Raw genomic sequence first — 57,671 nt, 5'->3', positions numbered from 1 at the left:
GACGACTCACCCGCCGGCGCGCCCGTGTCCGCCGCCGTCCCCCGGCCCGCTCGCGGCCCGGGCGGCGCACGGCGCCGAGGAACCGGCCAAGGCGCTGACCGCGCCGGTGGCCGTCCCCCTCCTCAGCCGCTGAGCGCCGCCCGGACGATCCGCTCGGCCACCGGGTTCGTGTCCGTGCCCTTCGCGTCGGTCGCGTTGACCGAGTAGACGAAGGTGCGGGACAGGTTCTCGGTGGCGGCGACGGCGGTGGCGTAGCCGGGACGGGCGCCGCTCTTCACCCAGAGGACCTGGCCGCCGGCCGGGAACGGCTTGAGGCCTCCCGCGCTCACGGTCGCCCCGCCCGGCACGTCGGGCAGGGTGAACATCGTCTCCTCGAGCAGCGGCCGCGGCACCACCTCGCCGCCGAACAGCGCGACGACGAGCCTCTCCAGGTCGGCGGTGGTCGAGATCATGTCGCCGGCCGCCCAGCGGTCGGACACGTTCCACTCGGTGGCGTCCACCAGCCTGCCGTCCGCGAGGAGCTGGTAGCCCCGGTTGTGCGGGCCGTGGACGCGGGGGTCGGGGCCGACGGGGAAGGAGGTGTGCCGCATGCCGGCCGGCTCGAACACCCGGACGTGCGCCTGGTGCGCGTACGAGTCGCCCGTCACCTTCTCGACCAGCAGGCCCAGCACGGTGTAGTCGATGTTGCCGTAGGTCTGCCGGTCACCGGCCGGGTGGGCGGGCCCCTTGGCCACGGACGTGGCCACCACCTGCCGCGGGGTGAGCGTCTCGTAGCGGCGGTCGTAGCCCTCCCCGTCGACGTCGCCGAGGGACGCGCCCGGCTGCAGGCCGCTGGTGAAGGTCAGCAGGTGCCGCACGGTGACGGGCGTGCGGAAGGTGTCCGGGAGCAGCCGCGGCAGGTACCTCCGGACGTCCGCGTCGAGGTCCAGCCGTCCCTCGGCGGCCAGTTGGAGCACGAGCGCGGCGGTCACCAGCTTGGTCGTGGAACCGGCCCGGAAGCGGCCGTTCTCCAGTGCGGGGCGGTGGGTGCGCAGGTCGCGGACGCCCGCGGTGCCGCGCCAGGAGCCGTCGGTGCCGCCGACCCGGACGAGCGCGGCCGTCGCGTCGGCGTCCGGCAGTCCGGCGAGCGCCTCGCACAGCGCCGTGCGCGACGGCCCGTCCGTGCAGCGCGCGGCGCCCGGCGGGGCGGGGGAGGCGACGGCGGGCGCGGCCGTCGCGCCGGTGGCCAGGGCGAGGGTGAGGGACGCGGCGAGCAGGGTGGTGCGGCGGCGAGCGCGCATCGGAGGACTCCCGGGGTGATCGGCGAAGCGGTGGTGATCATCCTCGGGCCGCGGACGGGCCGTCCGGATCGTCGCCGGGGAGGGGACGCGACCCCGGTTCGTCTCCGGGCACGTCCCTTCCCCGGCAGGGGAGTCGTCAGGGTGATCCCCTACGGTGCCCGGCCGGCGGCGCCCCCGTCGCGCAGCGCGCACAGCGCGTCGATGCGGTTCGTGGTGATCGAGTCCACGCCCAGGGCCAGCAGCCGGCGCATGGCGCGGCGGGTGTCCGGGGTCCAGACGGACAGCAGGTAGCCGTCGCCGTGGACCCGGTCGGCCAGCGCCCGGCTCACCAGGCCGAAGCGGTAGTTGAGCCAGCGCGGGCGGACCGCCTCCAGCAGCGCGGGCCGCGGCGGTGCCAGCGTCGTCCGGGTCAGGGCGATCTCGGCGGCCGGGTCGGCGGCGCGCACGGCCAGCATGGCGGCGGCGCCCGCGCAGTAGTACACCCGGTCCTCGGCCCCGCACTCCCGTACGACGCCGACGATCCGGCGGGCCGCCCGGACGTCGGGCGTGCCCGGCAGGTCGAGCATCACCCGGTGGCCGTCGGTGGCGGTCAGCGCGTCCGCCAGGGCCGGCACCCCGCCGCCGGTCAGCCCGCGCACCTCGTCCCAGGACAGCGCGAGCAGCGGCCGGTCGTGCTCCCACAGCCGCTTGAGCGTCTCGTCGTGCAGCAGCACCGGCACCCCGTCCCGGGTGAGCCGTACGTCGACCTCGACGGCGTCCGCGCCCCGGGCGAGCGCGGACCGCAGCGAGGCGAGGGTGTTCTCCCGGGCGCGGTACGGGTCGCCGCGGTGGGCGACGGCGGTCACGCGCGGGTGCGTCCCGGACGTCACCGCGCGAGCCACGCCGAGGTGTACGTGTCGATCTCGGCGGCCAGCCGCGCCTTGCCGGCCGGGTCGAGGAAGGACGCCTCGACGGCGTTCTTCGCCAGGCCGGCCAGGCCCCGCTCGTCGAGGCCGAGCAGGCGGGCGGCGACCGCGTACTCGCTGTTCAGGTCGGTGCCGAACATCGGCGGGTCGTCGGAGTTGACCGTCACCGGCACCCCGGCCCGCACGAACTCCCCGATCGGGTGCTCGTCGAGGGTGCGCACCGCGCGCGTGGCGATGTTGGAGGTCGGGCACACCTCCAGCGCGATGCGGTGCTCGGCGAGGTGCGCGAGCAGCTCCGGGTCCTGCGCGGCACTGGTGCCGTGGCCGATGCGCTCGGCGCGCAGGTCGACGAGGGCGTCCCACACCGTCTGCGGGCCGGTCGTCTCGCCGGCGTGCGGGACCGAGTGCAGGCCGGCGGCGATGGCCCGGTCGAAGTACGGCTTGAACTGCGGGCGCGGCACACCGATCTCGGGCCCGCCGAGGCCGAAGGAGACCAGGCCCTCCGGGCGCAGCCGGTCGTCGGTGGCGAGCCGGGTGGTCTCCTCGGCGGCCTCGGTACCGGCCTCGCCGGGGATGTCGAAGCACCAGCGCAGCACGGTCCCGAACTCGGCCTCGGCCGTCTTGCGGGCGTCCTCGATCGCGTCCATGAAGGCCCGCGCGTCGATGCCCCGGCGGGTCGAGGAGTACGGGGTGATGGTCAGCTCGGCGTAGCGCACCTGCTGACGGGCCAGCTCGCGGGCCACCTCGTACGTCAGCAGCCGGACGTCCTCCGGCGTGCGGATCAGGTCGACGACCGACAGGTAGACCTCGATGAAGTGGGCGAAGTCCGTGAAGCTGAAGTAGTCGGCCAGCGCCTCGGGGTCGGTGGGCACCTTGGAGTCGGGGTGCCGGGCGGCCAGTTCGGAGACGATCCGGGGGGAGGCGGAGCCGACGTGGTGGACGTGCAGTTCCGCCTTGGGCAGCCCGGCGATGAAGGTCTTCAGGTCGCGGGTCTCGCCAGGGGCGGGCGCGGCGGGACGGTCGGTCAAGGTTCCTCCCCGGGAACGGCGTCCCGGACCGGGTGCGGCGGGACGCGGGTGATCGGCTGATCGGTGACTCGGGGATCATCGTAGGCCGGGGCCGCCCGGAGGGGGACGGGGCCGTAGCATGGCGGGACGCTCGACGAAGGGGGGACCGCGCATGTCCGACGACGCGCGGCGGCCGGATGCGCCGGAGAACTCCGATCCGTGGTCCGCGCCGGGGCCCTCCTCCGGATCCGGTGCCTCCGAGGGGGCCGGTGCACCGCATGCGGCGGGTGCGCCCGGTGCGCCCGGTGCCCCGTGGGCGCCGCCGGTGCAGGACCCGCCGGGCCCCGGCCACACGGTGGTGTCGCAGGAGCCGCTCGCCTGGCCGCCGCCGGCCTCCGGGCCCTCGGTGCACGACCAGCAGACGGTCACCTCGATGCCCGCGCTGGGGGACACCGGCACCCCTGCCCCGCCCCCGCAGACGGCCGCTCCCGCGCCGCACCAGCCGTGGGCCGGCCCGTTCGCCCCGCCCGCCGCCGCGGCCCCCGCGCCCGGCCCGGCCAACCCCTTCGCGGCTCCGGCCGCTCCCGCGCCGCACGGCGAGCCGGTCCCCCCGCCGCCCATCGCCCCCGACGGCCCCGGCCAGGTCCCCTACGGCTACCCCGGCGGCTACGGCTACCCGTCCGCCGCGCACTCCGGCTACGGCGGCGCGGCGACCGCACCGGGCTCCTACGGCTGGCCCGGCACCGCGCCGCCGAGCAACGGGATCGGCACGGCCGGGCTCGTGCTCGGCATCATCGCGGCCGCCGGCTTCTGCCTGTGGCCGCTGGCGATCCTGCTGGGCGTGCTGGGCGTGGTCTTCGGCGTGATCGGCCGGAACAAGGCCGCCCGCGGCGAGGCCACCAACCCCGGTCAGGCCCTGGCCGGGATCATCTGCGGTGCCGTGGGCCTGGTCCTCGCCGTCGTCCTGGGCGCGGTCGTGCTCGCCACGGCCTGAACGCTCGGCCGGGAAGAGGGCCGCCGCCCCACCCGGGCCGGTCGTTCCGGACCGCCGCACCCGGTACTGGCAGGTCCCGCCTCACGGTTGCTGTCCCCGGTACCGGCAGGCCCCGCCTCACGGTTGCTGTCCCCGGTACCGGCAGGCCCCGCCTCACGGCTGCCGTCCCCGGTACCGGCAGACCCCGCCTCACGCCTGCCGCAGCCGTGCCCGTGCCTCCATCAGGGCGAAGCCCAGCAGGTTCGGGCCCCGCCAGCGCTCCGGGTCCAGTGCCGCCTCGTCGTCGGCGGCCAGGCCGATGCCCCACACGCGGTCCACCGGGCTGGCTTCCACCAGGACGCGCTCGCCCGTGCCGAGCAGGAACCCGCCCAGCCGCGGGTCGGCGGAGAACTTGTGGACGCTGCCCTCCACGACGATCCGGAACCGCTCCCGCTCCCAGGCCGCCTCGTCGAACCCGCGCACCAGCCGCCCGGCCTTCTTCGCCAGGGAGGGGTGGTCCGCCGCCAGCACCCGGCGCTCCGCCTCCGCGTCGCCGAACAGCCGTGCCTTCTCCGCCATCATCCAGTGCTCGGCGGTCGCGTAGGCCAGGCCGTCCACCGTGAACGGCGACGGCCACCACTGGCTCAGGCAGCTCGGCCCGATCCGGCCGTCCGGGTGCGGCCGGTGGCCCCAGAAGAGCAGGTACTTGACCTTCGCCCCCGAGCGGACCCGGTCCCTCAGCTCCTCGCGCGACCTGATCGTCCCGGCCGCCGCCCCCGTCGTTCGTTCCATGCACGCGAGTCTGACAGGCACCACGGACACTCCGTCCCGCCTTTTCCGGGGCCGCTCGACACCTGGTCGACAGATTCCGTCGCGTAACCAAAAGGCAACAACGGAATCACTTGTTGAGGGTCCCTTGCTCTGTCAGGATCGGCACTCAAATCGAGCTTGAGCTACGCCGGCCCTCGTCACGGGGACACGGAGGAGAGCGACATGCACAACCCGGGCAATGCCACCCCGGAACGATTTCCCGCCCAGGACCGCCTCGCGGGCCGGGCGCAGTACATCGCCGGCCGTCCGGCCGAGGGCACGTCCGGCCGTACGCACACGGTCGTGGACCCGGCGACCGGCGAGGGCGTCTTCACCTACGAGCTGGCCGGCACCGCGGACGTGGACGCGGCGGTCGCCGCCGCGCGGGAGGCCTTCCCGGCCTGGGCGGCGGCCACCCCCGGCGAGCGGTCCGACGCGCTGCACCGCCTCGCCGCCGTGCTCGCCGAGCGGGCCGAGGACTTCGCCGCCGCCGAGTCCCTCCAGTGCGGCAAGCCGCTGAAGCTGACCCGCGAGTTCGACGTGCCCGGGACGATCGACAACACGGCGTTCTTCGCGGGCGCCGCCCGCCACCTGCAGGGGCAGTCCGCCGGCGAGTACTCCGGCGACCACACCTCGTACGTGCGCCGCGAGCCCATCGGCGTCGTCGGCTCCGTCGCGCCCTGGAACTACCCCCTCCAGATGGCCGCCTGGAAGATCCTCCCGGCGATCGCCGCGGGCAACACCATCGTGCTCAAGCCCGCCGAGCTCACTCCGCTGACCTCGCTGCTGTTCGCCCGGGCCGTCACGGAGGCCGGCATCCCGGACGGCGTGGTCAACGTCGTCACCGGCACCGGCCGGGAGGCCGGCGAGCACCTCGTCGGCCACCCCGACGTGGCCATGACGTCCTTCACCGGCTCCACCGCCGTCGGCCGGCGCGTCGCCGAACTCGCCACCGCCACCGTCAAGCGGCTCCACCTGGAGCTCGGCGGCAAGGCGCCCTTCGTGGTGTTCGACGACGCCGACCTGGAGGCGGCCGTGCACGGCGCGGTCGCGGGCGCGCTCATCAACACCGGCCAGGACTGCACGGCGGCCACGCGCGCGTACGTGCAGCGCCCCCTGTACGAGGCGTTCGTCGAGCGGACGGCCGCCCTCATGGAGACCGTCCGGCTCGGCGACCCCTTCGCGCCCGGCACCGACCTCGGCCCGCTGGTCTCCCACGCCCAGCGCGACCGGGTGGCCGGCTTCGTGGACCGGGCGCGGGCGTACGCCCGCGTGGTGACCGGCGGCGAGGCCCCGCGGGGCGAGCTCGCCAAGGGCGCCTACTACCGGCCCACCCTCATCGCCGACGCCCCGCAGGACAGCGAGGTCGTACAGGCCGAGATCTTCGGACCCGTCCTGGTCGTGCTCCCCTTCGACACCGACGAGGATGGGATCCGGCTGGCCAACGACACCCCGTACGGGCTCGCGGCCTCCGCCTGGAGCCGGGACGTGTACCGGGCCAACCGGGCCACCCGCGAGATCAAGGCGGGGTGCGTCTGGGTCAACGACCACATTCCGATCATCAGCGAGATGCCGCACGGCGGCTACAAGGCGTCCGGCTACGGCAAGGACATGTCCGCCTACTCCTTCGAGGAGTACACGCAGGTCAAGCACGTCATGTTCGACAATACGGCGGTCGCCGCGAAGGACTGGCACCGCACGATCTTCGGGGACCGATAGTCAGCCAGGAGGACGGCCGCCCGACCTGCGGCCGATCACTCTCCGGAACCTCCCGAAAGGGCACCACGCGCATGGAGCAGTACGAGCCCGACCGCCTCTCCCCGGCCCAGGTGGCCGCCATGCGGCGCAGTCTGCGCAACGGCCGGGCCGCTCTCACCCGCCGTTCGCTGCTGCGGGCCTCCACCGGCGGCGCGCTCGCGGCCGGCGGACTCGGCGCGCTGAGCGCCTGCGGCATCCCCCCGGCGGGCAGGACGCAGGGCGGCGGGACGAGCGAGGACCACTCGGCCGAGGAGAAGACCGTCAGCTTCTCCAACTGGACCGAGTACATGGACGTCGACGACAGCGGCAAGAAGCACCCGACGCTGGAGGCGTTCACCGCGCGGACCGGCATCAAGGTCAAGTACACCGAGGACATCAACGACAACAACGAGTTCTTCGGCAAGATCAAGCCGCAGCTCGCCGCGGGCCAGGACACCGGCCGCGACCTGATCGTCCTCACCGACTGGCTGGCCGCGCGGCTCATCCGGCTCGGCTGGGTGCAGAAGCTGGACCCCTCGAACCTGCCGCACGCCTTCACCAACCTGTCGCCGCAGTTCCGCAACCCCGACTGGGACCCGGGCCGCGCCTACTCCTACCCCTGGCAGGGCATCTCCACGGTCATCGCCTACAACAAGAAGGCGCTGGACGGCGTCGAGGTGACGTCGGTCTCCGACCTGCTCGACAACCCCAGGCTCAAGGGCCGGGTCGGCTTCCTCACCGAGATGCGCGACACGGTCGGCATGACCCTGCTCGACATGGGCAAGGACCCGGCGGACTTCACCGACGACGACTACGACGCGGCGATCGCCCGGCTGCAGAAGGCCGTCGACAAGGGCCAGATCCGCCGCTTCACCGGCAACGACTACACCTCCGACCTCACCAAGGGCGACTTCGCGGCCTGCCTGGCCTGGGCCGGTGACGTCGTGCAGCTCAAGGCGGACAGCCCGGACGTCGACTTCCTCATCCCGGACAGCGGCTACATGACGTCCAGCGACAACCTGCTGGTCCCCAACAAGGCACGCCACAAGACCAACGCCGAGCGGCTCATCGACTACTACTTCGAGCCGGAGGCGGCCGCCGAGCTCGCCGCGTACATCAACTACGTGTGTCCCGTCGACGGCGTCAAGGAGGAGCTCGCGAAGATCGACGAGGACGCGGCGGACAACCCGCTGATCCTCCCCGACAAGGCCATGCAGGCCAAGTCCCGCGCCTTCCGCTCCCTGAGCTCGAAGGAAGAGACGGCCTACGAAGTCAAGTTCGCGAAGCTCACTGGGGCGTGACGACGATGAAGACCACCGACAACCGCGGCGACGTCCGCCTCTCCGGGATCAGCAAGACCTACGGCTCCTTCACCGCCGTGCACCCGCTGGACCTGACCGTGCCCGAGGGCACCTTCTTCGCCCTGCTCGGCGCCTCCGGCTGCGGCAAGACCACCACCCTGCGCATGATCGCCGGCCTGGAGGAACCCACGACCGGCACCGTGGCGCTCGGCGACCAGGACGTGACCGCCCTGCCGCCGTACAAGCGGCCGGTGAACACCGTCTTCCAGTCCTACGCCCTCTTCCCGCACCTCGACATCTTCGAGAACGTCGCGTTCGGCCTGCGCCGGCGCGGCATCAAGAGCGTGAAGAAGCAGGTCGAGGAGATGCTGGAGCTGGTCCAGCTCGGCGAGCAGGCCCGCAAGAAGCCGCACCAGCTCTCCGGCGGCCAGCAGCAGCGCGTCGCGGTCGCCCGCGCGCTGATCAACCACCCCAAGGTGCTGCTGCTCGACGAGCCGCTCGGCGCCCTGGACCTGAAGCTGCGCCGCCAGATGCAGCTGGAGCTCAAGCGCATCCAGACCGAGGTCGGCATCACCTTCGTGCACGTCACGCACGACCAGGAGGAGGCCATGACCATGGCCGACACGGTCGCCGTGATGAACGCGGGCCGCGTCGAGCAGCTCGGCGCCCCCAGCGACCTGTACGAGAACCCGCGCACCACCTTCGTCGCGAACTTCCTCGGCACCTCCAACTTCGTCGAGGCCGAGGTCGACAGCAGCGGCGGCGGCGAGATCGTGCTGAAGGCGGGCGGCGGCAAGCTGGTCCTGCCCGAGGCGCGGTGCTCCGCGCCCACGGCGACCGGCGGCAGGGTCCTGGTCGGCGTCCGCCCGGAGAAGGTCTCCCTCACCCACGCCGACGACGCCGGCGAGATCCCGGCCGGCCGCAACCGCATCACCGGCCGGATCGCCGCCTCCAGCTTCATCGGCGTCTCCACGCAGTACGTCGTCGACAGCCCGGTCTGCTCCGACTTCGAGGTCTACGCCCAGAACATCGACCGCGACCCGCGGCTGGTGCCCGGCACCGAGGTCGTCCTGCACTGGAACCCGGCGCACACCTTCGGGCTCGACGCGGCGCAGGACGCCGACGCGGGCATCGAGGAAGAGGTCGCCTGATGGCCACGCTCACCGAGGCGCCCCCGCCCCTGACACCCGCCGCGCCGAAGACCGGCACGCCGCGCAGGCGGGGCCGCTGGACCCCGTACTGGCTGCTGCTGCCCGGCATCCTGTGGCTGCTGGTCTTCTTCGCGCTGCCGATGGTCTACCAGGCCTCCACGTCCGTGCAGACGGGCTCCCTGGAGGAGGGGTACGAGGTCACCTGGCACGTCGCCACGTACTGGGACGCCCTGTCCGAGTACTGGCCGCAGTTCGTCCGCTCGGTGCTCTACGCCGGCACCGCGACGGTCCTGTGCCTGCTGCTCGGCTACCCCCTGGCCTACCTGATCGCCTTCCGCGCGGGCCGCTGGCGCAACCTGATCATGATCCTGGTGATCGCGCCGTTCTTCACCAGCTTCCTGATCCGCACCCTGGCCTGGAAGACGATCCTCGCCGACGGCGGCCCGGTCGTCGGCGCCCTCAACACGCTGCACGTCCTGGACGTCACCAGCTGGCTGGGCCTGACCGCCGGCGACCGCGTGCTGGCCACCCCGCTGGCGGTCATCTGCGGTCTGACGTACAACTTCCTGCCGTTCATGATCCTGCCGCTGTACACCTCGCTGGAGCGGATCGACCCCCGGCTGCACGAGGCGGCGGGCGACCTGTACGCCCGCCCCTGGACCACCTTCCGCAAGGTCACCTTCCCGCTGTCGATGCCCGGCGTCGTCTCCGGCACCCTGCTGACCTTCATCCCGGCCGCGGGCGACTACGTCAACGCCGACCTGCTCGGCTCCACCGACACCCGCATGGTCGGCAACGTCATCCAGTCGCAGTTCCTGCGGATCCTGGACTACCCGACGGCCGCGGCCCTCTCCTTCATCCTGATGGCGGCGATCCTCCTCATGGTCACCCTCTACATCCGCAGGTCCGGGACGGAGGATCTGGTCTAAATGCGCCTGGTCACCTGGCTCAAGCGCCGTCTCGTCGTCATCGCGGGACTGCTGACGCTCGCCTACCTGCTGCTGCCCAACGTCATCGTGACGGTGTTCTCCTTCAACCAGCCCAAGGGGCGCTTCAACTACGAGTGGCAGCGGTTCTCCCTGGACGCCTGGAAGGACCCCTGCGGGGTCTCCGGGCTGTGCGGATCGCTGTCGCTCAGCCTCCAGATCGCCCTCTGGGCGACGCTCGGCGCCACCGCCCTCGGCACGATGATCGCGTTCGCGCTGGCCCGCTACCGTTTCCGCGCCCGCGGCGCCGTCAACTCGCTGATCTTCCTGCCGATGGCGATGCCCGAGGTCGTCATGGCCGCCTCGCTGCTCACCCTGTTCCTCAACATGGGCGCCCAGCTCGGCTTCTGGACGGTGCTGATCGCGCACGTCATGTTCTGCCTCAGTTTCGTGGTGACGGCGGTCAAGGCGCGCGTGATGTCGATGGACCCGAGGCTGGAGCAGGCCGCGCAGGACCTGTACGCCGGCCCGTTCCAGACGTTCGTCCGGGTCACGCTGCCGATCGCCGCGCCCGGCATCGCGGCGGGCGCGCTGCTCGCCTTCGCGCTCTCCTTCGACGACTTCATCATCACGAACTTCACCGCGGGCTCGACCGTCACCTTCCCCATGTTCGTCTGGGGCTCGGCGCAGCGCGGCACGCCCGTGCAGATCAACGTCGTCGGCACGGCCATGTTCGTCATCGCCGTGCTGCTCGTCCTGACCTCCATGGTCATCGGCAACCGCAGAAGCAAGCAGAAGGCATAAGCCCCTGTAGGGAGTTGAAATCATGGCCCCGAGCGCCATGAGCAGTGCGAAGAACTGGACGAAATCCCTCTCCGACGCCCAGCCGGTCCCGTACTGGCTGGACGACCCCGGCAGGCCCCGCCCCGAACCCGCCCTCACCACCTCCGAGACCTGCGACCTGCTGGTCGTCGGCGGCGGCTACAGCGGACTGTGGACCGCGCTCGTCGCCAAGGAACGCGACCCGCGGCGGGACGTGGTGCTGGTGGAGGGCCGCGAGGCGGGCTGGGCCGCCTCGGGCCGCAACGGAGGCTTCTGCGCCGCCTCCCTCACCCACGGGCTGCCCAACGGGCTGGCCCGCTGGCCGGACGAGATCCACACCCTCCAGGAGCTGGGCGAGCGCAACCTCGACGCCATCGAGGAGGCGGTCGCCCGGCACTGCCTGGACTGCGACTTCGAACGCACCGGCGAGATCGACGTCGCCACCGAGCCCTACCAGGCGGAGGAACTGCGCCACTGGTACGAGGAGATGGAGCGGCGGGGCCTGGCCGGCGGCGTCGAGTTCCTGGACGCCGACGCGGTCCGGGAGCAGGTGAACTCCCCGACCTTCCGGGCGGGCCTGCACGACCGCCGGGGTGTGGCCATGCTCAACCCCGCCAAACTGGTCTGGGGCCTGAAGCGGGCCTGCCTGCGCCTCGGGGTGCGGGTGTACGAGCACACCCCCGCGCTGACCCTGAAGCCGTACGGCGCCGGCATGGCCGTCCGCACCCCCTACGGCCGCGTGCGCGCCCGCCGGGTCGCGCTCGGCACGAACGTCTTCCCCAACCTCCTCAAGCGGGTCCGCTCCTACACCGTCCCGGTCTACGACTACGCCCTGATGACCGAGCCGCTCACCGCCGGCCAGCTCGCGTCGGTCGGCTGGAGGAACCGGCAGGGACTCGGGGACAGCGCCAACCAGTTCCACTACTTCCGGCTCTCCGCCGACAACCGGATCCTGTGGGGCGGCTACGACGCGATCTACCCGTACGGCGGCCGGGTGCGCGCCGAGTACGACGACCGCCCGGAGACCTACGCCAAGCTCGCCGGGCACTTCTTCACCTGCTTCCCGCAACTGGAGGGCATCCGCTTCACGCACGCCTGGGGCGGCGCGATCGACACCTGCTCCCGCTTCTCCGCGTTCTTCGGCACGGCCCACCAGGGCAAGGTGGCGTACGCGGCCGGCTACACGGGCCTCGGCGTGGGCGCCACGCGCTTCGGCGCCGAGGTGATGCTCGACCTGCTGGCGGGGGAGCGCACCGAGCGCACGGAGCTCGCCATGGTCCGCAGGAAGCCGCTGCCGTTCCCGCCGGAGCCGTTCGCCTGGACCGGCATCGCGCTGACCAAGTGGTCGCTGGCCCGCGCCGACGCGCACGGCGGCCGGCGCAACCTGTGGCTGCGCACGATGGACCGGCTCGGCCTGGGCTTCGACAGCTGACGCGGCGGGCGCGCGGGCGCGGGCCGGTTCACCCCGACGAGGTGCCGGAACCCGCGTAATGGACACCGGGGGCCTCCCTCTTCCCCGTGACGCGACCGCGTCCACGAGAGAGGGAGGTCTCCCTGATGACTGCGGCCAAGACGGCGGTCCAGTGGCTGGCATCCGTCGCACCCGACCCCGGGGCCTGCCGCCGGGAGTGGGAGCGCAACCCGCACGGAGTCGCGCTGCTGCCCGCGGGCAGGGCCTGGGACGTGCTGATCCTGCCGGGTGCGCTCGGTCGTCCCACGCTCGACGTGCTGACCCGCGTCCTGGACCGGCCGGGCCCGGTGCTGGCCGGCTCCGGGGACGCGCGCACGGGCTTCTTCGTGCCGCCGGGCACCGCGTCCCGCTGGCTCGGCACCGGCATCCGCGCCGCGGGGCGCGGCACGTGGATCGTCGTGCCGTACCCGGGCCGCGCGGCGACGGGCGGCGTCCGCTGGCTGGTCTCCCCCGACGGCTCGGGCACCCTCACCGACCCGGTGCTCCTCGAACTCGCGATGCACGAGGCGGCGGCGGGCCCGGCGAGGACGGACGGCGGCTAGCGGCGCGAGGCCCGGACGGCCGAACCGGTCCGGACCGGCCGGGCGGGCTCCACCCTCCGGTGCCCCGCCCCCAGGGGCAGCCGTGGACCGCGCCGGCCCCTTCGCCGCCGTGCTCGCGGCCGCCGTCCGGCCGCCCCCGGCCTCACCGCCCCGTCGTCGGCCGCCCGCGCGGCCGGTGCGGGCCCGGGTCCTGCCGCCGGCCGAGCAGCAGCGCGAGGCCGGTCAGCAGGACCGCGCACAGGCACCAGCTCGCCACGACGTCCAGGAGCCAGTGGTAGCCGTGCCGGACGAGTCCGAAGCCGGTGCCGAGCGTGAGGGCGGCGCCGGAGAGGACCACGGTCCGGCGGGCGGCGGCGCGCAGCCAGGGGAGCAGGAGCAGGGCGGCGGCACCGTAGGCGACGGCGGCCGTGGCGGCGTGCCCGGAGGGGTAGAAGCCGGTGCCCGGCGTCACCGGGGTCCCCGGGCGGTCGGTCAGCTCCTTGAGCGGGACCACGACCGCCGGGACGAGCGCCATGAGCAGGGCCCCCGCGGCGGACGGCAGCCACCACCGCCCGGTCCCCGCGGCACGCGCGCGGAAGGCGGCGTACGCCAGGGCGGCGGCCAGCACCGGCACCGCGACGGGGACGTTGCCCAGGTCGGCGAGGAAGCCGGAGAGGCCGTCCGGGCGGAGCAGGGCACGGCTGACGCGCTCGTCGGCGCGCAGCAGCGGCCCCTCGGCCACGACCTGCCAGGTGATCAGCGCGAAGAGGACGGCCGGGACGCCGAGGAGGAGGGCGGGGAGGGCCGCTCGCGGACCGGGAGCGGGAGAGGACGACACGGCGTCCAGCTTGTCAGCACCGCCCGGCGCACCGGCGCACGGGTCCCGCCGGCTCCCGGGCCGCGGGCCCCGTCGCGCAGGGACGCGCCCGACGGGGCGGGAGAGGGAGGAGAGGGGAGGTCGGCCGCCCCGGAACAGGGGGGGTGGTTCCGGGGCGGCCGACCGGACCGGAACGTCGCGCGCCCCGGGGGGTTTGGGGCGGGCGACCGTCCGATCGGTGAGGAGATTCCGGAGCGGGGCTCCGGGTTGTGTGCGCGAGGGCACGACCAGGTCGAAGCTGGGGAGGCCCCGGCCTGATGCCACCCACAGTCCCCTGTGGGCGGGGTGTATCTCTCATCTGGGTAAGAACGTACGACAGGGGGTGGCCCCGCGACAGGGCGGAAGGGCTCCTGTCATCCACCCCGCACACGTTCTTCACACCCTCTGCCGGTCGCCGCCCCGGCCGCACATCCGGGGCGGCTCACCTGCGAGGACGGCGACTCAGATGCGCGCGAACGCCTGCTCGATGATGTCGAGGCCCTCGGTCAGCAGGTCCTCGCCGATCACCAGCGGGGGCAGGAAGCGCAGCACGTTGCCGTAGGTGCCACAGGTCAGGACCAGCAGGCCCTCCTGGTGGCAGGCCTTGGCCAGCGCGGCGGTCGCCTCCGGGTTCGGCTCCTTGGTCGCCCGGTCCTTGACCAGCTCGATGGCGATCATCGCGCCGCGGCCGCGGACGTCACCGATGATGTCGAACTTCTCGGCCATGGCGGTGAGGCGGCCCTTCATGATCGCCTCGATGTTCTTCGCCCGGGCGTTGAGGTCCAGCTCCTTCATCGTCTCGATGGCGCCGAGCGCTCCGGCGCAGGCCACCGGGTTGCCGCCGTACGTGCCGCCCAGGCCGCCCGCGTGCGCGGCGTCCATGATCTCGGCACGGCCCGTCACGGCGGCGAGCGGCAGACCGCCCGCGATGCCCTTCGCCGTGGTGATCAGGTCCGGCACGATGCCCTCGTCCTCACAGGCGAACCACTGGCCGGTGCGGCAGAAGCCGGACTGGATCTCGTCGGCGACGAAGACGATGCCGTGGTCGTTGGCGAACTCCACGATCGCCGGCAGGAAGCCCTTGGCCGGCTCGATGAAGCCGCCCTCGCCGAGCACCGGCTCGATGATGATCGCGGCCACGTTCTCCGCGCCGACCTGCTTGGTGATCTGGTCGATGGCCTGCTTCGCGGCCTCGGGGCCGGCGTTCTGCGGACCGGTCGGCCAGCGGTAGCCGTAGGCGACCGGCACGCGGTACACCTCGGGCGCGAACGGGCCGAAGCCGTGCTTGTACGGCATGTTCTTCGCCGTCAGGGCCATCGTCAGGTTGGTCCGGCCGTGGTAGCCGTGGTCGAAGACGACGACCGCCTGGCGCTTGGTGTGGGCGCGGGCGATCTTCACCGCGTTCTCGACGGCCTCGGCGCCGCTGTTGAACAGGGCGCTCTTCTTGGCGTGGTCGCCCGGGGTCAGCTCGGCCAGGGCCTCGGCGACCTCGACGTACCCCTCGTACGGCGTGACCATGAAACAGGTGTGGGTGAAGTCGGCGAGCTGCGCGGACGCCCGGCGCACCACGGCCTCGGCGGAGGCGCCGACGCTCGTCACCGCGATGCCGGAGCCGAAGTCGATCAGGCGGTTGCCGTCGACGTCCTCGATGATCCCGCCGCCCGCGCGCGCGGTGAACACCGGCAGCACGGAGCCGACGCCCGCGGCGACCGCGGCGGTGCGGCGGGCCTGAAGCTCCTGCGACTTCGGGCCGGGAATGGCGGTGACGACGCGGCGCTCCTGCGGAAGTGCGGTCATGCGGGGCTCCTGGGGGGTGTTGCGGTTCCTTGCCTTCTCTTCCCGCAGGCTAGGACCGGTGGGGAGGAGTGGGCATGCTCCATGTGGGCGGTGTCGGCGGTGCCCGTTGTCCGCCGTGGACATAGCTGCGCGGGACCGAGTCTCCCCGGTACCGGCCGCGTAAGCGGTGAACTCGCCCTGCCCGGGCGTTAGATTGGCTCGGCGATGGTGGACGGAGCGGCTGGTCAGGGGGCAGGGGCGATGGACAGCGACGGGACGCGGGACGCGCGGGGTACGCATGCGAATCCTGTGCCGCGCCCGGCGGAACCGCCGGAGTACGCGCCGCCGCCGCGGCCCGTGCTGCCGCCGGGGGTGCCGGCTCCCCCGGGGGCGCCGCCCCGCCCGGACGGCTCGGCGTTCCTGGCCTGGCTGCGGACGCCCCGGCCGGAGGCCCGGCCCGGCGTGTGGCGGTTCGCGCACCGGCCCCGGCCGGCGGAGGAGCCCGAGCAGATCCCGGGCCGGCAGCTGCTGAGCGGGGCGCTCATCGCGTTCCTGGTGGGCTGGCTGATCTGGTCGCTGCTGTGGAACGGCTACCTCGGCGGCTGGTGGGTGCTGCCCCTGGAGCTGTTCACCCCGGACTCCTGGCGCGAGGGCAACGACGCCGTCGGCAACGCCGTCCTCTGGTACGGCTACTACGCGCTGATCGCGCTCGCCCTCATGGTCTTCGTGGGCCGGCTGGGCCGCTGGGGCGAGGTCTGGCGCCGCTACGGACCGCCCGCCTGGTACCGGACCGCCCCGGGCGCCGAGCCGCCGCCCGCGCCCGGCGAGGACCCCGCCCAGTGGCCGCAGCTGCGCGCCGCCGGCGCCCCCGACGCGGCCGACCGGCTCGCCGCCGACGCCCGGGCCGGGCTGATGCGGGACGTCGACTACGCCCGGATCAGCCGCGCCTGGCAGGGCGTGCGCAGCGGCCGGCACGGCCTCGCCGCCTTCACCGGCGCCGTGCTCCGGGACGGCGCCGCCGCCTGCCCCCACCCCTCCGGCGCCCGCGACCTGCCCGCCCGGCAGGCCCGGCACGACCTGTTCACCGGCCAGGTCCGGCTCGGCACGACCGCCGACGACCCCCGCAACCCGTACGCCTACCGGGGCACCGGCCTCGCCCTCGGCCCCGACCTGCTCGGCACCTCCCTGCTCGCCGTCGGGCCGGCCGGCTCCGGCAAGACCGGCAGCATCGTGCGGCCGCTCGCCGAGTCGCTGTGCCTGCACGCGCTGGCCGGGCGGGCCGCCGTCGTCGTGGTCGGCGCGGCGGGCGCGGGGCTGGGCCCGGCCGACGCGTACGACGTCGTCGTACGGATCGGCAACCCGGACTCCGTCCACGACCTCGACCTGTACGGCGGGACGACCGACCCGGACGAGGCCGCCGCTGTGCTCGCCGAGGCGCTGGTCGGAGACCTCGCCGACCCGCACCCCGGCAGCGACAGCCGGCGGTCCACCACCGTCCTCGCCCAGCTGCTCGGGCCCTTCCGGGCCGTCCACGGGCGCTTCCCGTCGGTGCCCGAGCTGCGGCAGCTGCTGGACGGGGCGCCCGGGCCGCTGGCCGCGCTGCGGCAGGGGCTCCAGGAGTCCGGGCAGGAGTCGCTGCTGCGCGAACTCGACGCCCGGGAGCGGCAGATGGGGCACCCCGGCGACGTCGGCGGAGTGCTCGCCGACCGCGTCGCGCTGCTGGACCGGCCCGCCTTCGCCGGCTTCTTCGACACCTCCGGGGCCTCGCGGCCGTTCTCCCTCAAGGCCCTCGACCACCCGGTGCGGGTGCGCGTCGACCTGCCCGAGCGCGGGCACGCCGACGCCTCGCGGATCCTGGCGCGGCTGGTGCTCGCCCAGTTCACCGCGAGCGTCGGCGTCCGCGAGGACCGCTCGCTGTTCGCCTGCCTGCTCCTGGACGACGCCACCGGCGTGGTGACGCCCGAGGCCGTGCGCGGCATCCAGCGGCTGCGGTCCGCGAACGCCGGGGTCGCCCTGACCCTGCGCACCCTCGACGACGTGCCCCGCCCGCTGCGCGGGCCGCTGCTCGGCTCCACCGGGTGCCGGGTGGCGCTGTCCGGGCTCACCCCGTGGGACGGGCAGGACTTCGCCGAGGTGTGGGGCAAGGAGTGGACCGAGGCCCGGGACGTCACCGACCGGCAGATCATCGCCGAGACCCCGGCCGGCAAGGCCGTGCACATGCTGCGCCGGGTGATCACCGGCAAGGCGCCGACCGCGCGGGCGGTCACCGTCCGCCAGGTCGAGCGGGAGCGGTGGTCCGCCTCCGAGCTCGCGCACGCGGTGCCGCCGGGGCACGCGGTGCTGTCGCTGACCACCGTGCAGGGCGAGCACGCGCCGCCGCTGCTGGTGGACCTGCGCGGCTGACCCCTGCCGCCCGGAGCGCGGCGCGAGGACCGTACAGTGAGGCAGAATCGACACAGGCCGTTCATACGTCCCGGCCAAAAGATCCACGCCGATCTCCCTGTCCTGACGACCTGAAGGCCTCATGCCCCCGACGCTCGCCTCGCTCGTGCAGCACTCCGCGCTCAGACTGACCGTGCGCGCGGGCGAGGACCGCCTCGACGTGCCCGTCCGCTGGGCGCACGTCAGCGAGCTCGCCGACCCCGTGCCCTACATGGAGGGCGGGGAGCTGCTGCTGATCACCGCGCTCAAGCTGGACGCGGAGGACCCCGAGGCCATGCGCCGGTACGTGCGGCGGCTGGCCGGCGCCGGGGTCGTCGGGATCGGCTTCGCCGTCGGCGTCACCTACGAGGAGATCCCCGCGGCCCTGGTCGACGCGGCCGAGGAGGAGGGGCTGCCGCTGCTGGAGGTGCCGCGCCGCACCCCGTTCCTTGCCATCAGCAAGGCGGTGTCCGCGGCGATCGCCGCCGACCAGTACCGGGCCGTGACGGCGGGTTTCGCGGCGCAGCGCGAACTGACCAGGCAGGCGCTGACCGACGGACCGGAAGGGCTGCTCGCCGCACTGGCCGCGCAGGTCGACGGGTGGGCGGCGCTGTACGACGCCTCCGGCGCCGTCGTCGCCGCGGCCCCGGAGTGGGCGGGCCGCCGCGCCGCGCGGCTCACGGCGGACGTGCGCCGGCTGCGGGAGGGGCCCGCGCCCGCCTCGGCCGTGGTGGGCGGGCCGGAGAACGAGGACCGGGTCGAGCTGCACTCCCTCGGCACCGGCCGGCGCCCGCGCGCCGCCCTCGCCGTCGGCACGGCCGCGGCCCTCGGCACCGCCGAGCGGTACGCCGTGCACTCGGCCGTCGCCCTGCTCACCCTGACCACGGAACGCTCCCGCTCCCTCCAGGCGGCCGAGCAGCGGGTCGGCGCGGCGGTGCTGCGCATGCTGCTGGCCGGGGAGCCGGACCACGCCCGCGCGGTCGCCGGGGGCCTGTACGGCGACCTGCTGGACGCCCCGTTCCGGGTGCTGGTCGCCGAGTCCGCGTCGGCGTCGGCCGCCCGGGCCCAGATCGACGCCGAGGTCCGGGTGCCCGCGCCGAAGCCGGCCTCGGCGGCCGCGCTGGCCGCCGCCGACGCCCGGGGGGACCTGCTCGGGGCGCTCGCCGACGTGGTGGAGTCCGCGGCGGCCCGGGCGGGCGAGGCGGTGCTGGTGGTGCCGGAGGGGGAGCGGCTGGTGGTGCTGGCCGCGGACGAGGGCGCGGCCGTCGCGGCCTGCGGCGACTACGCGGCGGCGCTGGAGGCGGCCCGCACCGGCACGGTGGCCGAGCAGGGCGCGGGCGAGGACGAACTGGTCGTCGGGCTGTCCGCCCCGGCCGGGCCGATCACCGCGGCCGCCGCCTACAAGCAGGCCGAGCAGGCGCTGTCGGTGGCGCGGCGGCGGGGCCGGGTCCTGGTGGAGCACGAGCAGCTGGCGGCCGGGTCGGTGCTGCCGCTGCTGGCCGACGACGCGGTGCGGGCGTTCGCCGACGGGCTGCTGCGGGCGCTGCACGACCACGACGCGACCGGGCGCGGCGACCTGGTCGCCTCGCTGCGGGCCTGGCTGTCGCGGCACGGCCAGTGGGACGCGGCGGCGGCCGACCTCGGCGTGCACCGGCACACCCTGCGCTACCGCATGCGGCGGGTCGAGGAGATCCTCGGACGGTCGCTGGACGACCCGGACGTGCGGATGGAGCTGTGGCTGGCGCTCAAGGCCACCTCCACCGAGTAGACCTGTGCCAAAGCGGAGTGTCCGCACCCCGCTCCACTCCACGCCGGACAAGCGCCCCGGGCCCGGCCCCGCCCTACCGTGGACCCCGTAAAGCAAGCCACCCACCCCCAACGCGGAAGGGCCGGGACCCGTACATGACTTCCCTCCACGCCTTCTGGCTCGCCGGCCGCCAGGTCACCGGCGAGGACAGCTTCGACGTCACCTCCCCGTGGGACGGCCGGGTCGTCGGCACCGTCAGCGTGCCGACGGACGCGCAGGTCGAGGAGGCCGTGGCCGCCGCGTACGCCGTGCGGGACGAGTTCGCCGCCACCCCGGCCCACGTGCGCGCCGCCGCCCTCGACCACGTCAGCAAGCGCCTCGCGGAGCGCACCGAGGAGATCGCCCGGCTGATCTCCGCCGAGAACGGCAAGCCGGTCAAGTGGGCGCGCGGCGAGGTCGGCCGCGCCGTGTCCGTGTTCCGGTTCGCGGCCGAGGAGGCCCGCCGCTTCAACGGCGGCGAGGCCCAGCGCCTCGACACCGACCTCGGCGGCCAGGGCCGGCTCGCCCTCACCCGCCGCTTCCCCAAGGGTGTCGTGCTCGGCATCGCGCCGTTCAACTTCCCGCTCAACCTGTGCGCCCACAAGGTCGCCCCGGCCATCGCCGCCGGCGCGCCGATCATCCTCAAGCCCGCCCCGGCGACCCCGCTGTCCGGCCTGGTCATCGGCGAGCTGCTCGCCGAGACCGAGCTCCCGGCCGGCTCCTGGAGCATCCTGCCGGTCACCAACGACCGCATGCCCGCCCTCGTCCAGGACGAGCGCCTGCCGGTCATCTCCTTCACCGGTTCCGAGAAGGTCGGCTACGCGATCATGGACTCGGTGCCGCGCAAGCACTGCACCCTGGAGCTCGGCGGCAACGGCGCGGCCGTCGTCCTCGCCGACTGGGCGAGCGACGAGGACCTCGACTGGGCCGCGACCCGCATCGCCACCTTCTCCAACTACCAGGGCGGCCAGTCCTGCATCTCGGTGCAGCGCGTGATCGCCGACGCCGCCGTGTACGACCGGCTGCTGCCGCGCATCGTCGCAGCCGTCGAGGCCCAGGTCACCGGCGACCCGAACGACGACGCCACCGACGTCGGCCCGCTGATCAGCGAGGACGCCGCCCAGCGCGTCGAGTCGTGGGTCGACGAGGCCGTCGCGGCCGGTGCCGCCCTGCTCACCGGCGGCAAGCGCGACGGCGCCTCCTACGCGCCGACCGTGCTCGCCGACGTGCCGGCCGGCGTCACGCTCGCCTGCGAGGAGGTCTTCGGGCCGGTCCTCACCGTGCAGAAGGTGGACGGCGAGGCCGCGGCCTTCGCCGCCGTCAACGACTCCAAGTACGGCCTCCAGGCGGGCGTGTTCACCCACGACGTCCGGACCGCCTTCCGCGCGCACCGCGCCCTGGAGGTCGGCGGCGTGGTCATCGGCGACGTGCCGTCCTACCGCGCCGACCAGATGCCGTACGGCGGCGCCAAGCAGTCCGGCGTGGGCCGCGAGGGCGTGCGGTTCGCGATGGAGGACTACACGTACGAGCGGGTGCTGGTCCTGACGGGCCTCGCCCTCTAGCCGACGCGGCCCCCGGGACGCCCGAAGGGGCCCGGCACCGATCCCCTCGGTGCCGGGCCCCTTCCCTGTGCCGGCTTCCCCGGACCCTCAGCCGGAGAAGCCGACGCGCGCGAGCCGCAGCGGGCCGCGCAGCCTCAGGCGCAGGTCGTGCACGCCCGCGGCGGCGACCGGCGCGTGCAGCGAGGTGTAGGCGTACGGGCCGTCCGTCGGCGGGTCCAGGGTCAGGACGGCCAGGACCGGGCCGCCGTCGAGGGACACCTCGACCGTGCCCCCGCCCGCCGCGTCCACCGTCACCCCGGTGACTCCGGCGCCGAAGTCGCAGGCGCGGTAGAGCAGTTCGCCCGAGCCGCCCGCCACCGGCGTCACCGCGTCCCCCGACACCTTCGCGCGGTCCACGATCTCCGTGCCGCTCTGCTCGTCGAAGCCGGCCGCGTCCAGGCCGCGTGCGGCCACCGGGCGCGGCGCGCCGGGCTCCCCGTCGAGCACGACGGTCGCGCGCAGGCGGACGTCCTCGCTGGACGCGCCCGCCAGCAGCTCGTACGGGCCGGGCTCCACGCGCGGGCGGTCCTGCGCGACGTCCCAGAACGCGAAGCCGGACAGCGGCAGCGCGAAGGACAGCTCGGCCCGCTCGCCGGGCGCGAGCGTGACCCGGCGGTGCGCGGCCAGTTCGCGGCGCGGGCGGGGGACCGACGGGTCGGCGGCCCGCGTGTACAGCTGGGCCACCTCGTCCGCGGTGACGTCCCCGGTGTTGGTCACCGTGAAGGAGACCGCCACGCTCCCGTCCGCGACCCGGGCCGTCAGGTCGCCGTACGCGAAGGACGTGTAGGACAGGCCGTGCCCGAAGGGGAACAGCGGGGTGCCCTCGAAGTACAGGTAGGTCTGGCGGCCGCCGATCACGTCGTAGTCGAGCAGGCCGGGCAGGTCCGCGTCGTCGGCGTACCAGGTCTGCGGCAGGCGGCCGGCGGGGGAGACGTCGCCGGCCAGCACCCGGGCCAGGGCGGTGCCCGCCGCCTGCCCGCCGTGCGCGGTCCACAGCACGGCCGGCAGGCGCGCCGCGTCGACCGCGTACGGGTAGGAGGAGACCAGCGCCAGCACGGTGTCCGGGTTGGCCGCGCGGGCCGCGTCCAGCAGCCGCTGCTGGTGGCCGGGCAGCCGCAGCGTCGTACGGTCCTCGGTCTCGCGCCCGTTGATGTGCGGGTCGTTGCCCGCGACCACCACGACCAGGTCGGCCGCGGCGGCGGCGCGCGTCACCGCGTCCTCGCCGCGCTCGGTCACCACCAGCTCGAAGACCTCGGGGTCGGTGTCGGCAACCTTCACGCCGTCGGCGGCGACGGTGACGTGGCGACCCGTCCCCGTGTGCCTGAGGAGGTGACCGTTCCCGTGGGGTTCCAGGCGGAAGGTCTCCTGCACCACCCAGCCGCCGGGCTGGTCCGCGGCGGCGCGCAGGTACCCGTCCTGCGCGACCGACAGGTAGCGGCCGTCCGGCGCGCGCAGGGTCAGGACGCCCTCGCCCCAGTCGGCGAGCGCGAGTTCGGTGCCGGTGGCGTCGGTGGTCAGCGGGGGCAGGTCGGTGCGGCCGGCGAGCAGGGCGGGGTCGAGGGCGCCCTCGGCGCCGCGCGCCTCGCCGGGGGCGTCCTCGGCCGGCGGGACGTGCAGGAACGTGCCCGCGCGGGTCCGCAGCAGCACCCGGTCCACGCCCTCCGCGAACTCCACCCGCTCGGCGCCGAACCGCTCGGACAGGCCCTCCAGCGGGGTGGAGCGGCGCAGCAGCGTGCCGCTGTACCAGTCGAGCTTGCACTCGTCGGCGAGCAGCCCGACGACGGCGATCCGGGTGCCGGGGGCCACCGGCAGCACCCCGTCGTTCTTCAGCAGGACGATCGCCTGCTCGGCGGCCTCCCGGGCGAGCGCGCGGTGCTCGGCGGTGTCGAAGGCGCCCGCCTCCTCGTGGCCGTCGAACTCGCCGAGGCGGAAGCGGACCGAGAGCTGGCGGCGCACGGCCGCGTCGACGTCGGCCTCCGTCAGCAGGCCCCGCTCCAGGGCGCCCCGCACCCGCGCGACGATCACCGAGCTGTCCGTGCCGTGGTCGGTGAAGCTGTCGACGCCCGCCCGCAGGGCCGCCGCGGTCGCCTCCTCGTGCGTGTCGAAGTAGTGCTCGGAGTCGACCAGGTTGGAGGGCGCGCCCGCGTCCGAGCAGACCAGCAGCTCCTCCTCCGTCCAGGCGCGCAGGTGCTCGCGCAGGTACGGCGAGAGGTGGTTGGGGCGGCCGTTGACCAGGTTGTAGGCCGGCATCACCCCGGCCACCGCGCCCGCCTCGACGGTCGCGCGGAAGGCGGCCAGGTCGTACTCGTGCAGCACGCGCGGGCGCACCGAGCTCGACGTGGTGTCCCGGCCGGTCTCGTTGTTGTGCGCGAGCCAGTGCTTCAGGACGGGCGCGGTGCGCCAGTACGCGGGGTGACCGCCGCGCAGGCCGCGGGTGTAGGCGGTGGCGATCGCCGAGGTCAGGCGGGGGTCCTCGGAGTAGCCCTCCTCGTTGCGGCCCCACAGGGGGTGGCGCAGCAGGTTCACCACCGGCGCCCAGACGTTCAGGCCGACGCGCTCGTCGCGGGCCCGCATCGCGCGGACCTCCCGCGACACCGCCTCGCCGACCCGCCGCACCAGTTCGGGGTTCCAGGTCGCGCCCAGTCCCACGGCCTGCGGGAACACCGTCGCCGGGCCCATCCAGGCCACCCCGTGCAGGGCCTCCTGGCCGGTGCGGAAGGCGGCGACGCCGAGGCGTTCGACGGCGGGTGCGAACTGGTGCAGGAACGCTGTCTTCTCGTCGAGCGTGAGCCGCGACAACAGGTCGTCGATGCGCTTCGCGAACGGCAGGTGCGGATCGCGGAAAGGTGGCGTGGGCGGCGTCGGTGCGGTCACGTCGGGTTCCCCTTGGGATGGAGCGGCGAGCTCTTTCGAAGCGCTTCGATGCTCAGTGGACCCACGGTCGGGTGTCAAGACGTTCCGTCGCACCGACTCCGGCTGTCCGGCGCCATTCCAAGCGGCACAAGAGCCGGGAGCCGATCCCGCACACCTCGGAGGAATCTTGGATACGCCCCTTGTGCGCCCCCGACCGTTCACTTAACCTCGCAGCAACATCGAAGCGCTTCGACTACGGGGTCGGCCGCCGGGAGGGCGTGCGGGCCCCGGCACCCGTCGGAGGGCCGCTTCAGCTCAGCCAGTTCCACTCGAGACACCGCAGCCGACGGCCCACCGCCGGGTGTCCTGGTGCGCCATGAAGGGTTGACGCAATGACGCCGAACGCCGCCTCCGCCGCCTCCGGACCCAGCCGGAGGAGCTTCCTCGCCTCCACGGCGGTCGCCACCGCAGCGGTGGCCGGGGGGATGCCGCTGCTCGCCGCCTGCGGCGGTTCGGAGGGCGGCTCGCGGGAGGGCACCACGTCGGGCAAGGACGCCGAGAAGCTGCTGCCGGCGTTCGTCGCCAGCAGCGTGGTGACGCCGGACATCCCGTCCAGGAACGGCTCCGCCGCCGGCTTCGTCCGCCCGGTGGAGCTCGCCGGGCTGAAGACCTCGGTGCCGAAGAAGCTGGGCAAGGGCGGGCAGGTCACCGTCATGTCGCCGTTCTGGGGCTCGCCGCCCAAGAGCGACAACGCCTACTACCGGGCGATGAACGACCTCGCCGGCGTCGACGTCCGCTGGCAGAACCAGGACGGCAACACCTACGACCAGAAGCTCGGCGCGGTCCTCGCCTCCAGCGACGTCCCCGACGTGGTGGTCGTCCCCGGCTGGAACATGGGCGGGAAGATACCCAGCGCCATCATCAGCAAGTTCGCCGACCTCGGCCCCTACCTCTCCGGCGACAAGGTCAAGGAGTACCCGAACCTCGCGGCGATCCCGACCGACGCCTGGCGGCGCTCCCTCTTCGGCGGCAAGCTGCGCGGCCTGCCGATGCCGTCGTCGTACGTCCCCAACATCGTGCCCTTCTACCGCAAGGACGTCTTCGACAAGGAGGGGTACGACGTCCCGCGGTCGGCCGACGATTTCATGGCGCTGGCCAAGGAGATCACCAACGCCAAGGCCAAGCGGTGGGCGTGCGGCGACATGAAGTGGACCGCCTTCAACGCCTTCGGCGTGATGTCCGGCAGCGAGAAGGCGCTCGGCTGGAACCTCGTCGACGGCAAGCTGGTCCACCGCGCGGAGACCGAGGAGTACCTCGAGGCGCTGGAGTGGACCCGCAAGCTGTTCGCCGCCGGGGTCGTGCACCCCGACGCGCGGCTCGGCAAGAGCCAGGCCACCGACCCGAGCACCAAGTTCGCGGCCGGCGAGTTCCTCATCTACAACAACGACATCTCCAGCTGGTGGGGCCAGCAGGCCGCCCAGGCCGCGCAGAACCCGGACTTCCGGATCTGGGGCATGGACATCTTCGGCCACGACGGCGGCGACCCGACGCTCTACGCCACCAACCCGGCGAACATCTTCGCCTTCGTCAACAAGAGCGCCTCCGAGGCGGTGATCCGCGACGTGCTCGCCCTGGCCAACGTCACCGCGGCCCCGTACGGCACCAAGGAGTACATGCTCACCAACTACGGCGTGGAGGGCACCCACTACACGGTGAAGGACGGCGTGCCCACCAAGAACGACAAGGGCAACATCGAGGTCGTCAACGCCTACGTGATGATCGCCAGCCCCGCCCCGACCATCGCCCGCCCCGACCTGCCGGACGTCGGCAGGGGCGCGGTCGAGTGGCAGCAGCGGATGGGCGCCTTCACCAAGAAGACCACCTTCTACGGCATGCAGGTCACCGAGCCGGCCCGCTACACCAACCTCTCCAACAACTTCGAGCAGCTGGAGGACGACATCATCCGCGGCCGCAAGAAGGTGAGCGACATGCAGCAGGCCGTGTCCGACTGGCGGAGCAAGGGCGGCGACAGGCTGCGCGACTGGTACAAGAAGCTGCTCGACGAGAACGGCTCCGCGGCCAACTGACCGCCCACCGAGGCAAGGAGACGGCCGTGTCCCACAGCACGGTGCCTCGGAGCAGCGCCGAGGCGACAACGAAGACGCCGGTGCCCGGCCCGCGGACGCCGGGCGCCGGCCCCGGGCCCGCGGGGCCGGCGGGGAAGCAGGGCCTGCGCGCCAGGTTCCGCCGCGACCGCGTCCTGCTGCTGATGACGCTCCCGGCACTCGCCCTGGTCCTGCTCTTCAACTACGTGCCGATCCTGGGCAACGTGGTCGCGTTCCAGGAGTACGACCCCTACATCAGCTCCAACGGCGTCGTCTCCATGCTGCGCAGCCCCTGGGTGGGCGCGGAGAACTTCCGGCGGCTCTTCGAGGACCCGGACTTCTGGAACGCCGTGAAGAACACGCTGGTGCTGTTCTTCCTCCAGCTGGTGCTGTACTTCCCGATCCCGATCCTGCTCGCGCTGCTCATCAACAGCGTGGTCCGGCCCCGGGTGCGGGCGGTGGCGCAGGCGGTGCTGTACCTGCCGCACTTCTTCTCCTGGGTGCTGGTCATCGCCGTCTTCCAGCAGCTGTTCGGCGGCGCCGGGATCCTCTCGCAGCTGCTGCGGGAGAACGGGTACGACGGGCTGGACGTGATGACCAGCCCGGACACCTTCGCGTTCCTGGTCACCGCGCAGTCGGTGTGGAAGGACGCCGGGTGGGGGATCATCGTCTTCCTCGCCGCGCTCGCCTCGGTCAGCCCCGACCTGTACGAGGCCGCCGCGATGGACGGCGCCGGCCGCTGGCGCCGCATGTGGCACGTCACCCTGCCCGCGCTGCGGCCGGTGATCGCCCTGCTGCTGGTGCTGCGCGTCGGCGACGCCCTCACCGTCGGCTTCGAGCAGATCCTGCTGCAACGCGACGCCGTGGGGCCGGGCGCCTCGGAGGTCCTGGACACCTTCGTGTGGTGGAACGGCGTGCGCAACCAGGACTTCGGCTACGCGGCCGCCGCCGGACTGGTCAAGGGCGTGGTCAGCCTCGGGCTGGTCCTCGCCGCGAACAAGGTGGCCCATCTCATGGGCGAGCAGGGGGTGTACAAGAAGTGACCGCCGTGACCGACGAACCGGCGCGCGCGCCCCGCTGGTGGCAGGGCCCGCCCCGCGCCGCGTGGGAGGAGCCGCCCACCCGGGCCGGACTGGCCGGCAAGGGCATCGCGCTCGCCGCGGCCTGCCTCGCGATCCTCTTCCCGCTGTGGATCGTGGTGGTCACCAGCCTGTCCAGCCGCAAGACGATCGACGAGGCCGGCGGGCTGGTGATGATCCCGCAGGAGATCACCTTCGTCGCCTACCGGGAACTGCTGAGCGGCGGCCAGGTCACCCGCGCCACCGTCATCAGCGTCCTCGTCACCCTGGTCGGCACGCTCTTCTCGATGACCGTGTCCGTGCTGTGCGCCTACGGCCTGTCGCGCACCGGCTCGCTCGGCCACCGCTGGATCCTGATGACCCTGCTGGCGACCATGTTCTTCAGCGCCGGTCTCATCCCGACCTACCTGCTGGTGCAGACCCTCGGCCTGACGGACACCTACCTGGCGCTGATCCTGCCCAGCGCGGTCAGCGTCTTCAACATCCTGGTGCTGCGCGGGTTCTTCATGGGCATCTCGCCGGAGCTCATCGACAGCGCCCGCATCGACGGCGCCGGCGACCTGCGCATCCTCTGGCAGATCGTCATGCCGCTGTCCCGCGCGGTCATCGCGGTGATCACGCTGTTCTACGCCGTCGGGTACTGGAGCGCCTGGTTCAACGCCTCCCTCTACCTGAACGACCAGGACATGATGCCGCTGCAGAACGTCATGATCCAGCTGGTGCAGAAGCAGGAGGCGCCGGTGGGGCTCGGCCAGGCCATCAAGACGGGGCAGCTGTCCGGGCTGGCCGTGCAGATGGCGGTGATGGTGCTGGCCCTGCTGCCGGTGGCCGTGCTGTCGCCCTTCGTCCAGAAGCACTTCAAGAAGGGGATGCTGACGGGCGCGGTCAAGGGCTGACGCCCTGACCGCGTGCGCGCCGCCGGGCTGCCGGCCGTCCGTTCCGCGCGGCCGGGCCGTGGCCGGCCGCGCGATCGCCCGCGCCCCGGCCGGTGTCCCCCTTCCCCCCTCCTCACGGAACGAGGTATGTCATGCTCACGTCCCGCATCGGCCGGCGAGCCGTCCTGGCCGGGACCGCGGCCGCCGCCGCGCTCACCGCCGTGCCCCTGCCCGGGCGCGCGCAGGCCGCCGAGGGCGCGGCACGGGCCGCCGCCCGGCCGTACCGCTGGCGCAACGCCGTCATCGGCGGCACCGGCTTCGTCACCGGCGTCCTCTTCCACCCCGCCGTCCGCGGCCTCGCCTACGCCCGCACCGACATCGGCGGCGCCTACCGCTGGGACGACCGCGCCGCGCGCTGGACCCCGCTGACCGACCACCTCGGCTGGGACGACTGGAACCTCCTCGGCGTCGAGGCCATGGCCGTCGACCCCGCCCACCCGGACCGGGTGTACCTCGCCCTCGGCACCTACGCCCAGCCCTGGGCGGGCGACGGCGCCGTGCTGCGGTCCGAGGACCGGGGCGCCACCTGGCGGCGCACCGACCTCACCGTCAAGCTCGGCGCCAACGAGGACGGCCGCGGCTGCGGCGAGCGCCTGCTGGTCGACCCGCGCGACAGCGACACCCTGTGGCTGGGCACCCGGCACGACGGGCTGCTGAGGTCGGCCGACCGGGGCGCCACCTGGCAGCCGGCGCCCTTCCCGGCCGCCCCCTCCGCCACCGGCCAGGGCATCACCCTGCTCGTCGCCGCCGGACGGGCGGTGTACGCCGGCTGGGGCGACTCCGACGGCAGCGCCCCGAACCTGTACCGCACGACCGACGGCACCACCTGGCGGGCCGTCCCCGGACAGCCCGCCGGACCCGCCGCCAAGGTGCCGGTCCGCGCCGCGTACGACCGCCACACCCGCGAGCTGTACGTGACCTACGCGAACGCGCCCGGCCCCAACGGCCAGTCCGACGGCAGCGTGCACAGGCTGCACACCGTCACCGGCCGGTGGACGGAGGTCACGCCCGTCGAGCCGGGCGGCACGACCCCCGACGGCTCCGCCGACACCTTCGGCTACGGCGGGGTCGCCGTCGACGCCCGCCGCCCCGGCACGGTCGTCGTCTCCACCAACAACCGCTGGGCGGCCGTCGACACGGTGTTCCGCTCCACGGACGGCGGCCGCACCTGGACCTCCCTGAAGGACACCGCCGTCCTCGACGTCTCCGAGACGCCCTACCTGAAGTGGGGCGGGGAGCGGCCCAAGTTCGGCTGGTGGATCCAGGCCCTCGCGCTCGACCCGTTCGACTCCCGGCACCTCGTCTTCGGCACCGGCGCCACCCTCTACGGCACCCGGGACCTGAAGCACTGGGCCCCGCAGATCCGCGGCCTGGAGGAGACCTCCGTGCGCCAGCTGATCTCGCCGCCCACCGGCGAGGCGCACCTGATCAGCGGGTCCGGGGACATCGGCGTGCTGTACCACGAGTCCCTCACGGCGTCCCCGTCGCGCGGCATGGCGACGAACCCGGTGACCGGCACGGCGACCGGGCTGGCGCAGGCCGCGCTCAGGCCGTCGTACGTGGTGCGCGCCGGCTGGGGCGACCACGGCAACGGCGCGTCCTCCCGCGACGGCGGCCGGACCTGGGAGCCCTTCGCGAGCCAGCCGGAGACCGCCCGCGACGCGCCGGGCCCGATCGCGGTGAACGCCGACGGCAGCGTGCTGCTGTGGTCCTTCGTGCACTGGGACGGCACCGGGTACGCCGCCCACCGCTCGGCGGACGGCGGGACGACCTGGACGGAGGTGCCCTCCTTCCCGAAGGGCGCCGCACCGGTCGCCGACCCGCTCGACCCCGCGCGCCTCTACGCCTACGACACCGGCACGGGCACGCTGTTCGCCAGCACCGACGGCGGCCGCACCTTCACCGCGCGGGCCACCGGACTGCCCTTCGGGGACAGCCAGTTCAAGCTGGCCGCCGCCCCGGGCCGGACCGGCGACCTGTGGCTGAGCCTGAAGGAGAACGGCCTGTACCGCTCCACCGACGGCGGCACGGCCTTCTCCCGGGTCGGCAGCTGCCGGGCCTCCTACTGCCTCGGCTTCGGCAAGGCCGCCGACGGCGCCTCCTACCCGGCGCTCTACCAGGTCGGCTCCACGCAGGACGTCACCGCCGTCCACCGCTCCGACGACGAGGCGCGCACCTGGGTGCGGATCAACGACGACCGCCACCAGTGGGGCTGGACCGGCGAGGCGATCACCGGCGACCCGCGCGTGTACGGCCGCGTCTACCTCGCCACCAACGGGCGCGGCATCCAGTACGGGGAGCCCGTCTGATGCCGGGCCTCGCCGACGCCGCCCGCGGCCGGATCCTCTTCGGCGGCGACTACAACCCCGAGCAGTGGCCCGAGGAGACCTGGCACGAGGACGTCCGGCTGATGAAGGACGCCCGGGTCAACTCCGTCACCGTCGGCGTCTTCTCCTGGTCGAAGCTCGAACCGGAGCCCGGCGCCCGCGAGTTCGGCTGGCTGGACCGGCTGATGGACCTGCTGCACGACCACGGCATCGGCGTGGTCCTGGCCACCCCCACCTCCGCCCCGCCCCCCTGGCTGGGCCGGCTGCACCCCGACACCCTGCCCCGCACCGAGGACGGCCGCACCGAGTGGTGGGGCGGCCGCCAGCACTTCTCGCACTCCAGCGCCACCTACCGCCGCTGCGCCGCCGCCATCACCGAGGACCTCGCCGCCCGGTACGGCGGCCACCCGGCCCTGACGATGTGGCACATCAACAACGAGTACTGCACCGCCGACTACGGCGACGAGGCCGCGGCCGCCTTCCGCCGCTGGCTGCGGCGCCGCTACGGCACCCTCGACGCCCTCAACACCGCCTGGGGCACCGCCTTCTGGAGCCAGGGCTACGACACCTGGGACGGCATCCTGCCGCCGCGGCTGGCCCACTACCTGCGCAACCCCGCCCAGGTCCTGGACTTCCGGCGCTTCACCTCCGACATGCTCCTGGAGTGCTACACCGCCGAACGCGACATCGTGCGCCGGCACACCCCGCACATCCCGGTCACCACCAACTTCATGCCGCTGTGGTTCGGCCAGGACGCCTGGCGCTGGGCCGGGGAGGAGGACGTCGTCTCCGTCGACCTCTACCCCGACCCGCGCGACCCGCTCGGCGCCCAGAGCGGCGCCCTCGTCCAGGACATGACCCGCTCCCAGGCGCGCGGGCCCTGGATGCTGATGGAACAGGCCGCCGGACCGGTCAACTGGCGGGGCGTGAACCACCCCAAACCGCGCGGTCTGAACCGCCTGTGGTCCCTGCAGGCCGTGGCCCGCGGCGCGGACGCCGTCTGCTACTTCCAGTGGCGCCAGTCCCGCCAGGGCGCGGAGAAGTTCCACTCCGGCATGGTCGGCCACGCGGGGGAGCGGGGCCGCACCTTCCAGGAGGTCAAGGAGCTCGGCGCCGACCTGGCGCGGATCGCCCCGCACGTCACCGGACGGCACAGCCGGGCCGGCATCGCCGTCCTGCACGACTGGCACGCCTGGTGGGCCGCCGCCCAGGAGGCCCGCCCGTCCCGCGAGGTCGACCACGCGGACGTCCTGCGCGCCTGGCACCGCGCCCTGTGGCAGGCCCACCTCACCACCGACTTCGCCCACCCCGAGCACGACCTGTCCGCGTACCGGCTGGTCGTCGTGCCGCAGCTGTACCTGCTCACCGACGCGGCGATCGAGAACCTCCTCGGCTGGGTCCGGCGGGGCGGCACGCTCGTCTGCGGCTTCCTCACCGGCGTCGCCGACGAGGACGACCGGGTGCGGCCCGGCGGCATGGACGCCCGCCTGCGGGAGCTGTTCGGCATCCGCACCCTGCACGAGTGGTGGCCGCTGGAGCCGGGGCAGACCGTCGACTGCGAGGGCTTCGCCGGCACCCTGTGGTCGGAGGAGCTGGAGGCCGACGGCGCCGCCGACGAGACGGTCCCGTACCGCGGCGGAGAGCTCGACGGGCTGCCCGCCGTCCTGCGCAGGGGCCGGGCCTGGTACCTGTCGACGCTCCCGGAGCCGGAGGCGCTGCGCGACCTGCTGGCCCGGATCGCGGCCGGCGCCGGGGTCCGCCCGGAGCTCGACGGCCTCCCGGCGCAGGTCGAGGCCGTCCGACGCGGTGACCTGCTGTTCCTGCTCAACCACGGCCGCGAGCCGGTGACCGTCGCCGTCCCCGGGACGCACCGCGACCTGCTGACGGAGACGGCCGTCACCGACCGGATCACCCTCGGCCGCTACGGCGTGGCGGTGCTGCGGCCATGACCGGCACACCGACCGCCCCGCCGGCCGGCGGACCCGTGCACGGCACCTGGGAGCCGGAGCCGGCCGCCCGCTGGGAGGACGCCTTCCTGAGCGGCAACGGCCACCACGGCACCCTCGTGTCCGGCGACCCGAACGACGACCGCGTGATCGTCACCCATCACACCCTCGTCCGCCCCAACGGCGGCGAGCACGCCCGGCCCCCGCAGCTGGCCGCCGCACTCCCCGGACTGCAACGGCGGTTGCTGGCCGGCGACACCGCCGCCGCCGAGGAGTTCACCGACGGCCGCCCGCTGCAGTGGGTGCAACCGTTCCACCCGGCCTTCCGGATCCGGCTGCGCCGGCCCCCCGGCGACCCGCACCCCTACCGGCGCTCCGTCGACTTCGCCACCGGGGTCGTCGCGGCGCGCTGCGGACAGTGGCGCAGCCACGTCTTCGTCTCCCGCGCCGACGACGTGATCGTCCAGCACGTCACCGCGCCCGGCCCGGCCCTCGACGTCCGCCTGGACCACCGGCTGCCCGGCGCGCCCGCCGCCCTGGGCGTCGGCCACACCGCCGTCCTCACCCCCGAAGGCGCCCTGCTGAGCCTGCGGGCCCGCTACCCGGGCAGCGACCGCGCGTACACCGGCGTCACCCTGGTCGCCGTCACGGGCGGCACGACCACGCTGGCGCCCCCCGGCGCGCGCATCGAGGACGCCCGCTCCGTGCTGCTCCTGACCCGGGTGCGGCGGCACACCGGCGAGCTGGACGTGATCGCGGAGGGCCGCGCCCTGCGCGACCTGCTCGCCGCGGGACGGACCGCGGACGACCCCGCGGAGGGACAGACGTCGTACGACGGCCTCCTCGAGCGCCACCTGGCCCTGCACCGCACGGCCTACCGGCGCGTCACCCTGGACCTCGCCGCCGACCCGGCCGACCGCGCCCTGCCCGGCTCCGAGCTGCTGCGGCGGCCGGACAGCGCCGCCCTGGCCGAGCGGCTGTTCGCCGCCGGCCGCTACCACCTGCTGTCCGCGAGCGGCCTCAACCCGCCCCGCCTCACCGGCCTGTGGACCGGCGACTGGGACACGGCCTGGTCGGGCGCCTTCACCAACGACGCCAACCTCAACCTCCAGACCGCCTCCGCCGCGGCCGCCGCCCTCCCCGAGGTCACCGAGGCGCACGCCGCCCTGATCCACCGCCAGCTGCCGCACTGGAGGGACAACGCCCGCGCGGTCTTCGGCGTCCGGGGCGCCGTCGCCCCCGCCCACACCGACGGCGAGTCGGGCCACGCGTACCACTTCAGCCGCGCCTACCCCCTGCACCTGTGGACCGCCGGCGCCGACTGGCTGCTCAAGCCGCTCGTCGACCACGACGAGACCCGCGGCGCCCGCGACCCGCGCACCGCCGCCGCCCTGGCCGAGACCGCCCGCTTCTACGAGGACTTCCTCACGCACCGGGACGAGGACGGCCACTGGGTCCTCGTCCCCTCCTACTCGCCCGAGAACCGGCCCGCGAACGCGAGCTGGGGCACCCTCAACGCGGCCATGGACCTCTCCGCGGCCCGCCACGCCCTGCGCACGGCCGCCGACTACCACCCGGACACCCCGGACGCCGCCCGCTGGCGCGCCCTCGCCGACGGGCTGCCGCCGCACCGCGTCAACCAGGACGGCGCCCTCGCCGAGTGGGCCTGGCCGGGCCTGGAGGACTCCTACGACCACCGCCACCTCAGCCACCTCTACGGCGTCTGGCCGCTGGAGGAGATCACCCCCTACGACACCCCGGAGCTCGCGGCCGCCGCCCACCGCGCCCTCGCCCTGCGCGGCGCCGAGAACGACTCCGCCCACGGCCACCTGCACCACGCCCTGATCGCGGCCCGGCTCCGGGACGCCGGCCGCGTCGCCCACGCCCTCGGCCAGGTCCTCGGCGGCGACTTCTTCCACGCCTCGCTGATGAGCGCGCACTACCCGCGCCGCGACGTCTACAACGCCGACGCCGCGCACACCCTGCCCGCCGTCCTGATCGAGATGCTGGTGCAGTCCACCCCCGACCGGCTGGTCCTGCTGCCCGCGCTGCCGCCGGCGTACCCGAGCGGCGCGCTGCGCGGGGTGCGCACCCGGTTCGGGGCCGGACTGGACCTCACCTGGGGCCCGGACGGCGTCACCGCGGTCCTGCGCCCCACCCGCAGCCACCGCGTCGAACTCCGGACTTCCTCCGGCGCCCGGCCGCTCGACCTGGTCGCCGGAGAAGACCACGTCCTCCGCCTGGAGGCGTGGTGACCCCCCGCAATCCCCCCACCCATGGAAGGGACACCATGGCAGCACGCACACGGACCACGATCGTCAAGGCCCTGCTGGCCCCGGCCCTCGCGCTGGGCGCCACCGTCGGCCTCGCCGCCGCCCCCGCCCAGGCCGCCGTCTGGAACTCCTGCGACCAGTGGGGCAACACGTCCCTGAACGGCTACACCCTCTACAACAACATCTGGGGCTCCGGCGCCGGCAGCCAGTGCGTCTGGGCCAACTCCGGCACCAACTGGGGCGTGTGGGCCGACCACCCCGACACCGGCGGCATCAAGTCCTACCCCAACGCCAAGAAGGTGATCAACAAGCCGATCACCTCCCTCACCTCGCTCACCAGCAGCTACAACGTCACCGTCCCGTCGTCCGGCGCGTACAACACGTCCTACGACATCTGGGACACCGACTACGACTACGAGATCATGCTCTGGGTCAACCACAACGGCGCCGTCGGGCCGCTCGGCACCTCCCAGGGCTCCGTCACCCTCGGCGGCCACACCTGGAACGTCTACAAGGGGAACAACGGCGCCAACGAGGTCTTCTCGTTCCTGCGCACCTCGGACTCGAACTCCGGCACCGTGAACATCCTGCCGATCCTGAAGTGGATCAAGGACACCAAGGGCTGGATGGGCAACGAGACCATCGGCGACGTGCAGTTCGGCTACGAGATCACCTCCTCGTCCGGCGGCCTGAACTTCACCACCAACAACCTGACCGTCAGCGGCGGCTGACCCGGGCAGGGCAGGAGACCAGGGCAGGAAAGGGGGGCCGGTCCCGTGCGGGACCGGCCCCCCTCGCGCGTCCTCACTCCGCGATCGGCAGCCGCGCCCCGTCCCGCAGGAACAGCGGAAGGCGGTCCAGCGGCGCGTCGACCGTCACGCACCGCCCGCCCTCGTACGTCTCGCCCGTCCACGCGTCCGTCCAGCGCGTCCCCGCCGGGAGGTAGGCCGTGCGGGCGGTGGCGCCCGCCGTCAGCACCGGCGCGACCAGCAGGTCGGGACCGAACAGGTAGGCGTCGTCGATCGACCAGGCCGCGGGGTCGCCCGGGAACTCCAGGAACAGCGGCCGCATGACGGGCAGCCCCTCCTCGTGGGCCGCGCGCATCGCGTCCAGCACGTACGGCCGCAGCCGCTCGCGCAGCCGCAGGTACTTCTCCAGGATCGCGCCGGCCTCCTCGCCGTACGACCACACCTCGTTGGGGCCGCCGGTCATCTCCGGGCCCAGCGGCATCCCCGGGTCGCGGAAGCCGTGCAGGCGCATCAGCGGGGACAGCGCGCCGAACTGGAACCAGCGGACCATCACCTCCCGGTACGCCGGGTCGTCCGGGTCGCCGCCGTGGAAGCCGCCGATGTCGGTGTTCCACCAGGGGATGCCCGACAGGGCCGTGTTGAGGCCGGCCGCGATCTGGCGGCGCAGGGTCGCGAAGTCGGTGCCGATGTCACCCGACCACAGGGCGGCGCCGTGGCGCTGGCTGCCCGCCCACGCCGAGCGGTTCAGCGTGATCACCTCGTCCTGCCCGCAGGCGCGCAGGCCCTCGGCGAAGGTGCGGGCGTTCTCGGCCGGGTAGAGGTTGCCGACCTCCAGGCCCGGGCCCGCCCAGTACCGCAGGTTCTCCGAGAAGCCGGGCTTCAGCTCCGGCTCGCAGGCGTCCAGCCAGAAGGCCGTGATGCCGTACGGCAGCAGGTAGTTGTCCCGCACGCGCGACCACACGAACTCCCGGGCCTCGGGGTTGGTGGCGTCGTAGAAGGCGACCTGGACCGTCGAGGCGACCTCCTTGTCGGGCCAGTCGGCGTGCGCCATCGGGCCGTACTGGGTGCCGATGAAGTAGCCGCGCTGCTCCATCACCGGGTGGTTCTCCGACAGGGGGGACACCGACGGCCACACCGAGACGACCAGCTTGACGCCGAGCTCGTCCAGCTCGCGCACCATGGCCGCCGGGTCCGGCCACTCCTTCGGGTCGAACTTCCACTCGCCCAGGTGCGTCCAGTGGAAGAAGTCGCAGACGATCGCCGCGAGGGGCAGGCCGCGCCGCTTGTACTCCCGTGCCACGGCGAGGAGTTCGTCCTGGGTGCGGTAGCGCAGCTTGCACTGCCAGAAGCCCGCCGCCCACTCCGGCAGCATCGGGCTGCGGCCGGTCACCGCGCTGTAGCGGCGCTGCCCGGCGGCCGGGTCGCCCGCGGTGATCCAGTAGTCGATCTGCCGGGCCGAGTCCGCCACCCACCGGGTGCCGTTGTGGGCCAGCTCCACCCGGCCGATCGCCGGGTTGTTCCACAGCAGGGTGTAGCCCCGGCTGGAGGTGAGCACCGGGATGGCGACCTCGGCGTTGCGCTGCACCAGGTCGACGACCAGGCCCTTCTGGTCCAGCCGTCCGTGCTGGTGCTGCCCGAGGCCGTACAGCTTCTCGTCGTCGTAGGCGGCGAAGCGCTGCTCCAGCCGGTGGTGGCCGTTGCCGACGGCGGTGTACAGGCGCGGGCCGGGCCACCAGAAGTGGGCGCGCTCCTCGGCCAGCAGCTCGGCGCCGTCGTCGGTGCGCGTGAAGCGGACCACGCCCTCGGCGTCGACCTCGGCGGTCAGCGCGCCGACGGTCAGCCGCCCCCGCCCGTCCTCGATCTTCACGGTGGACGGCGCCGGGGGAGCCTCGTCGAGCAGCGCGCCCGGCAGCCCCTCCAGCACCGGGCCGCCGAGCCGGGCCCGCACCCGGACCGCGTCCGGTCCCCACGGTTCTATGCGGACGGTCTCCTGGCGGCCGCTCCACTCCAGCGCCCCGTCGCGCTCACGGAAGGTGCCGACGGTGGGCGAGGACTGGGCGAGGCTGACCTTGGGCTGGATCTCGGCAGGCTGGTTCACGAGGCGTGCTCCTGGAGGAGGGCAGACAGGGGGGTGCCCTGGCGGGGGCCGGGCGGTGGTGCGCGAACGGGACCTGAGCGGGGCGTGCCTACGGCCGGGCGGGCGCCGGCCCGGAGCTGGCCCGCACCGTCAGCTCGGGCGCGATCAGCACGACCTCGTCGCTGCCGCGCCCGTCGAACTTGGCGACCAGGTGTTCCACGGCGTGCCGGCCCATCTCCTGCGCGGGGATGGCGACCGACGTCAGCCGCACCGAGGCCTGCGTGGCGACCTGGTCCGGGCAGACCGCGACCACCGACACGTCCTCGGGCACGGCCCTGCCCTGCTGCCGCAGCAGGGCGAGCAGCGGCTCCACGGCCGACTCGTTCTGCACGACGAACCCGGTGGTGCCCGGCCGTTCGTCGAGGATCCGGGCGAGCGTCACGGCCATCGCGTCGTACCCGCCCTCGCAGGGCCGGTGCAGCAGCCGCACGCCCAGCTCCCGCGCGCGGGTGCGCAGCCCGTCCAGGGTGCGCACGGCGAAACCGGTGTGCCGCTCGTAGACCGCGGGGGCCTCGCCGATGACGGCGACGTCACGGTGGCCCAGCGTCGCCAGGTGCTCCACGCACAGCGCGCCCGTCGCCCGGAAGTCGAGGTCGACGCAGGTCAGACCGGTGGTGTCGGCCGGCAGTCCGATCAGGACCGACGGCTCGTCCGTCGCCCGCAGCAGCGGCAGCCGCTCGTCGTCGAGCTCGACGTCCATCAGGATCATGCCGTCGGCGAGCCCGCTGCCGGTGACGCGGCGCACCGCGTCGGGGCCCTCCTCGCCGGTGAGCAGCAGCACGTCGTACCCGTGCCCGCGGGCCGTGGTGGCCACCGCGATGGCGATCTCCATCATCACCGGCACGTACATGTCGGTGCGCAGCGGGACCATCAGCGCGATGATGTTGGACCTGCTGCTGGCCAGGGCGCGGGCCCCGGCGTTCGGGTGGTACCCGAGCTCGCGGATGCTCCGCTCGACCCGCTGCCGGGTGGTCGCGGAGATGGACCGCTTGCCGCTGAGGACATAGCTCACCGTGCTCGCCGAGACTCCGGCGTGCTGGGCGACCTCGGCGAGGGTGACCATCCAGCTCTCCAAGCTTTGTGAAGCGCTTCGACAGTGCGCGTGAGCGATAACCGTGGGGGAGGGTGATTCCGACAGTAGCTCCAGCGGGAGTGGGTGTCCATAGGCTGTCGAAGCGCTTCGATACCGAATTCCCGCAACGGTCCCCTGCCGTGTCCCGCGCGGCCGCCGCGCCCACCTTGTCGCACCCCCGGCCACCCCCACCAGGCCCCCGTCCGGCGCAGCCGGCCCCCGCCCGGCCCGCCGTGGGCCGGATGGCCGCACGCAGGGTGGCCGGACCACCCGGGATCGGGTACACACGATCGAGTAGCCCCGGTCAGCAGCGTACGTCCGTCCGATCACCTTGCGTGAGCGGACGAGGCGTCCGTCCCCACCCGTACCGATTCGCGGCGAGGTGAGCCTCATGTCCGCAGTACCCGAGTCTCCGTCCCGACCCACCGTCACCGAACGTGAGGCCCGCCAGGTCGCCGAGGCCGCCCGGGAACAGGCCTGGCGCAAGCCCAGCTTCGCCAAGGAACTGTTCCTCGGGCGCCTCCGGCTCGACCTCATCCACCCCCACCCGCTGCCCGCCGACGAGACCGCCCAGCGCGGCGAGGAGTTCCTCGCCAAGCTCCGCGACTTCTGCGAGACGAAGGTCGACGGTGCCCTCATCGAGCGCGAGGGCCGCATCCCCGACGCGGTGATCACCGGGCTCAAGGAGCTCGGCGCGCTCGGCATGAAGATCGACACCAAGTACGGCGGCCTCGGCCTCGGGCAGGTCTACTACAACAAGGCGCTCACCCTGGCCGGCTCGGCCAGCCCCGCCATCGGCGTGCTGCTGTCCGCGCACCAGTCGATCGGCGTGCCCCAGCCGCTGAAGCTGTTCGGCACCCCGGAGCAGAAGGAGCGGTTCCTGCCGCGCTGCGCCCGCACCGACATCAGCGCCTTCCTGCTGACCGAGCCCGACGTCGGCTCCGACCCCGCCCGCCTCGCCATGACGGCCGTGCCGGACGGCGACGAGTACGTCCTCGACGGGGTGAAGCTGTGGACCACCAACGGCGTGGTCGCCGACCTCCTCGTGGTCATGGCCCGGGTCCCCGAGGGCGAGGGCCACCCGGGCGGCATCACCGCCTTCGTCGTCGAGACCAACTCGCCCGGCATCACCGTCGAGAACCGCAACGCCTTCATGGGCCTGCGCGGCATCGAGAACGGCGTCACCCGCTTCCACCGGGTCCGGGTGCCCGCCGCCCACCGCATCGGCGCCGAGGGCCAGGGCCTGAAGATCGCCCTGACCACGCTCAACACCGGGCGGCTGTCCCTGCCCGCGTCCTGCGTCGCGGCCGGCAAGTGGTGCCTGAAGATCGCCCGGGAGTGGTCGGCGGCCCGCGAGCAGTGGGGCAAGCCCATCGCCCACCACGAGGCCGTCGGCTCCAAGATCTCCTTCATCGCGGCCACCACCTTCGCCCTGGAGGCCGTCTCCACCCTGTCCTCCCAGATGGCCGACGAGGACCGCAACGACATCCGCATCGAGGGCGCGCTCGCCAAGCTGTACGCCTCCGAGATGGGCTGGAGGATCGCCGACGAGCTGGTCCAGATCCGCGGCGGCCGCGGCTTCGAGACCGCCGAGTCGCTGCGGGCCCGCGGCGAGCGCGCGGTGCCCGCCGAGCAGATCCTGCGCGACCTGCGCATCAACCGGATCTTCGAGGGCTCCACCGAGATCATGCACCTGCTGATCGCGCGCGAGGCCGTCGACGCCCACCTCTCGGTCGCCGGCGACCTCATCGACCCGGAGAAGTCCCTGCCGGACAAGGCCCGGGCCGGCGCGAACGCGGGCCTGTTCTACGCCAAGTGGCTGCCCAGGCTCGTCGCGGGACCGGGGCAGCTGCCGGGCTCGTACGGCGAGTTCAAGCGCGAGGTGGACCTCTCGGTGCACCTGCGGTACGTCGAGCGCACCGCCCGCAAGCTGGCCCGCTCCACCTTCTACGGAATGTCCCGCTGGCAGGGCCGGATGGAGACCAAGCAGGGCTTCCTCGGCCGGATCGTCGACATCGGCGCCGAGCTGTTCGCGATGAGCGCGGCCTGCGTGCGCGCCGAGCTGCTGCGCGGCCAGGGCGACCACGGCCGCGAGGCCTACCAGCTCGCCGACGTCTTCTGCCGCCAGGCCCGCATCCGGATCGAGGAGCTCTTCACCCGCCTGTGGAACAACACCGACGACCTCGACCGCACCGTGGTCAAGGGCGTGCTGTCCGGCACGTACGCGTGGCTGGAGGAGGGCGTCGTCGACCCGTCGGGGGACGGGCCGTGGATCGCGGACGCCCGCCCGGGCGCGTCCCAGCGGGAGAACGTGCACCGGCCGATCGGGTGACCGGCCCCCACAGGGGCGCGCGCCGGTGCGGCGCGCGCCCCCGCGGGGAGGGACGCGCTGTCCTCGCGGCACCGCGGTGCGGCCACAATGGGGGGATGAGCGACTCTCCAGCCCCCCTCGCCGACCCGCACCTCGTGTACGACCCCCTGGCGGGAGACGGCCCCAAGGACGTGGTGATCCTCGGCTCCACCGGATCGATCGGCACCCAGGCCATCGACCTCGTGCTGCGCCACCCGGACCGCTTCCGCGTCACCGGCCTGTCCGCCAACGGCGGCCGGGTCGCCCTCCTCGCCGAGCAGGCCCACCGGCTGCGGGTGCGGACCGTGGCGGTGGCCCGCGAGGACGTCGTACCGGCCCTGCGCGAGGCGCTCGGCGCCTGGTACGGGCCGGGGGAGCCGCTCCCCGAGATCCTCGCCGGACCTCAGGCGGCCACGCAGCTGGCCGCCTCCGACTGCCACACGGTGCTGAACGGCATCACCGGCTCCATCGGCCTCGCCCCGACCCTGGCCGCCCTGGAGGCGGGCCGCACCCTCGCGCTCGCCAACAAGGAGTCGCTCATCGTGGGCGGCCCGCTGGTCAAGGCCCTCGCCAAGCCCGGGCAGATCATCCCGGTCGACTCCGAGCACGCCGCCCTCTTCCAGGCGCTGGCCGCCGGCACCCGCGCCGACGTGCGCAAACTGGTCGTCACCGCCTCGGGAGGCCCCTTCCGCGGCCGCACCCGGGAGGAGCTGGCGCGGGTCACCGTCGAGGACGCCCTCGCCCACCCCACCTGGGCGATGGGCCCGGTCATCACGATCAACTCCGCGACCCTCGTCAACAAGGGCCTGGAGGTGATCGAGGCCCACCTGCTCTACGACATTCCCTTCGACCGCATTGAGGTGGTCGTGCACCCGCAGTCGTATGTCCACTCGATGGTTGAGTTCACGGATGGATCGACACTGGCCCAGGCGACCCCGCCCGACATGCGCGGGCCCATCGCCATCGGCCTCGGCTGGCCCGAACGCGTCCCGGACGCCGCTCCCGCCTTCGACTGGAGCCGGGCGTCGACCTGGGAGTTCTTCCCGCTCGACGACGAGGCGTTCCCCTCGGTGAACCTCGCCCGGCACGTCGGCGAGCTCGCGGGCACCGCCCCGGCGGTGTTCAACGCGGCCAACGAGGAGTGCGTCGAGGCGTTCCGCGCGGGCGCGCTGCCGTACCTCAGGATCATCGAGACCGTCACGCGGGTGGTCGAGGAGCACGGCACCCCGCGCACGGGAACCTCGCTGACCGTGTCGGACGTCCTCGAAGCGGAGACCTGGGCGCGGACGCGGGCCCGGGAACTGGCGGCACAGACGGCGGAGGCCCGTGCATGACGACCCTGATGTTCATCCTCGGCATAGTCGTCTTCGCCGTCGGCCTGCTCTTCTCGATCGCCTGGCACGAGCTGGGGCACCTGTCCACCGCCAAGATGTTCGGCATCCGCGTGCCGCAGTACATGGTCGGCTTCGGCCCGACGATCTGGTCGCGCAGGAGGGGCGAGACCGAGTACGGCCTCAAGGCGATCCCGTTCGGCGGCTACATCCGCATGATCGGCATGTTCCCGCCCGGCCCGGACGGCCGCCTGGAGGCCCGCTCCACCTCGCCGTGGCGCGGCATGATCGAGGACGCCCGCTCCGCCGCGTTTGAGGAGCTCAGGCCGGGCGACGAGACCCGGCTGTTCTACACGCGCGCGCCGTGGAAGCGGGTCGTCGTGATGTTCGCGGGCCCCTTCATGAACCTGATCCTGGCGGTGGTGCTGTTCCTCACCGTGCTGATGGGCTTCGGCATCACCCAGCAGACCACCACCGTCGCCTCCGTCTCCCGGTGCGTCATCGCGCAGAGCGAGAACCGCGACGACTGCCAGGCGTCCGACCCGGCCTCCCCGGCCGCCGCGGCGGGCCTGAAGGCACGTGACGAGATCGTCTCCTTCAACGGCGTGCGCACCGAGAACTGGGACGAGCTGTCCGACCTCATCCGCGCCAACCCCGGCAAGGAGGTGCCGATCGTCGTCGAGCGCGGCGGCGAGCAGGTGACCCTGCACGCGAAGATCGCCACCAACCAGGTCGCCAAGAAGGACGGCAACGGCCAGGTCGTCGAGGGCGAGTACGTCACCGCCGGCTTCCTCGGCTTCAGCGCGGCCACCGGCGTGGTCAAGCAGGACTTCGACGAGTCCGTCGCCTGGATGGGCGACCGGATCGGCGAGGCCGTCGACTCCCTCGCCGCCCTGCCCGGCAAGGTCCCGGCCCTGTGGGACGCGGCCTTCGGCGACGGCCCGCGCGAACCCGACTCCCCGATGGGCGTGGTCGGCGCGGCCCGGGTCGGCGGCGAGATCGCCACCCTGGACATCCCGGCGACGCAGCAGCTGGCGATGTTCGTCATGCTCGTGGCCGGATTCAACCTCTCCCTGTTCCTGTTCAACATGCTCCCGCTGCTGCCGCTCGACGGCGGCCACATCGCGGGCGCCCTGTGGGAGTCGCTGCGCCGCACCACCGCGAAGGTGCTGCGCCGGCCCGACCCCGGCCCGTTCGACGTGGCGAAGCTCATGCCCGTCGCCTACGTGGTGGCGGGGATCTTCGTCTGCTTCACCCTGCTCGTGCTGGTCGCGGACGTGGTCAATCCGGTGCGCATCTCCTGACGGCCCTCCGGCCGCTCACCGCGGCGGACGGGGAGCGGGCCCGGCTCCGGCCGGCCCGCTCCCGCGGTATTCGGCCGCCTTCCACCGGCGGGCTCGCGTTCACGCCTCGGGCGCGGAGCATCCTCTTCATGATCGACATCCTGGTCGTGGAAGACATGCAGGTGGTCCGGGCGGGTCTGGTCGCCCTGCTCGACGGTGAGTTCGGCATGCGGGTCGTGGCGCAGGCGGCCGACGCGGCCGAGGCCCTGGCCGTCGTCGACCGCGCGGCCCCGGACGTCGCCCTGCTCGACATCGACCTGCCGGGCATGGACGGTCTGGCGCTGGCCCGTGAACTGGCCGAGCGGGCACCGGCCTGCCGGACCGTCATGCTCACGGCGCTGGACCGGCCCGGCCACGTGCGGCGCGCCGTGGACGCGGGCGTGTCGGGCTACGTGCTGAAGACCGTCTCGCCCAGGGAACTCGCGGCCGCCGTCCGCACGGCCGCCGACGGCGGCCGGGTGATCGAGCCCCCCGGACTCGTCGACTCGGCGGGCTCCGCGACCCCCCTGACCCCGCGCGAGGCCGAGGTGCTCAGGCTCGCCGCGAGCGGCGCCGACCCGCGGACCATCGCCGGCGACCTCTTCCTCAGCGTCGGCACCGTGCGCAACCGCCTGTCCTCCGCCGTGGGCAAGCTACACGCGCGCACGCTGGTGGACGCCGTCCGTATCGCCGAACGGCACGGATGGATCTAACGGAAGCCGGGCCGCCAGGAGGAAACGTCCCTGCGCTGCCCGCACCTCCAGCGTCCCGCCCAGGGCCAGGGCGCGCAGCCGCAGGCCCGCCAGCCCGCTGCCGTGCCGGGCGGACACGGGCGAGGACGGCACACCGTCGTTGGCGATGGCCAGCCGGACCTGGGACCGGTACACCGTCACCTCGATGCTGCACCACGTCGCACGGCTGTGCTGCAGGACGTTGCCGAGGCCCTCCCGCAGCACGGCCACCAGGCAGTGGCTCACCGGACCCGGGACCTCGGGCAGCGGCGTGGTGGTGAGGCGCGTGATGATCCCCGCCTGCACCAGCACCCGCCGGGCGTGGCCGAGCTCCGTGCGCAGGTGCGCGACGACCCGGTCCGCGGCGATGCCCCGCACCTCCGCGTGAGCGCGCCGGGCGAGCGCCGCGATCTCGCTCAGCACCTGGTGCCCCGGGGCGGTGGACGGCATGCCGCGCAGGGCGCTCTCGCTCTGCACGGCGATGGAGACGAGCGAGGATCCGAGCAGGTCGTGCAGCTCCTGGGCCATGCGCGCCCGCTCCCGGTACTCCGCCAGGCGCGCCGCCTGTGCCTGCGACGCCTGGAGACGGGCGACGAGCAGGGCCAGGTGGACGACCGCGTACACCGCGCTCCCGGTGATCAGGGCGGACACCAGCACGCTCATGCCGCTGCGGTGCGTGCTGACCAGACTGCTGTGCACCAGGGCCGGGCCGCTGGCCGTGACCGCCAGCGCGATCACCACGGACGCGGGCCGGGGCACGGTGAGCAGCACGGCTCCGGCCAGGAACCCCAGCAGGCTCAGCCACGAGCGTTCGAAGGCCAGGACCGGCAGGTAGGTCATCAGCGCCTGCAGACCGAGCAGGACCCAGCGCCACCGGTACGGGAGGCGGTAGGGCGGCGGCGCGTACTGCCCGAGCAGGACCGCCGGGAGCAGGAGCAGCAGCACGATTCCGGTGACGAGCGTCCCCCTGCTCAGGGGCTGGGCGAGGACCTCCACGGCCAGCAGCACGAGCGAGCCGCTGACCAGGAGGGCGAGCGAGGTCAGCGCGACCCCGTTCGCCTGGGACAGACGTGCCCTGCGCATCACGACGTTGCTCCCCCCACTTCGGTGCTCCGGCCACGCTCCCGGTGCCAGGTGTCCCGTCAGGCAGCCCCTATCCCCGCACTCCCGTGCGAAAGCGTACGGCGGTGCGGGACATGAGAGGAGGTGCGGGGGAACTCGTGAAGATCTCACTTCCTTGGTGATCGGGAAAATGATCCGATCGGGCGGCTCTTTCCTTCGAATCACCAAGGGGTACCTGCCCGATGAGACATCCCGCGCCCCCACCGCCGGAGTGGGAAGGCTCCGTCCTCGCCTTCCACCGCCGCGGACCGCTGCTGCCGCGCCTCGCGCTCGGCGCCGCCATGCTGCTGGCCGCCGAGGCCGCCCTGCTCGTCGCCGACACGGGCGACGCGGTGGCCCTGGGCCTGTCAGGCCAACGTGAACAAGTCGAGGCCGCGGAGCCGGAGAAGAAACGTGTGCGCGAGGCCGCGGACCTTCCCTCGGCCCGGGTCGCCGCCCGCCTGCAGGGCCACCGTGTGGAGGCCCTGAGCGAGCGCACCGAGACGTCGGCCACCTGGGTCAACAAGGACGGCAGTCTCACCACCGAGATGGCCGCCGGCCCCGTCCGCTTCCAGCGTGAGGACGGCCGGTGGACCCCCGTCGACGTGGAACTGCGGAAGGTGGACGGCGGAGTCGAGCCCAAGGCGCACCCGGAAGGGCTGCGGCTGGCCGGTGCATCGGGCAGGCCGGCGACGTCCTGGCGGGCCGTGAAGGACGCGAAGGCCACCGACCTGGTCACCCTCGGCGAGGGTGACCGGCGGATCACCCTGCAGTGGAAGGGCGGGCTGCCGCAGCCGGAACTGCACGGCACGCGGGCGGAGTACGTCGACGCGGTCCCCGGCGCGGACGTGGTCGTGGAGGCCACCCGGACCGGTTTCGAGCAGTTCGTCGAACTCAAGCGCCGCCCCGACACCGACGGCTACTCCTACACGCTGCCGCTGAAGGCGAAGGGCCTGACGGCGAAGCAACTGAAGGACGGCAGCGTCCTGTTCACCGACAGGAAGAACAGGAAGCGGGCCGTGATGCCCGCGCCGGTGATGTGGGACGCCACCGTCGACAAGCGCTCCGGGGAGCACACCCGCAAGGCCCGGGTCGGCCTGAAGGTGGTGCAGAAGGGCTCCTCCGTCGACCTGGTGGTCACCCCGGACGCGAAGTTCCTCGCCGACCCGGAGACGAAGTACCCGGTCACCGTCGACCCGTCGACCTCCTCGCTGTCCAACGTCTTCGACACCTACGTGCAGCAGGGCGAGACCGTCGACTGGTCCACCGACGTCGAACTGGACTTCGGCAACCCGGGCACGAAGAACGCCGACGGCACGCCGCGCACCGCGCAGTCGTTCATCTCCTGGAACACCACGCCCGTCCAGGACGCGCTGGTCTCCAGCGCCAAGCTGAGCCTGTGGAACTTCCACTCGGGCAACAACACCGACTGCAAGCCCTACCCGTGGGAGGTGTGGTCCTCCGGCGCGGCGTCCACCTCCAGCCGGTGGGCCAGCCGTCCGACGATGACGGCGAAGAAGGCCACCTCCACCGAGACCCGCGGCAACGCCTCGTGCACCACCCAGCCCGACGGCTGGATCAACGCCGACGTGACCACGCTGGTGCAGGAGTGGGCCTCGGCCAAGGCCACCCGCGGCCACATGGGCATCCGGGCGAGCGACGAGAACGTGGTGGCGCAGTGGAAGCGGGTCAACTCCGCCAACGCGGCCGCCAACCCGCCCAAGCTGGTCGTCACCTACAACTACCGGCCCCGCACCGGCACCAAGCAGGAGGCCGGCCCGCCGTACTTCTCCTACGGCGGCGCCTACACGGTGAACACGACGACCCCGACCCTGCGGGACACCTTCGTCGACGCCGACGGCGACAAGGTCAACGGCACCTTCCAGATCTACGACAACGCCACCAACACCCAGGTCGGCGACGTCATCGTCTCCAAGTACGTGCCCTCCGGGCAGGTCGCCTCGGTCACCGTGCCCTCGGGCGTGCTGACCAACGGCAAGACATACAAGTTCCGCACCTCGCCCTACGACGGCAGCCACTACAACACCGGCTGGTCGGCGTGGAAGACCTTCACCGTCGACACCGGCGCCCCGTCCGCCCCCGCGAAGATCACGTCCTCGGACTACCCCTCGACCGCCTGGGTCAAGGGCGCGGGCCAGTCCGGCACCTTCACCGTCACCCCGCCCGCCTCCGACCACAACTGGCTGGAGTGGTCGCTGGACGGCGTCACCTGGACCAAGGCGGCCACCGGCGGCTCCTCCGCCGACAAGGCCCTCTCGGTGGCCCCGCCGAAGAACGGCACCCACACCCTGCAGGTGCGGGCCGTGGACAAGGCGGACAACAAGTCCGAGGCGGTCGAGTACACCTTCCACGCCGGACCCGGAGGGTTCGTCCAGCCCTCCGACGGCGAGCGCACCGCGCGCCGCCTGCCGCTGGTGGCCGAGGCCGACCCCGGCACCTACGACAAGGTCTCCTTCTCCTGGCGCCGCTCCGAGGCCGACCCCTGGGCGAAGATCCCCGTCGGTGACGTCACCTCCGGCAGCACCGCGCTCACCGCGTGGCCGGTCGCCCTCACGGGCGGCAGGAACGCCGCGCTGGTCTGGAACGCCGCCGGCACCGTCGACCCCGACGGCACCGTCCAGATCAAGGCCGACTTCACCGGTCCGAACAGCGCCTCCGGCAGCACCGAGCCGCTGACCGTCGTCGTCGACCGCAACGCCGACGGCGCCGCCTCGGAGGAGATCGGACCCGGCCGGCTGAACCTCCTCACCGGTGACTTCTCCCTCACCGAGGAGGACGCCTCCTTCTACGACATGGCCGTCAGCCGCACCGCCTCCTCGCGCCTCCCGGACAAGGGCGCCCGGCAGGAGGGCCAGGTGGCGATCTTCGGCAAGGAGTGGGTCGCCGGGACGACCGCGGAGCAGACCGAGTCCGACTACGGCCACCTCCGCAGGATCTCGGACACCGCCGTCGACGTGGTGACGGCCGAGGGCGACGCCATCCACTTCACCGCCAACGCGGCGAAGACCGGCTGGGTGCCCGAGCCCGGCGCCGAGGACCTCACCCTCAAGGGCGCCGTCAGCGGCGGCTTCACGCTGACCGACACCGACGGCACGGTCACGGAGTTCGCCAAGGCCGACGCGGCCGCCACGACCTGGCAGGTCTCCAGCACGCTGCTGGAGGGCCTGTCCGACTCCACGACCACCGTGGTCTCCGAGACGGTGACGGCGGACGGCAAGAAGCTGGCCCGCCCCCGGCGGATCATCGCCCCGACCTCGGCCGTGTCCGCGGCGGCCTGCACCGCGGACCCGACCACCAAGGGCTGCCGGGTGCTGGAGTTCGTCTACGCGACCTCCACCACCGCCACGCTCGACTCCTTCGGCGACTTCGCGGGGCAGGTCAAGGAGATCCGCCTCTACTCCACCGGCAAGGGCGGCACCTCCGCCACCGCGCGGGCCGTGGCCACCTACCGCTACGACACCGCGGGCCGGCTGCGCCAGCACTGGGACCCCCGCCTGGCCCAGTCCACGCAGACCCAGTACGAGTACGACACCGCCGGCCGGGTCGTGTCCCACCGGGAGACGACCGACCAGCCCTGGACCTTCACCTACGGCAGGGCCGGCTCCGGCGCGACCGCCGGCGAGGGCATGCTCCTCAAGGCGAGCCGGGCGACGCTGAAGCAGGGCACCAAGGACACCGTCGACGGCACCGCCGTCACCACGGTCGTCTACGACGTGCCGCTGACCGGCGCCGGCGCCCCGTACACGATGGGCGCGGCGGACGTGAAGACCTGGGGCCAGACCGACGCCCCGACCGACGCGACCGCCGTCTTCCCGGCCGACTCCGTGCCGGCCTCGCACGCCGGCGCCTCGCTCACCAGCGGCTCCTACACCCGGGCCGAGGTCCACTACCTGGGCGTGTCCGGCCGCGAGGTCAACTCCGCCGCCCCCGGCGGACACATCTCGACCTCCGAGTACGACCGCTTCGGCAACACCGTCCGGGAACTCACCGCCGCCAACCGGGCCGTCGCGCTCGGCCTCACCGCGGCGGACAAGGAGGTCCAGGCCGACCTCGGCATCGCCGGACTCCCCGCGGCCGAGCGGGCCGACCTGCTGGCCACCGAGTCCGTCTACAACGACACCGGCACCCGTGAGCTGGAGGAGTTCGGCCCGCTGCGCCGGATCGACCTCACCGCGGACCTGAAGTCCGGCACCACCGTGCTGGTCCCGGCGGGGTCCCCGGTGACGGCGCGCAGCTGGACGGTCAACGAGTACGACGCCGGCCGCCCGACCGACGGCACCGCCAAGGTCAGGGACCAGGTCACCAGGACCACGACCGGCGCCCAGGTCCGCGAACACCCCGCGGTCCACGGCGAGACCCGCGTCACCCAGACCTCCTACGACTGGGCCAAGGGCCTGCCGGCCACCACGGTCCAGGACCCGGGCGGCCTCGCCATCAGCGGCTCGAAGGAGTACGACGCCCAGGGACGCGTCATCAGGGAACTGCTGCCCGGCGCCACCGGCACCGACGCCGGCACCCGCGTGACCACGTACTGGTCCGCCACCGGCACCGGTCCCTGCCAGGGCCGCCCCGAATGGGCCGACCTGCTCTGCTCCACCGGCCCCGGTGGCGCGATCACCGGCGGCGGCAGCAACCCCGCCCAGCTGCCCACCACCACGTTCGAGTACGACCACTGGGGCAACACCACCGCCGAGGTCGAGACCGCGAACGGCGTCACCCGCACCACCACCACCCAGCACGACAGCGCGGGCCGCCCGACCACCACGACGGTGACCGGCGGCACCGGACAGGCCGTCCCGGCCACCACCGTCGGCTACGACGAGGCCACGGGCCGGCAGACCACCACCAGCTCGCCGACGGCCGGCACGATCACCCGGGAGTACGACACCCTCGGCCGCCTGTTCTCCTACACCGACGCCGACGGCGCCAGGACCACGACCGAGTACGACCGGCTCGACCGGCCCGTCAAGGTCACCGACACCGTCCCGTCCACCGTCACCTACACCTACGACCACACCGCCGAACCGCGCGGCATGGCCACGAAGGCCACCGACTCGGTCGCCGGCGCCTTCTCCGCCACCTACGACGCGGACGGCTCGGTGGCCACCGAGAAGTTCCCCGGCGGCTACACCCTCACCGTCACCGAGGACACCACCGGCTCACCCGCCAACCGCACCTACACCCGGGACAGCGACGGCACCGTCGTGATGTCCGACGCGGTCACCGAATCCGTGCACGGCCAGGTCACCGGCCACGCCGGCTGGTCCGACCAGACCTACCGCTACGACGCCGCGGGTCGCCTGACCACGGTCGAGGACACGGTGGAGACCGTCTGCACCCGCCGCACCTACGGGTTCGACCACCGCAGCAACCGCAAGTCCCTCACCACCGCCGCCTCGGCACCCGGCCAGGACTGCCCGGCCACCGGAGGCACCGTCACCGGTTCGGCCTACGACAGCGCCGACCGCCTCACCGACAGCGGGTACGGCTACGACGCCTTCGGCCGGACCACCACCCTGCCCGGCGGCGTGACGATGGGCTACTACGCCAACGACCTCGCCCACCAGCAGACTACCGGCGGCAAGCGCCAGACCTGGCAGCTGGACGCCGCCCTGCGCTTCCGGTCCTGGACGGTGGAGACCGACAACGGCGGCACCTGGTCGCCGACCGAGAACAAGCTCAACCACTACGACAGCGACAGCGACAACCCGCGCTGGATCGTCGAGAACACCGCCACCGGCGCCCTGACCCGCAACGTCGACGCCCTCTCCGGAGACCTCGGCGCGGTCACCGGCGCGACCGGCGACACCGTCCTGCAGTTCACCGACATCCACGGCGACGTCGCGCTGCAGCTGCCGCTGAACGCGGCCGAAGCCCCGGTCGTCCTGGACACCGACGAGTACGGCAACCCGCGCGACCGGCAGCAGGCGGTCCGCTACGGCTGGCTCGGCGGCAAGCAGCGCTCCAGCGAGACGGTGGCCGGCCTCACCCTCATGGGCGTCCGCCAGTACAACCCGGCCACCGGGCGCTTCCTGTCCGTCGACCCCGAGTACGGCGGCAACGCCAACGCCTACGAGTACTGCACGGCCGACCCCGTCAACTGCTCCGACCTGGACGGGAAGTGGGGCTTCAAGAAGTTCTTCAAGCGGGCCAAGCGATGGGCCTGGCGCAACAAGTGGGACATCGCGCTGACCGCCGCCGGCTTCGTGCCGGGACTCGGAGCGGCCGCCTGGGGCTACCGCGCCTACCGCGGCTACCGGGCCATCCGCGCCGCCCGCACCGTCGCCCGCACCTGCCGCCGCAACTCCTTCCTGCCGGACACCCCGGTCGTGATGGCGGACGGCTCCACCAAGCCGATCAGCGAGATCGAGATCGGCGACGGAGTCCTCGCGGCGGACGAGGTCACCGGCGAGATCACGGTCTCCCCGGTCAGCGACGTCATCACCGGCGACGGCGTCAAGGACCTGGTGACCCTCTCGGTGGACTCCGACGGCGACGGCCGGACCGAGGAACTGACGGCCACCGCCGGCCACCCCTTCTACGTGCAGGGCCGTGGCTGGATCGACGCCTCCCAGGTCGGTACCGGGGACCGGCTCATGACGCCCGCCGGACGCCTGCCCCGGGTCACCGGTACGAGCCGCACCGATGCGGTCCGCACCGTCCACAACCTGACCGTCGCCGGCAGCCACACCTTCTACGTGGTGGCCGACGGCCAGGCGGCGCTCGTCCACAACTGCGCCAAGTACATCCCCAAGAAGCGGAACGTACTGAACTGGTGGGCTCCGCGGTCCAAGAGCAAGGCCGCCGCGATCGCGAAGGCCCGACAGGTCGCCCGGTACGGAGGCCGCTGCCGCTACCGCGGCCCGTGCCGTTCGGGCAACCACGTGCACGTCGACTTCATCAACCGGCGCGGCTACATCTTCCGCACGAACCACTACCGGTGGTGAACTGACACCACGTGCCACGGGGCGGCCCGGCCTGCCGGGCCGCCCTCAGACCGACTGGATACAGCGGTGGGTCAGCAGAACTCCTCGACGTACAGCAGCGTCCGCCCGTCCGGTGCGGAGAATTCGTGGGCCTGGTACGAGCCCGGCCCGGCGGAGTCGAGCCGGTCCTTCAGGCCGGTCCACTCGGCCTCGCGTTCGCCGGCCGGTACGGACCGCAGCACCTCGCCTGCCCCCTCGCCGACGATCATCTCGTCGGCGGTGCGCACCAGACGCCTGGCCAGCCGGGTGTCGAGCGGGCCGCGGCGCCGCGTCCAGCGGCAGCCCTTCCCGTCCAAAAGCTCCCCCGAACCGGCCGGGGAGAGCCCGGTGACATCGTCGGAGTACTCGGCGGGCTCCTCGCCCTCCGGAGACGTCATCGAGGCCACCACGTCGGAGAAGCCGGTGGCGGGCGGTCGTCGTTTCGGCATGACGACAGTCTTCCAGGCGCCGTCCGCGCCGTCGATCAATCCCAGCGGACATGGAGGAAGTGCAGGACTCATGGACATCCCGACCGCTCTGAACGAGCTGGTGGAGGCCCTCGCCGAACACGCGGAGACGATGGCGGCCGACCCGGACGTACCGCCCGACCGGGCCGTCGCGGTCTTCGAACGCGTACGCCTCGCCGCGGCGCGCTACTCGGACGCGACCTTCGAGGCCTCGGGCTGGGGCAGCCCGTTCTCCGAGGTCCTCGAGGACGAGGACGAAGACGACGGCGACGGCGACCTCGACGACGAGGAGGCCGGCGGCTTCGTCGACACCACACGCCTCGCGTACGACCCGGACGCCGACGCCGCGATGATCCACGTCGCGGACGACGTCCCCCCGGGCCGCGCCGTCCGCCGGATCGCCGTGGACCTCGCACACGGCACCGTCGTCCTGGACCTGGGCGACTCGGACGTCCTCCTCGGCGTCGAGGTGCTGGGCGCGTCCCGGGTCCTCCCGGCGGAAGTCCTCGGAGGGGGCACGGATGCGCGTCAATGACATGACGGGTTTCGTCCGCGCGGGGTCGCTGGGCGTGGCCTTCGCGGTGCTCGACGACGGCAGCGGCGACTGCGACCCCAACGACGAGGTGCTCGTCGCCGCCCCGACCTGGACGGCCGCCGCGCGGCTGATGCGCGAGCGGGGCTACCGGCACGTCCCCAGGCGGGCCGGCCGGATGAAGCCGGCACCGGACGCGGTGGCCCTCGCGACGAGCACACCCGGGGTCGTGTACCGGCGGAAGTGGGCCTCCGCGGACGTCTGGCGGCCGATCGCCGCCGAAAGGGCCGCGGACCCGGCCGGGGGCACGTCCCCCCGGAGCCGGGCGGGAGCCGCCGGGGAGCAGGAGCCGCATCCCTGAGCCCCCCGGCGCCGCCCCCACCTCAGGGGGAACTCAAGGGCGTCGTGTGCCGACGTCCATGTCCGTGCCGTAACCTCAAGGGTCGGAGCCCGCTGCCTACGGGACCGGATCTTGATCCACGACATGGGGTTGCACAGCAGATGACTGCGATTTCTCTCGGCATGCCGTCCGTTCCGACCAAGCTCGCCGAGCGCCGCAAGAGCCGGCAGATCCAGGTCGGGTCCGTGGCGGTCGGTGGAGACGCCCCCGTCTCGGTGCAGTCGATGACCACCACCCGCACCTCCGACATCGGTGCCACGCTCCAGCAGATCGCGGAACTGACCGCGTCGGGCTGCCAGATCGTGCGGGTGGCCTGCCCCACGCAGGACGACGCCGACGCGCTCGCGGTCATCGCGAGGAAGTCGCAGATCCCGGTGATCGCCGACATCCACTTCCAGCCGAAGTACGTCTTCGCCGCGATCGAGGCGGGCTGCGCGGCCGTCCGCGTCAACCCCGGCAACATCAAGCAGTTCGACGACAAGGTCAAGGAGATCGCCAAGGCGGCGAAGGACCACGGCACGCCGATCCGTATCGGTGTCAACGCCGGGTCGCTGGACCGGCGGCTGCTGCAGAAGTACGGCAAGGCCACTCCCGAGGCCCTCGTGGAGTCCGCGCTGTGGGAGGCGTCCCTCTTCGAGGAGCACGACTTCCGCGACATCAAGATCTCCGTCAAGCACAACGACCCGGTCGTGATGATCGAGGCCTACCGGCAGCTCGCCGAGCAGTGCGACTACCCGCTGCACCTGGGCGTCACCGAGGCCGGCCCCGCCTTCCAGGGCACCATCAAGTCCGCGGTCGCCTTCGGCGCGCTGCTCTCCCAGGGCATCGGCGACACCATCCGCGTCTCCCTCTCGGCGCCGCCCGCCGAGGAGGTCAAGGTCGGCATCCAGATCCTGGAGTCGCTGAACCTGCGCCAGCGCGGCCTGGAGATCGTCTCCTGCCCGTCCTGCGGCCGCGCCCAGGTCGACGTCTACAAGCTCGCCGAAGAGGTCACCGCCGGCCTGACCGGCATGGAGGTGCCGCTGCGCGTCGCCGTGATGGGCTGCGTCGTCAACGGCCCCGGCGAGGCCCGCGAGGCCGACCTCGGCGTCGCCTCCGGCAACGGCAAGGGCCAGATCTTCGTCAAGGGCCAGGTCATCAAGACCGTCCCCGAGTCCAAGATCGTGGAGACGCTCATCGAGGAGGCCATGAAACTGGCCGAGCAGATGGAGAAGGACGGCGTGGCCTCCGGCGAGCCCGAGGTCTCCGTCGCCGGCTGACCGGCCCCACCGGCCCCGGCCGCCGCAGCCGTGTCCCGGGCCGCCCCGAGGGGCGGCGCGGCACAATTCCGGCGGGTACAGTGCGGAGATCAGCAGACCCCAGTGTGTGAGGCCCCGCACGTGTTGACGCAGACCACCTCCCGGGTCCTCGAGCCGAGCGACCTGGACGCCGCGCTCGCCGTCCTCGACCGCGAGCCGGTCACGAACGCCTTCGTGACCTCCCGCGTGCAGGTCGCGGGCCTGGACCCGTGGCGGCTCGGCGGCGAGATGTGGGGCTGGTACGAGGACGGCACACTGACCTCGCTGTGCTACGCCGGGGCCAACCTGGTCCCCATCTGCGCCACCCCCCGGGCCGTCCGCGCCTTCGCCGAACGCGCCCGCCGCGCGGGCCGCCGCTGCTCCTCCGTCGTCGGCCCGGCCGAGTCCACCGCCGAGCTGTGGCGCCTGCTCGAACCGCACTGGGGCCCGGCCCGCGAGGTCCGCCGCCGGCAGCCGCTCATGGTCACCGACCGCATGCCCGACGACATCGCCCCCGACCCGTACGTCCGCCGCGTCCGCAAGGACGAGATGGAGGCGATCCTGCCGGCGTGCGTGGCGATGTTCACCGAGGAGGTCGGCGTCTCCCCCCTCGCCGGCGACGGCGGCCTGCTCTACCAGGCCCGGGTCGCCGAACTCGTCGGCTCCGGCCGCTCCTTCGCCCGCTTCGACGGCGACGGCAAGGTCGTCTTCAAGGCGGAGATCGGCGCGGCGACGGACCGCGCCTGCCAGATCCAGGGCGTGTGGGTGGCCCCCGAGCACCGCGGCCAGGGCCTCGCCGCCCCCGGCATGGCGGCCGTGCTGCGCTACGCCCTGGCCGACGTGGCCCCCGTGGTCAGCCTGTACGTCAACGACTTCAACACGGCGGCCCGCAGGACCTACCGGCGCGTGGGCTTCGAGGAGACCGGCGCGTTCATGAGCGTGCTGTTCTGAAGCCCCCGCCGGGGCGCGGGGAAGTGCCCGGGCGACCACGGCCGACCCGCGCCCGGACGCCGGCCCGGAACCCCCTGTAGGCTCCCCGCCATGGACCTGGTGATCGGCCCCCTCGACCTCCCCGCCCACGTGGACGAGGCCCTCGCTGTTCAGGCCGCGGCCTTCGGACTGGGCCCCGACGAGGTGGCCGTACGCCGCCAGATCGTCCTCCGCCACATGACCTACCCGGGCGCGAGGGCCCTCGGCGCGACCGCCGGCGGCACCCTCGTCGGCTTCGTCTACGGCATGCCCAACGACCGCGGCCACTGGTGGTCCACCGTCGTCGAGCCCTACCTGCGCGCCCGGGGGCACGAGCACTGGCTCGACGACTCCTTCGTGATCACCGAGCTGCACGTCCACCCGGACCACCAGGGCCGCGGCATCGGCCGCACCCTGATCACCACGATCACCGACGGCGCCGACGAGCCCCGCTCGATCCTCTCCGCCCTCGACACCGAGAGCCCCGCCCGCGGCCTGTACCGCTCCCTCGGCTACCAGGACCTCGCCCGCCAGGTCCTCTTCCCCAGCGCCCCCATGCCGTACGCCGTGATGGGCGCCCCGCTGCCGCTGCGCCGCCGGTAGCCGCCGCACCGCCGGAATGGATTTCCACCGTCCTGTCCGGCCCGGCTAACCTCCTTGCGTCACCTTCCCCCGCTCTCGGCTGCGCTCGAGCGGGGGACCCCCAGCAGCAGGAGTAACAGAACCATGGCGAACGCACCGGTCCAGCGCATGTCCCAGTTGATGGCGAAGACGCTGCGCGACGACCCGGCGGACGCCGAGGTCCTCAGCCACAAGCTGCTCGTCCGCGCCGGCTACGTCCGCCGCACCGCCGCCGGCATCTGGTCCTGGCTGCCGCTGGGCAAGAAGGTCCTCGCCAACGTGGAGCGCGTGGTCCGCGAGGAGATGGACGCCATCGGCGCCCAGGAGGTGCTGCTCCCCGCCCTGCTGCCGCGCGAGCCGTACGAGGCGACCGGCCGCTGGGACGAGTACGGCCAGGAACTGTTCCGCCTGCAGGACCGCAAGGGCGGCGACTACCTCCTCGGCCCCACCCACGAGGAGATCTTCACCCTGCTGGTGAAGGACCAGGCGTCCTCCTACAAGGACCTGCCGGTGATCCTCTACCAGATCCAGACCAAGTTCCGCGACGAGGCCCGCCCCCGCGCGGGCATCCTGCGCGGCCGCGAGTTCCTGATGAAGGACTCCTACTCCTTCGACCTCGCCGACGAGGGCCTCGCCGAGTCCTACGCCCTGCACCGCCAGGCCTACCAGCGCATCTTCGAGCGCCTCGGCCTGGACTACCGCATCTGCGCCGCGACCGCCGGCGCGATGGGCGGCTCCAAGTCCGAGGAGTTCCTCGCCCCGGC

At 73.4% G+C, this 57,671-nt stretch carries 39 protein-coding genes and 1 pseudogene (1 of these 40 only partly in view); 29 read left to right on the top strand and 11 right to left on the bottom strand.

The annotated features are described in order from the left end of the window. Window positions 1–122 precede the first annotated feature (122 nt). The 3 genes and pseudogenes from ACIF8T_RS16365 to ACIF8T_RS16355 form a co-directional block, all read right to left on the bottom strand. Entirely contained in the window at window positions 123–1,280 is a 1,158-nt protein-coding gene (locus ACIF8T_RS16365; RefSeq protein ID WP_400035505.1) for a serine hydrolase domain-containing protein, read from the bottom strand. A gap of 149 nt (window positions 1,281–1,429) precedes the next feature. Next, window positions 1,430–2,125, bottom strand: coding sequence for a glycerophosphodiester phosphodiesterase (locus ACIF8T_RS16360; protein WP_400035503.1), 696 nt, complete (start codon window positions 2,123–2,125; stop codon window positions 1,430–1,432). Between the two features lie 20 nt (window positions 2,126–2,145). Beyond that, a pseudogene (locus tag ACIF8T_RS16355) lies at window positions 2,146–3,266 on the bottom strand (adenosine deaminase). A gap of 251 nt (window positions 3,267–3,517) precedes the next feature. Here ACIF8T_RS16355 and ACIF8T_RS16350 point away from each other — a divergent pair. Continuing rightward, a complete protein-coding gene (locus tag ACIF8T_RS16350) occupies window positions 3,518–4,186 on the top strand; it encodes a DUF4190 domain-containing protein (RefSeq protein WP_400035502.1) in 669 nt (222 codons plus the stop codon). 189 nt (window positions 4,187–4,375) lie between these two features. Here ACIF8T_RS16350 and ACIF8T_RS16345 read toward each other — a convergent pair whose 3' ends face one another. Then, entirely contained in the window at window positions 4,376–4,957 is a 582-nt protein-coding gene (locus ACIF8T_RS16345; RefSeq protein WP_400035500.1) for an NADAR family protein, read from the bottom strand. Between the two features lie 201 nt (window positions 4,958–5,158). Here ACIF8T_RS16345 and ACIF8T_RS16340 point away from each other — a divergent pair, with 201 nt between their 5' ends. From ACIF8T_RS16340 to ACIF8T_RS16310, 7 genes are all read left to right on the top strand, one after another. Further along, the gene (locus ACIF8T_RS16340) at window positions 5,159–6,694 is read left to right on the top strand and encodes a gamma-aminobutyraldehyde dehydrogenase (protein WP_400035498.1); all 1,536 of its coding nucleotides are present in this window, start codon (window positions 5,159–5,161) and stop codon (window positions 6,692–6,694) included. Window positions 6,695–6,765: 71 nt separating this feature from the next. Then, a complete protein-coding gene (locus tag ACIF8T_RS16335) occupies window positions 6,766–8,013 on the top strand; it encodes a spermidine/putrescine ABC transporter substrate-binding protein (protein WP_400035496.1) in 1,248 nt (415 codons plus the stop codon). Next, window positions 8,010–9,164: an ABC transporter ATP-binding protein gene (locus ACIF8T_RS16330; RefSeq protein WP_400035494.1), complete on the top strand. Its 1,155-nt coding sequence runs from the start codon at window positions 8,010–8,012 to the stop codon at window positions 9,162–9,164. Before ACIF8T_RS16335 ends, ACIF8T_RS16330 begins: the two co-directional genes overlap by 4 nt. Beyond that, window positions 9,164–10,093, top strand: a complete 930-nt coding sequence (locus tag ACIF8T_RS16325) for an ABC transporter permease (RefSeq protein ID WP_400035492.1) — start codon at window positions 9,164–9,166, stop codon at window positions 10,091–10,093. Before ACIF8T_RS16330 ends, ACIF8T_RS16325 begins: the two co-directional genes overlap by 1 nt. Then, window positions 10,094–10,894, top strand: a complete 801-nt coding sequence (locus ACIF8T_RS16320) for an ABC transporter permease (RefSeq protein ID WP_400035490.1) — start codon at window positions 10,094–10,096, stop codon at window positions 10,892–10,894. It begins immediately after the preceding gene. A gap of 22 nt (window positions 10,895–10,916) precedes the next feature. Next, window positions 10,917–12,344, top strand: coding sequence for an NAD(P)/FAD-dependent oxidoreductase (locus ACIF8T_RS16315; RefSeq protein ID WP_400035488.1), 1,428 nt, complete (start codon window positions 10,917–10,919; stop codon window positions 12,342–12,344). A gap of 125 nt (window positions 12,345–12,469) precedes the next feature. Next, a complete protein-coding gene (locus ACIF8T_RS16310) occupies window positions 12,470–12,925 on the top strand; it encodes a hypothetical protein (protein ID WP_400035486.1) in 456 nt (151 codons plus the stop codon). Between the two features lie 142 nt (window positions 12,926–13,067). Here the strand turns inward: ACIF8T_RS16310 and ACIF8T_RS16305 are convergent, their stop codons facing one another. Both ACIF8T_RS16305 and gabT read right to left on the bottom strand, forming a co-directional pair. Continuing rightward, entirely contained in the window at window positions 13,068–13,742 is a 675-nt protein-coding gene (locus tag ACIF8T_RS16305; RefSeq protein ID WP_400035484.1) for a phosphatase PAP2 family protein, read from the bottom strand. A 480-nt stretch (window positions 13,743–14,222) separates the two neighbouring features. Continuing rightward, on the bottom strand, window positions 14,223–15,557 hold the full coding sequence (gene gabT, locus ACIF8T_RS16300) for a 4-aminobutyrate--2-oxoglutarate transaminase (protein WP_400035482.1): 1,335 nt from the start codon (window positions 15,555–15,557) through the stop codon (window positions 14,223–14,225). A gap of 240 nt (window positions 15,558–15,797) precedes the next feature. Between gabT and ACIF8T_RS16295 the strand changes: the two genes are divergently transcribed. The 3 genes from ACIF8T_RS16295 (at window position 15,798) to ACIF8T_RS16285 (ending at window position 21,305) form a co-directional block, all read left to right on the top strand. Continuing rightward, window positions 15,798–17,939: an ATP-binding protein gene (locus ACIF8T_RS16295; RefSeq protein WP_400035480.1), complete on the top strand. Its 2,142-nt coding sequence runs from the start codon at window positions 15,798–15,800 to the stop codon at window positions 17,937–17,939. 121 nt (window positions 17,940–18,060) lie between these two features. Further along, the gene (locus tag ACIF8T_RS16290; protein ID WP_400035478.1) at window positions 18,061–19,725 is read left to right on the top strand and encodes a PucR family transcriptional regulator; all 1,665 of its coding nucleotides are present in this window, start codon (window positions 18,061–18,063) and stop codon (window positions 19,723–19,725) included. 134 nt (window positions 19,726–19,859) lie between these two features. Then, window positions 19,860–21,305, top strand: a complete 1,446-nt coding sequence (locus ACIF8T_RS16285) for an aldehyde dehydrogenase family protein (protein WP_400035476.1) — start codon at window positions 19,860–19,862, stop codon at window positions 21,303–21,305. Between the two features lie 87 nt (window positions 21,306–21,392). Here the strand turns inward: ACIF8T_RS16285 and ACIF8T_RS16280 are convergent, their stop codons facing one another. Next, window positions 21,393–24,218, bottom strand: coding sequence for a glycoside hydrolase family 3 C-terminal domain-containing protein (locus ACIF8T_RS16280; protein WP_400035474.1), 2,826 nt, complete (start codon window positions 24,216–24,218; stop codon window positions 21,393–21,395). 371 nt (window positions 24,219–24,589) lie between these two features. Here ACIF8T_RS16280 and ACIF8T_RS16275 point away from each other — a divergent pair, with 371 nt between their 5' ends. The 7 genes from ACIF8T_RS16275 to ACIF8T_RS16245 all read left to right on the top strand — a co-directional run bounded on the left by ACIF8T_RS16275 (window position 24,590) and on the right by ACIF8T_RS16245 (window position 35,593). Continuing rightward, window positions 24,590–26,284, top strand: coding sequence for an extracellular solute-binding protein (locus ACIF8T_RS16275; protein ID WP_400035472.1), 1,695 nt, complete (start codon window positions 24,590–24,592; stop codon window positions 26,282–26,284). A gap of 26 nt (window positions 26,285–26,310) precedes the next feature. Further along, a complete protein-coding gene (locus ACIF8T_RS16270; protein WP_400035470.1) occupies window positions 26,311–27,345 on the top strand; it encodes an ABC transporter permease in 1,035 nt (344 codons plus the stop codon). Beyond that, entirely contained in the window at window positions 27,342–28,277 is a 936-nt protein-coding gene (locus ACIF8T_RS16265; RefSeq protein WP_400035468.1) for a carbohydrate ABC transporter permease, read from the top strand. Before ACIF8T_RS16270 ends, ACIF8T_RS16265 begins: the two co-directional genes overlap by 4 nt. Before the next feature lie 131 nt (window positions 28,278–28,408). Further along, on the top strand, window positions 28,409–30,625 hold the full coding sequence (locus tag ACIF8T_RS16260) for a 1,4-beta-glucanase (protein ID WP_400035466.1): 2,217 nt from the start codon (window positions 28,409–28,411) through the stop codon (window positions 30,623–30,625). Next, a complete protein-coding gene (locus ACIF8T_RS16255; RefSeq protein ID WP_400035464.1) occupies window positions 30,625–32,592 on the top strand; it encodes a beta-galactosidase in 1,968 nt (655 codons plus the stop codon). The genes ACIF8T_RS16260 and ACIF8T_RS16255 overlap by 1 nt, the downstream gene beginning before the upstream one ends. After that, window positions 32,589–34,844, top strand: a complete 2,256-nt coding sequence (locus ACIF8T_RS16250) for a glycosyl hydrolase family 95 catalytic domain-containing protein (protein WP_400035462.1) — start codon at window positions 32,589–32,591, stop codon at window positions 34,842–34,844. Before ACIF8T_RS16255 ends, ACIF8T_RS16250 begins: the two co-directional genes overlap by 4 nt. A gap of 35 nt (window positions 34,845–34,879) precedes the next feature. Then, a complete protein-coding gene (locus ACIF8T_RS16245) occupies window positions 34,880–35,593 on the top strand; it encodes a hypothetical protein (protein WP_400035460.1) in 714 nt (237 codons plus the stop codon). A gap of 73 nt (window positions 35,594–35,666) precedes the next feature. Here the strand turns inward: ACIF8T_RS16245 and ACIF8T_RS16240 are convergent, their stop codons facing one another. Further along, window positions 35,667–37,709, bottom strand: coding sequence for a TIM-barrel domain-containing protein (locus tag ACIF8T_RS16240; RefSeq protein WP_400035458.1), 2,043 nt, complete (start codon window positions 37,707–37,709; stop codon window positions 35,667–35,669). Window positions 37,710–37,797: 88 nt separating this feature from the next. Further along, on the bottom strand, window positions 37,798–38,811 hold the full coding sequence (locus ACIF8T_RS16235) for a LacI family DNA-binding transcriptional regulator (RefSeq protein ID WP_400035456.1): 1,014 nt from the start codon (window positions 38,809–38,811) through the stop codon (window positions 37,798–37,800). A 400-nt stretch (window positions 38,812–39,211) separates the two neighbouring features. Between ACIF8T_RS16235 and ACIF8T_RS16230 the strand changes: the two genes are divergently transcribed. The 4 genes from ACIF8T_RS16230 to ACIF8T_RS16215 all read left to right on the top strand — a co-directional run bounded on the left by ACIF8T_RS16230 (window position 39,212) and on the right by ACIF8T_RS16215 (window position 44,536). Continuing rightward, window positions 39,212–41,152 (top strand): acyl-CoA dehydrogenase family protein, encoded by a 1,941-nt coding sequence (locus tag ACIF8T_RS16230; RefSeq protein WP_400035454.1) that lies wholly within the window; start codon window positions 39,212–39,214, stop codon window positions 41,150–41,152. Window positions 41,153–41,247: 95 nt separating this feature from the next. Beyond that, window positions 41,248–42,504, top strand: a complete 1,257-nt coding sequence (gene dxr, locus ACIF8T_RS16225; RefSeq protein ID WP_400035452.1) for a 1-deoxy-D-xylulose-5-phosphate reductoisomerase — start codon at window positions 41,248–41,250, stop codon at window positions 42,502–42,504. 8 nt (window positions 42,505–42,512) lie between these two features. Then, window positions 42,513–43,805: a M50 family metallopeptidase gene (locus ACIF8T_RS16220; RefSeq protein ID WP_400035859.1), complete on the top strand. Its 1,293-nt coding sequence runs from the start codon at window positions 42,513–42,515 to the stop codon at window positions 43,803–43,805. A 128-nt stretch (window positions 43,806–43,933) separates the two neighbouring features. Beyond that, window positions 43,934–44,536 carry a response regulator gene (locus ACIF8T_RS16215; RefSeq protein ID WP_400035450.1) on the top strand — a complete coding sequence of 201 codons (603 nt, stop codon included), beginning with the start codon at window positions 43,934–43,936 and terminating at the stop codon, window positions 44,534–44,536. Here ACIF8T_RS16215 and ACIF8T_RS16210 read toward each other — a convergent pair. Then, window positions 44,477–45,637 carry a sensor histidine kinase gene (locus ACIF8T_RS16210; RefSeq protein WP_400035448.1) on the bottom strand — a complete coding sequence of 387 codons (1,161 nt, stop codon included), beginning with the start codon at window positions 45,635–45,637 and terminating at the stop codon, window positions 44,477–44,479. The two genes, ACIF8T_RS16215 and ACIF8T_RS16210, sit on opposite strands and share 60 nt — an antisense overlap. Before the next feature lie 320 nt (window positions 45,638–45,957). Here ACIF8T_RS16210 and ACIF8T_RS16205 point away from each other — a divergent pair, with 320 nt between their 5' ends. After that, window positions 45,958–52,623, top strand: coding sequence for a polymorphic toxin-type HINT domain-containing protein (locus ACIF8T_RS16205; protein WP_400035857.1), 6,666 nt, complete (start codon window positions 45,958–45,960; stop codon window positions 52,621–52,623). 71 nt (window positions 52,624–52,694) lie between these two features. Here ACIF8T_RS16205 and ACIF8T_RS16200 read toward each other — a convergent pair whose 3' ends face one another. Next, window positions 52,695–53,090, bottom strand: coding sequence for a hypothetical protein (locus tag ACIF8T_RS16200; RefSeq protein ID WP_400035446.1), 396 nt, complete (start codon window positions 53,088–53,090; stop codon window positions 52,695–52,697). A gap of 70 nt (window positions 53,091–53,160) precedes the next feature. Between ACIF8T_RS16200 and ACIF8T_RS16195 the strand changes: the two genes are divergently transcribed. From ACIF8T_RS16195 to ACIF8T_RS16170, 6 genes are all read left to right on the top strand, one after another. Further along, window positions 53,161–53,643 (top strand): DUF2283 domain-containing protein, encoded by a 483-nt coding sequence (locus ACIF8T_RS16195; RefSeq protein ID WP_400035444.1) that lies wholly within the window; start codon window positions 53,161–53,163, stop codon window positions 53,641–53,643. Further along, window positions 53,630–54,001 carry a hypothetical protein gene (locus tag ACIF8T_RS16190; protein ID WP_400035442.1) on the top strand — a complete coding sequence of 124 codons (372 nt, stop codon included), beginning with the start codon at window positions 53,630–53,632 and terminating at the stop codon, window positions 53,999–54,001. The genes ACIF8T_RS16195 and ACIF8T_RS16190 overlap by 14 nt, the downstream gene beginning before the upstream one ends. Before the next feature lie 140 nt (window positions 54,002–54,141). Then, a complete protein-coding gene (gene ispG, locus ACIF8T_RS16185; protein ID WP_400035440.1) occupies window positions 54,142–55,299 on the top strand; it encodes a flavodoxin-dependent (E)-4-hydroxy-3-methylbut-2-enyl-diphosphate synthase in 1,158 nt (385 codons plus the stop codon). A gap of 120 nt (window positions 55,300–55,419) precedes the next feature. Beyond that, entirely contained in the window at window positions 55,420–56,268 is an 849-nt protein-coding gene (locus ACIF8T_RS16180) for a GNAT family N-acetyltransferase (RefSeq protein ID WP_400035438.1), read from the top strand. Window positions 56,269–56,358: 90 nt separating this feature from the next. Then, on the top strand, window positions 56,359–56,889 hold the full coding sequence (locus ACIF8T_RS16175) for a GNAT family N-acetyltransferase (RefSeq protein WP_400035436.1): 531 nt from the start codon (window positions 56,359–56,361) through the stop codon (window positions 56,887–56,889). Window positions 56,890–57,012: 123 nt separating this feature from the next. Continuing rightward, window positions 57,013–57,671: the start of a proline--tRNA ligase gene (locus tag ACIF8T_RS16170; RefSeq protein ID WP_400035434.1), read on the top strand. Its footprint extends 1,042 nt past the window's final position; the window shows 659 of its 1,701 coding nt (coding positions 1–659); it begins with the start codon at window positions 57,013–57,015; its stop codon lies off the right edge, out of view.

Origin of the sequence: Streptomyces sp. NPDC085946 (assembly GCF_044540485.1) — a bacterium.
In the GTDB taxonomy this organism is placed as follows: domain Bacteria; phylum Actinomycetota; class Actinomycetes; order Streptomycetales; family Streptomycetaceae; genus Streptomyces.
The sequence above is the reverse complement of the archived record's forward strand: the minus strand, read 5'-3'. Positions and strand labels throughout refer to the sequence as shown.

Bases quoted from the DNA above. Each gene is read 5' to 3' on its own strand.
- ACIF8T_RS16365 (WP_400035505.1), bottom strand. From the start codon at position 1,280: ATGCGCGCTCGCCGCCGCACCACCCTGCTCGCCGCGTCCCTCACCCTC.
- ACIF8T_RS16345 (WP_400035500.1), bottom strand. From the start codon at position 4,957: ATGGAACGAACGACGGGGGCGGCGGCCGGGACGATCAGGTCGCGCGAG.
- ACIF8T_RS16340 (WP_400035498.1), top strand. From the start codon at position 5,159: ATGCACAACCCGGGCAATGCCACCCCGGAACGATTTCCCGCCCAGGAC.
- ACIF8T_RS16335 (WP_400035496.1), top strand. From the start codon at position 6,766: ATGGAGCAGTACGAGCCCGACCGCCTCTCCCCGGCCCAGGTGGCCGCC.
- ACIF8T_RS16325 (WP_400035492.1), top strand. From the start codon at position 9,164: ATGGCCACGCTCACCGAGGCGCCCCCGCCCCTGACACCCGCCGCGCCG.
- ACIF8T_RS16320 (WP_400035490.1), top strand. From the start codon at position 10,094: ATGCGCCTGGTCACCTGGCTCAAGCGCCGTCTCGTCGTCATCGCGGGA.
- ACIF8T_RS16315 (WP_400035488.1), top strand. From the start codon at position 10,917: ATGGCCCCGAGCGCCATGAGCAGTGCGAAGAACTGGACGAAATCCCTC.
- ACIF8T_RS16310 (WP_400035486.1), top strand. From the start codon at position 12,470: ATGACTGCGGCCAAGACGGCGGTCCAGTGGCTGGCATCCGTCGCACCC.
- gabT (WP_400035482.1), bottom strand. From the start codon at position 15,557: ATGACCGCACTTCCGCAGGAGCGCCGCGTCGTCACCGCCATTCCCGGC.
- ACIF8T_RS16295 (WP_400035480.1), top strand. From the start codon at position 15,798: ATGGACAGCGACGGGACGCGGGACGCGCGGGGTACGCATGCGAATCCT.
- ACIF8T_RS16290 (WP_400035478.1), top strand. From the start codon at position 18,061: ATGCCCCCGACGCTCGCCTCGCTCGTGCAGCACTCCGCGCTCAGACTG.
- ACIF8T_RS16285 (WP_400035476.1), top strand. From the start codon at position 19,860: ATGACTTCCCTCCACGCCTTCTGGCTCGCCGGCCGCCAGGTCACCGGC.
- ACIF8T_RS16275 (WP_400035472.1), top strand. From the start codon at position 24,590: ATGACGCCGAACGCCGCCTCCGCCGCCTCCGGACCCAGCCGGAGGAGC.
- ACIF8T_RS16260 (WP_400035466.1), top strand. From the start codon at position 28,409: ATGCTCACGTCCCGCATCGGCCGGCGAGCCGTCCTGGCCGGGACCGCG.
- ACIF8T_RS16255 (WP_400035464.1), top strand. From the start codon at position 30,625: ATGCCGGGCCTCGCCGACGCCGCCCGCGGCCGGATCCTCTTCGGCGGC.
- ACIF8T_RS16250 (WP_400035462.1), top strand. From the start codon at position 32,589: ATGACCGGCACACCGACCGCCCCGCCGGCCGGCGGACCCGTGCACGGC.
- ACIF8T_RS16245 (WP_400035460.1), top strand. From the start codon at position 34,880: ATGGCAGCACGCACACGGACCACGATCGTCAAGGCCCTGCTGGCCCCG.
- ACIF8T_RS16235 (WP_400035456.1), bottom strand. From the start codon at position 38,811: ATGGTCACCCTCGCCGAGGTCGCCCAGCACGCCGGAGTCTCGGCGAGC.
- ACIF8T_RS16230 (WP_400035454.1), top strand. From the start codon at position 39,212: ATGTCCGCAGTACCCGAGTCTCCGTCCCGACCCACCGTCACCGAACGT.
- dxr (WP_400035452.1), top strand. From the start codon at position 41,248: ATGAGCGACTCTCCAGCCCCCCTCGCCGACCCGCACCTCGTGTACGAC.
- ACIF8T_RS16220 (WP_400035859.1), top strand. From the start codon at position 42,513: ATGTTCATCCTCGGCATAGTCGTCTTCGCCGTCGGCCTGCTCTTCTCG.
- ACIF8T_RS16215 (WP_400035450.1), top strand. From the start codon at position 43,934: ATGATCGACATCCTGGTCGTGGAAGACATGCAGGTGGTCCGGGCGGGT.
- ACIF8T_RS16210 (WP_400035448.1), bottom strand. From the start codon at position 45,637: ATGCGCAGGGCACGTCTGTCCCAGGCGAACGGGGTCGCGCTGACCTCG.
- ACIF8T_RS16205 (WP_400035857.1), top strand. From the start codon at position 45,958: ATGCTGCTGGCCGCCGAGGCCGCCCTGCTCGTCGCCGACACGGGCGAC.
- ACIF8T_RS16200 (WP_400035446.1), bottom strand. From the start codon at position 53,090: ATGCCGAAACGACGACCGCCCGCCACCGGCTTCTCCGACGTGGTGGCC.
- ACIF8T_RS16195 (WP_400035444.1), top strand. From the start codon at position 53,161: ATGGACATCCCGACCGCTCTGAACGAGCTGGTGGAGGCCCTCGCCGAA.
- ACIF8T_RS16190 (WP_400035442.1), top strand. From the start codon at position 53,630: ATGCGCGTCAATGACATGACGGGTTTCGTCCGCGCGGGGTCGCTGGGC.
- ispG (WP_400035440.1), top strand. From the start codon at position 54,142: ATGACTGCGATTTCTCTCGGCATGCCGTCCGTTCCGACCAAGCTCGCC.
- ACIF8T_RS16175 (WP_400035436.1), top strand. From the start codon at position 56,359: ATGGACCTGGTGATCGGCCCCCTCGACCTCCCCGCCCACGTGGACGAG.